This is a genomic window from Pseudomonas sp. B8(2017), assembly GCF_002113575.1.
Classification (GTDB): Bacteria; Pseudomonadota; Gammaproteobacteria; order Pseudomonadales; family Pseudomonadaceae; genus Aquipseudomonas; species Aquipseudomonas putida_Z.
On record NZ_NEIO01000004.1, the window covers coordinates 54535 to 112205 of the forward strand.

The window sequence follows — 57671 nt, forward strand, 5'->3', positions numbered from 1 at the left end:
GCGGTGAACCATACACCTGCCAGCAGCCAGAGGGGGATCAACAGGCCGCTGGCGAGCAACAGGCGGTCGAGGGGTTTCATGCTGTGTTTTCCTTCCATGGATGAGCGTGAAACCGCACAGTACAGCCTCGCACCTGCGAGGGGCCAGCATTTCCAGTGTTTCGTTCAGGGCTGCCGCGCCTGCGAACGCCGAGAAATACCGCACTGTGTGTATGTGATCGTACAACTGCTTGCGCTATGATGAGCGCTGTCTTTCAAGGTGAAATACAGGGCAATGACAGAGCAGCAGGTACAGGCAAAGACCCGGCGCAAGCCGCGCAGTCTGGCCCAGGAACTGGTCACGGTGCTGACCGAGCGCATTCGCAGCGGCCAGCTCAAGCGCGGCGACAAGCTGCCGACCGAATCGCAGATCATGGCCGAAGAGGGTGTCAGCCGCACGGTGGTGCGTGAAGCGATCTCGCGGCTGCAGGCCGCCGGGCAGGTCGAGACCCGCCACGGCATTGGCACCTTCGTGCTGGACGCGCCAGCCACGGGTGGTTTCCGTATCGACCCGGCGACCGTGGTCACCCTGCGCGAAGTATTGGCGGTGCTGGAGTTGCGCATTGCCCTGGAGATCGAATCGGCGGGCCTGGCGGCGCAGCGGCGCAGCGATGAAGAGCTGACCGGCATGCGTGCGGCGCTGGACGAACTCAACGAAGGGGCTGCTCACGCCACGGATGCGGTGTCGGCGGATTTCCAGTTCCACCTGCGCATTGCCCAGGCCAGCGGCAACCACTACTTCGCCGACATCATCAACCACCTGGGCACCAGCATCATCCCGCGTACCCGGTTGAACTCGGCGCGGCTGGCCCACGATGACCAGGCGCACTACATGAGCCGGCTGATGCACGAGCACGAGGCGATCTACGAAGCCATCGCCCGGCGTGATAGCGAAGGCGCGAAGATGGCCATGCGCATGCACCTGAGCAACAGCCGCGAGCGCTTGCGCCAGGCGCATGAAGAGGCCGAGGCGCAGGGGGCCTGAGGCCTTCGTCGCTTGTACCGGCCTCTTCGCGGGCGTGCCCGCTCCCACAGGGATCACCTTATCTTGAGGGTGCAGCAATACCTGTGGGAGCGGGCGTGCCCGCGAAGAGGCCGGTACAGCCAAAAGAAAAGCCCCGCCATGTGCGGGGCTTTCTGGTTTCAAGGGGCGATCAGATCGCGCCCTCATTCCACTGGCCATTCACCAGACGACGCAGCCCAAGCGGGTTGCCGTCGCGCAGTGCCTCAGGCAACAGCGCCTGCGGGTAGTTCTGGTAGCACACCGGGCGCAGGAAGCGGTCGATGGCCAGGGTGCCGACCGACGTGCCGCGCGCATCCGACGTGGCCGGGTAAGGCCCGCCGTGCACCATCGCATCACACACCTCGACACCGGTCGGGTAGCCGTTGACCAGGATCCGCCCGACTTTCTCCTCCAGCAGCGGCACCAGCCAAGCGAAGGCCTGCAGGTCTTCCGGCTCGCCGATCAGGGTCGCGGTCAGCTGGCCGCGCAGGCCGAGCAGGGCGGCGCGCAACTGGTCGTTGTCCTGCACTTCCACGGCAACAGTGGTCGGGCCGAACACTTCTTCCTGCAGCAGCGGGTCAGACTCCACCAGCAGGCGGGCATTGGCCTTGAACAGTTGGGCGCGCGCCTGGCTGCCTGCCTGCGCCTGGCCGGCCAGGTGCTCGATACCGGCATGGGCGTGCAGGTGCTCCAGGCCACCAACGTAGCTGCGCAGGCCACCGGCGTTGAGCATGGTCTGGCCGGCTTGCTGGCTCAGGTGCTGGCCAAGCTCGGCCAGCAGTTGGCTGTACTGCGGCGACTGCAGGCCGATCACCAGGCCCGGGTTGGTGCAGAACTGGCCTGCGCCCAGGCACACCGAACCGGCCAGTTCTCGGGCGATGGCTTCGCCACGCTTGACCAGGGCGCCCGGCAGGATGATGACCGGGTTGATGCTGGACATCTCGGCGAACACCGGGATCGGCTGCGGGCGCTCGGCGGCCATGCGGCACAGGGCGTCACCGCCTTTCAGCGAGCCGGTGAAGCCGACGGCCTGGATGGCCGGGTGCTTGACCAGCCACTCACCGACGCCGCCACCGAACACCATGTTGAACACGCCCTTGGGCATGCCGGTGCGCTCGGCGGCGCGCTGGATGGCGCAGCCGACCAGGTCGGCGGTGGCCATGTGGCCGCTGTGGGCCTTGAACACCACCGGGCAACCGGCGGCCAGGGCCGCGGCGGTATCGCCACCGGCGGTGGAGAAGGCCAGCGGGAAGTTGCTGGCGCCGAACACGGCGACCGGGCCGACGCCGATGCGCATCTGGCGCAGGTCCACGCGTGGCAGGGGCTGGCGCTCGGGCAGGGCCAGGTCGATGCGTGCACCGAGGAAGTCACCACGGCGCAGCACCTGGGCGAACAGGCGCATCTGGCCGCTGGTGCGGCCGCGCTCGCCCTGGATACGGGCGGGGGGCAGGGCGGTTTCACGGCAGACGATGGCGACGAAGGCGTCGTCCAGTTCGTCCAGCTCGGCGGCGATGGCGTCGAGGAATTCGGCGCGCCGCGCCGGGGCCAGCTGGCGGAATTCGGCGAAAGCGGCGGCCGCGGCCTTGGCGGCCTGGTCCACTTCGCTTTCGGTGGCTTGGGCGAAGCTGTAGGGCAGGGCCTCGCCGGTGCTGGCGTCCAGGCTCTGCAGGCGCTGCGGGCCAGCGGCGCTGCGCTGGCCGGCGATGAAGTTGTGGCCGAGGATTTCAGGCATGGGGTGCTCCTGTAGGTTGAGAGAAAATCTGGCAGGTTGTCGCATGACCTGTGGGAGCGGGCGAGCCCGCGAACACCGGCGCAGCCGGTGCCATACACCGGGTTGCCTGCTTCGCGGGCTCGCCCGCTCCCACAGGGATCGCGACACTGTCGAGAAGCCGGGTCATCAGGTAATCGGTGCCGGGTTGAACAGGGTGATGTCGTTGTGCAGGCGATGCTGTTCGGCCCAGGTCTGCTTGCGGCCGCTGGCCACGTCCAGGTAGTAGTGGAACAGCTCCCAGCCCAGCTCCTCGATGGTCGAGCGGCCGCTGGCGATGCGCCCGGCGTCGATGTCGATCAGGTCGGGCCAGCGCTGGGCCAGCTCGCTGCGGGTGCATACCTTGACCACCGGCGCCATGGCCAGGCCGTACGGGGTGCCGCGGCCGGTGGTGAACACATGCAGGTTCATGCCGGCAGCCAGTTGCAGGGTGCCGCAGACAAAGTCGCTGGCCGGGGTGGCGCAGAAGATCAGGCCTTTGCGGTTGACCCGCTCGCCCGGGCCGAGCACGCCCTGGATGGCGCCGCTACCGGACTTGACGATCGACCCCAGGGACTTCTCGACGATATTCGACAAGCCGCCTTTCTTGTTGCCCGGCGTGGTGTTGGCGCTGCGGTCGGCGGCGCCTTGCTGCAGGTAGCGGTCGTACCAGTCCATTTCGCGCACCAGGGCGTCTGCGACCTCCTGGTTTTCCGCCCGCGAGGTGAGCATGTAGATGGCGTCGCGCACTTCGGTCACTTCCGAGAACAGCACGGTGGCGCCGGCGCGTACCAACAGGTCGGCGGCGTAGCCCAGTGCCGGGTTGGCGGTGATGCCCGAGAAGGCATCGCTGCCCCCGCACTGCATACCCAGGATCAGTTCGCTGGCCGGCACGCTTTCGCGGCGGCGCTGGTCGAGTTTCTTCAGGCGGGTCTCGGCCAGTTCCATGATCTGCTCGATCATTTCCACAAAGCCCAGGCTGGCGTCCTGCAGGCGGTACAGCCACGGGTCGCTGAGGTCCACCGACGGGTCGTTGTCGTGCATCACCTGGCCGGCCTGCAGCTTTTCGCAGCCCAGGCTGATGACCAGGGCCTCGCCGCCCAGGTTGGGGTTGCGCGCCAGGTTGCGTACCGTGCGGATCGGGATGTAGGCATCGCGCGCGTTGATCGCCACGCCGCAGCCATAGCTGTGGGTGATGGCCACCACGTCATCGACATTGGGGTACTTGGGCAGCAACTCGCTGCGAATGCGCTTTACCGCATGCTCCAGCACGCCGGCCACGCACTGCACGGTGGTGGTGATGCCGAGGATGTTGCGGGTGCCGACGGTGCCGTCGGCGTTGCGGTAGCCTTCGAAGGTGAAGCCTTCGAGCGGCGGCAGCGGCTGCGGGACGGCGTCGCAGCGTGGCAGGCTGTCCAGCTCCGGCGCGGCCGGCATGGCCAGCTGGCTCTCCTGCACCCAGCTGCCCTGGCGCAGGTCTTCCAGCGCGTAGCCTATGATCTGCCCGTAACGGCGCACCGGTTCGCCCTTGGCGATGGCTACGGTGGCCACCTTGTGGCTCTGTGGCACGCCTTCGACCAGGGTCAGGCCGTCAGCGAAGCGGGCGCCTTCGCCCAGGCCGCCATCGTTGACCACCACCACGACATTGTCGTCGTCGTGCAGGCGGACGTAGCGGGGCGAGTCGGAATGTTCGATCAACTGCATGTTCGGGCCCTACTTGTCAGGTTCTCAGGCTTTTGTACATCCGCCCACGGCGGGGTGGCCGACGCGGGCGTGTTCACTCAGTGGCGCGAGCCGGCCAGTTCGCTGCCGGCCGCTGGCTCGGCGTCAGGCTTTGGGCTTTCACGCAGCTCGATGCGCTTGATCGGGCCGACGATCACCAGGTAGCTGAACACCGCCACCAGGGCGTTGGCGCCGACATACACCAGGGCCCACTTGAACGAACCGGTGGCACTGATGATGTAGCCGATCACGATCGGCGTGGTGATCGAGGCGATGTTGCCGAAGGTGTTGAACAGCCCGCCCGACAGCCCGGCGATCTGCTTCGGCGAGGTGTCGGCGACCACTGCCCAGCCCAGCGCGCCGATGCCTTTGCCGAAGAACGCCAGGGTCATGAAGCCGACCACCATCCACTCGGCGTCGACGTAGTTGCAGAACACCATGGTGGTCGACAGCAGCAGGCCGCAGACGATCGGCAGCTTGCGCGAGAAGGTCAGCGAGTTGCCGCGACGCAGCAGCCAGTCGGAGATCACCCCGCCCAGCACACCACCGATGAAGCCGCAGACCGCCGGCAGCGAGGCGATGAAGCCGGCCTTGAGGATGGTCATGCCGCGCTCCTGCACCAGGTACACCGGGAACCAGGTGAGGAAGAAGTAGGTGATGGCGTTGATGCAGTACTGGCCCAGGTACACGCCCAGCAGCATGCGGCTGGTCAGCAGTTGCTTGATGTAGCCCCATTTCGGGCCGTCGTTGCCGCGCTTCTGGTCCATGTCCACCAGGCCGCCGTTCTGCTCGATGTGCTCGAGTTCACCCGGGCTGATGCGTGGGTGTTGGCGCGGGTTGTAGATGGTCTTCAGCCACACCATGGAGAACACGATGCCCAGTGCGCCCATGACCACGAACACGTGCTCCCAGCCGAAGCTGAATACGATCCAGCCCATGATCGGTGCGAACAGTGCGGTGGCGAAGTACTGCGCCGAGTTGAAGATGGCCGAGGCGGTGCCGCGTTCCTGGGTCGGGAACCAGGCCGCGACGATGCGCGCATTGCCCGGGAACGACGGGGCTTCGGCAAAACCGACCAAAAAGCGCAGGGTGAACAGCGTCACCACCGCCCAGGCCACCGGCAGGCCACCGACAAAGCCCTGCAGCAGGGTGAACAGCGACCAGGTGAAGATGCTGAAGGCGTAGACGTTCTTGGAACCGAAGCGGTCGAGCAGCCAGCCACCAGGAATCTGGCCAGCCACGTATGCCCATCCGAAGGCGGAGAAGATGTAGCCGAGGGTCACGGCATCGATGCCGAGGTCTTTCTGCAGGCTGGAGCCCGCGATTGCAATGGTGGCGCGGTCAGCGTAGTTGATCGTGGTCACCAGGAACAGCATGAACAGGATCAGGTAGCGCACATGCGTCTTCTTCGTCGCTTGCATGCTGGTAGTACTCCCACTAGTTATTTTTGTGCGGGCTCACGAATTGTAACCGGAGTGGGGCTGGCCCACTCCGGGCGCGGCATCTGGCAGGCCGCGGGCGGCGCTTACTGCGGGCCCATCTTGTCCATCAGCGCGGCGAGTTTTTCGTACTCGTCGGCGGTGAGGTCGGTAAGCGGAGTACGCACCGGGCCGGCGTCGTAACCGGCGATCCTGGCACCGGCCTTGACGATGCTCACGGCGTAGCCGGCCTTGCGGTTGCGGATGTCCAGGTACGGCAGGAAGAAGTCGTCGATCAGCTTGGCCACGGTGGCGTGGTCGTCACGGGCGATGGCGTTGTAGAAGTCCATGGCGGTCTTCGGCACGAAGTTGAACACGGCGGAGGAGTACACCGGCACGCCCAGGGCCTTGTAGGCAGCAGCATACACCTCGGCGGTCGGCAGGCCACCCAGGTAGCTGAAGCGGTCGCCCAGGCGGCGACGGATCGACACCATCAACTCGATGTCACCGAGGCCGTCCTTGTAGCCGATCAGGTTCGGGCAACGCTCGGCCAGTTTTTCCAGCAGGTCGGCGTTCAGGCGGCAGACGTTGCGGTTGTAGACGACTACGCCGATGTTTACCGATTTGCACACTGCTTCGACGTGGGCGGCGACACCTTCCTGGCTGGCTTCGGTCAGGTAGTGCGGCAGCAGCAGCAGGCCCTTGGCACCCAGGCGCTCGGCTTCTTGCGCGTATTCGATGGCCTGGCGGGTGGAGCCACCGACGCCGGCGAGGATAGGTACCGACTTGGCGCAGGTGTCGACGGCGGTCTTGATTACCTGGCTGTATTCGCTGGCAGCCAGGGAGAAGAACTCACCGGTGCCGCCGGCGGCGAACAGGGCGCTGGCGCCGTACGGGGCCAGCCATTCCAGGCGCTTGACGTAGCCAGCCGGGTTGAAGTCGCCCTGGGCGTTGAAGTCGGTGACCGGGAAAGACAGCAGGCCGTGGGAGAGGATGGATTTGAGTTCTTGTGGAGTCATTGTTGTTGGCATCCTGTGGCGCTTGGGTGAAGGGTGTTGTTTTGCGTTGGAGGTAAGTTATCGTACAACTTGTACGATGACTAGTCCCTTTGGGAGATTTTTTTGTGGAGGGGCTGAAGGAATGTTATTGCCTGGCCCGGCCTCTTCGCGGGCATGCCCGCTCCCACAGGGACCGTGGTGCGCTTGAAGGTAGCGGAGATTCCCTGTGGGAGCGGGCGTGCCCGCGAAGAGGCCGGCACAGGCGACAACAAGAGATGTATAAGACACAGATGGCAGACTAGCTGCGATCAGTCATCGTATCTCTTGATGAGGTAGGAAAAAACGATCGCGGAGACAGGCACAAGCCCGCCGCCCGTTTCCACGGGAAGTGTTCTGGGACCAGCAGAGGGTGACCGGGGAAAACGGGGGCGGCCTTGCGCCGCCCCGCGATCAAAGCAGAGGAAACTGGGGTCAGGCAGCGTGCTGGCGCTTGATCTGCGCCTTGCGTACCTGGGCCCGGCAAGCGTCGCCGAAAGCCTGGAAGATCTTGATCGAATCCGGGTTCTTCGCCGCTTGCCACTCCGGGTGCCACTGCACGGCGAACAGGAACGGCGAGATGCTCGGGGCATGGATCGCCTCGACCAGGCCGTCTTCGGCGTGGGCGATGGCCTCGATGCCGGCGCCGAGCTTGTGCAGGCCTTGGCCATGCAGCGAGTTGACGCGAATCTCGTCGGTACCCAGGGTGTCGCGCAGCCAGCTGTCCGGCTTGATCTTCACGCCGTGCACCTGGGTGTATTGCACCTCGACCGGGTCTTCCGGGTTTTCCCGGTGGTCGTTGAAGCCAGGCTCGGCGTACACCTTCTGGTAGATGTCGCCACCCAGGGCCACGTTGATTTCCTGCATGCCACGGCAGATGCCGAAGATCGGCAGGCCACGCTTGATCGCGGCCTTGACCAGCGGGATGTCGAACAGGTCGCGGTTCTGGTCCTGGCCTTTGCCGGGGGTCTCGTTCTCCTGGCCGTACAGGGCCGGGTCGATGTTGCTGCCGGCGCCGGTCAGATACACGCCGTCGGCCATGTCCAGATAGGTCTCGAGGTCTTCGATGCCGCAGCAGGTGGGCACCAGCACCGGGACGCAATCGGAAAACTCGACCAGCGGGGTGATGTATTTGTGGGTCATGACCTGGTAGTCATGGCCTTTGCGCTCTTGGCTGCCCATGGTCATCAGGACGACGGGTTTGCGCAGGGAGGGTTGCTTGTTGCCAATGTTGCTGTTGGACATATGTCACCTTGGGACAGGTTCGGCCTGTCGTTGTTGTGCAGGTGCACGGCGCGGGGCCATGGGTGCAACCTGTAGCCCCGAGCACTGCCGGCTCGTCGGAGGCGACGATTCCGGTCGGGGCTTGTAGATAGCTTGCCAGAGCCGTTCGATATGTCAAACGACGGAGCAGGGCTTGATGGCAGGGAATGCGCCGGTTTTTGGGGTCTGAAACCGATGCGGGCCTGTGGCGGCGTGGGTTTGGCGGGGGTTAAGGTCAATAATATTTAACGATGCAGTTGGGTCTTTGCAGCGGTGCAATAAATGATTAGCTCCAAGCCGACACGGTCTTTGTGGGAGCGGCCTTGTGTCGCGAAAGGGCTGCGGAGCAGCCCCAGGATCTATGCCGCAGCAGGGATCGCCGGGGGCCGCTTTGCGGCCCTATCGCGACACAAGGCCGCTCCCACATGAATAGCGACAGGTCTCAGTCAGTGCAGTATCTGCGCCAGGAACCCCTTGGCCCGCTCGGTACGCGGCTGGTTGAAGAACACCTGTGGCGGGCTGTCTTCGATGATCTGCCCGCCCTCAAGGAACAGCACCCGCTCGGCCACCTGGCGGGCAAAGCCCATTTCATGGGTGACGCAAAGCATGGTCATGCCAGTGCCAGCCAGTTGCACCAGCACATCCAGCACCTCGGCGACCATCTCCGGGTCCAGCGCCGAGGTGGGCTCGTCGAACAGCATGATCCGCGGCTTCATGCACAGCGCCCGGGCAATCGCCACGCGCTGCTGCTGGCCGCCGGACAGCTGGCTGGGGTACTTGTGCGCCTGGCTTTCGATGCCGACCTTGCTCAGGTACATGCGCGCCCGCTCCTCGGCGTCCTTGCGCGACAACCCGCGCACGCTGGTGGGGGCCAGCAGGCAGTTGTCCAGCACGCTCATGTGCGGGAACAGGTTGAAGTGCTGGAACACCATGCCGATGTCGCTGCGCACCTGCGCCGCTTCGCGGGTGGTGGATGCCAGGTCGATGCCATCCACCTTGATGCTGCCCTGCTGGGCCACTTCCAGGCGGTTGATGCAGCGGATCAGGGTCGACTTGCCCGAGCCGGACGGCCCGCACAGCACGATGCGTTCACCTTCGCGCACCTGCAGGTCGATGTCGCGCAGCACGTGGAACGCGCCGTAGTGCTTGTTCAGGCCTTCGATGCGGATCAGCACCGGGCGTGGGTCGGGTTCGGGGGCAAGGGTGGCAAGGCTCAGTGGTGCGGTCATCTTGTTGTTCTCCCGCAGGGGTTCAGTCGAAACGAGTCGCGCTGTAGGGCGCGGGGTCGGTGAAGGGGCGTTCGCCGGTGACCAGTTCGGCCACCAGCCGGCCGCTGACCGGGCCCAGGGTGAGGCCGTGGTGGGCGTGGCCGAAGTTGAACCACAGCCCCGGGTGGCGCGGCGCCGGGCCGATCACCGGGCGCATGTCGGGCAGGCACGGGCGGCGGCCCAGCCAGGGGGTGTCGTCCAGGCGCTCGCCCAGGGCCGGGAACAGCTTGCGCGCCAGGGCTTCGCAGCGGCCCAGCTGGATCTGGTTGCCCGGCGCGCTGCTGGCGTCGAACTCGATGCCGGTGGTCAGGCGCACGCCGCGGGCCATTGGCGCCAGCACGTAGCCGCCCTGGGTGTCGCAGATGGAATGCTCCAGTTGCGCGCCGTCACGGGTGCTGTAGTGCATGTGGTAGCCACGCTTGATCGCCAGCGGGATCTGGTAGCCCAGGCCGCTGAACAGGTCGGCCGACTGCGGGCCGAGGCAGGCCACCACCTCGTTGGCGGTGATCGGGCCGCGGCGGCTGTCTACCCGCCATTGGCCGTCGACCTGGCGCAGGCTGCGCGCATCGCCATGCAGGAACTGCCCGCCGCGCTGCGTGAACAGGGTGGCGTAGCCGCGGGTGAGGGCGCCGGGGTTGTTCACGGTCTTGGGGTCGAGCCAGTGAATGCCGCCGACCACGCTCGCGTCCAGCTGGTGCTCGCGGGCCTGCAACTGCCCGCATTCGAGGATTTCGAACTGCAGGCCATAACGGCTCAGGCCCTTGGCGTCGGCCTTGGCCTGCTCGAACAGCGCCGGGTCACGGAACACTTCGATCCAGCCTTTGGCCTGCACCAGCCCTTCCAGGCCGGCGGCAGCAATGAATGCGTCGTGCTCCTCGACGCAGCGCTGCACCAGCGGCAGCATGTCGGCGGCGGCCCCGGCCAGGCGCCCGGGGGCCGACTGGCGCCAGTAGCGCCACAGCCAGGGGGCGGCCTTGGGCAGGTGCAGCAGGCTGTAGCGCACATCGGGCTGGCGGTTCAGGCCGTAGCGCAGCAGCGCGCCCAGTTGCCGCGGGAAGGCATAGGGGATCACGCTGGAGCGCTCGATCAGCCCGGCGTTGCCGTGGCTGGTGCCGCTGCCCGGTTCGTCGCGGTCGATCAGGATCACCTGGCGCCCGCGGGCCTGCAGGTGCAGCGCGGTGCTGACGCCGACGATGCCGGCGCCGAGGACAAGGGTCTGGCAATGCATGGAACGTATCCTTCGGTCAGTTCAGGTGGCGGCCCAGGCGGGCTTCCAGGTGTTTCAGCAGGCGCCGCACCAGTTCGACGATCAGCAGGTAGAGCACGGCGGCCCACAGGTAGATCTGGAAGTCGAAACTGCGCGAGAAGGCCAGTTTGGTCACGCCCATCAGGTCGTAGATGGTCACCAGCGAGGCAATCGCGCTGGCCTTGATCATCAGGATCAGCTCGTTGCCCAGCGGGCCGATGGCCACCAGCAGCGACTGCGGCAGGATCACCTTGAAGAAGGTGGTCGAGCGCTTCAGGTTCAGCGCCCGCGCCGCCTCATGCTGGCCGGGGGCGACGGCCATCAGGCTGCCGCGGAAGATTTCGGCCTGGTAGGCGGCGGTGTTCAGGGTGAACGCCAGCAGCGTGCAGAACCACGCCTCGCGGAAGAACCACCACAGGCCGACGTCTTGCCAGAAGCCCTTGAGCGAGCCCAGGCCGTAGTACAGCAGGAACAGTTGGGCCAGCAGCGGCGAGCCGCGGAAGAAGTACACGTAGCCGGCGGCCATGCGCTGCAGCAGCAGGCTGCGCGACATGCGCGCCAGGGCCAGCAACAGGCCGAGCACGGCACCCAGGCTGAAGGAAATCGCCACCAGCTTGGCCGTTACCAGCAGGCCATCGAGGAAGCGCGGGCCGTAGCGGTCCAGCAGGTCGGGGTCGAGGACCAGCGCCAGCAGTTGTTCGAAGCTCATGCGCGTGCTCCTTGCAGGTGGCGGTTGCTGCGCCGTTCGATGAACGCGAACACGCGCCCGGAAATGGCGGCGAACAGCAGGTAGCCCAGGCAGGCCACGCCATAGAAGAACATCGGCTCTTTGGTCACGCTGACGGCCAGGTTGGTCTGGCGCATCAGGTCGACCAGCGAGATGGTGGAGACCAGCGAGGTGTCCTTGAGCAGCGACAGCCAGTTGTTGGACAGGCCGGGCAGGGCGATGCGGGTCAGTTGTGGCAGCAGCACCTTGAAGAAGCCGGTGCGCTTGCTCAGGCCCAGCGCCGAGCAGGCTTCCAGCTGGCCCTTGGGCAGGGTCTTGAAGGCTGCCAGCCAGATCTCGCTGGAGAACGCGGCGAACACCAGGCTGAAGGCGATCATCGCGGCGAGGAAGGTATTGATCAGGAACTCACCCTGGTAGCCCATGGCTGCGAGGATCTTCTGTGCGGCGATCTGGCAGCCGTAATAGATGATCAGCAGCGTCAGCAGTTCGGGCAGGCCACGGAACACGGTGGAGAAGGTGGTGGCCCAGGCGCGCGGCAAGCGCTTGCGCGAGCGTGCTGCAAGGGCGACCACCAGGCCCAGCGGCAGGCCGATGGGCAGGCAGGCCAGGGCCAGGGAAACGGTGACCAGCGCGCCGGCCAGCAGCGCCTGGCCCCAGCCTCCACTGGCGAAGGACAGCAAGGACAATTGATCGAGCATGACGAACACCTTGTGTTGACCTTACCGGCCTCATCGCCGGCAAGCCAGCTCCCACAGGTACACCGCTGTTCTTCAGGTCAGTGAGTTACCTGTGGGAGCTGGCTTGCCGGCGATCAGGCCCGGTCAGGCAATGAGGCCTTGAAGGTCAGTTGTAGATATCGAAAGCGAAGTACTTGCTGGCGATCTTCTGGTAGGTACCGTTGGCCACGATCTGCTGCAGCGCGGTGTTCAGGCGCTGGCGCAGGGCTTCGTCGTCCTTGCGCACGGCAATGGCGGCATCGGCCTTGGTGTTGGCCACGTCGCCGAGGATCTTGCAGCAGTCCCCGCCGTTCTTGGTCATCCACTCGTTCAGTGGGAATTTGTCGGCAATCACACCATCCAGGCGGCCCGCAGCCAGGTCGGCGTTGGCTTCGTCCATGGTCGGGTACAGCTTCACGTCGGCACCGGCCTTGGCGTAGACGTCTTCGGCGTAGATGGCCTGGGTGGACGACGACTGGGCGCCAACGGTGTAGCCGTCGAAGGTGGTCTGGGCGTCGCTGATCTTGCTGTCCTTGGCCACGGCGACGGTCAGCGGGGTGCGGTAGTAGTGGTCGGTGAAGGCGATTTTCTTGCGCCGTTCTTCGGTGTTGATCATCGACGCGACCACCGCGTCGTATTTGCGTGCCATCAGCGCGGGGATGATGCCTTCCCAGTCCTGGGCCACCAGCGTGCACTCGACTTTCATCTGCTCGCACAGGGCGTGGGTGATGTCGACGTCGAAGCCGTGCAACTGGTTATTGGCGTCGACATAGTTGAAGGGCGGGTAGGCGCCCTCGGTGGCGAAGCGCAGGGTTTCGGCACTGGCGGCACCCGACAGCAGCAGGGCGCACGCACCCACCAAGGCCATGGTCTTGTTCATCTCGCACCTCATTGCACTCTTGCTATTGTTGTTTTCCCGTCGACCACGAGGTGTAGCCGACGAATTCGTTATGTAGAGCGGCAGTTGCTTCCAAGCGTTTTTCAACATCCGGCCCGAGCTTCTTGCAGACCTCGTTGACCATCAGGTGCACCCACGACAGCATGGTCGAGGTGGACTCCCAGAACAGGTTGAACTCGGTGGGAATGCGGAACACCTCGTCGGCGTTGGCATCAGCCCAGTCACAGAAGGGGTCGGTCACCAGGGTGACCGCAATGCCAGCCTCGCGTGCCTTCTGGCACAACAGCAGGGCATGGCGGGAATAACGGCGGGCTTCGAACACCACCAGGGCGCTGTCTTCGGCGCGGCCCAGCAATACTTCGCCAAAGTGCCCGGCACTCATATCCACCAGCTGCACGCCATCGCGCAGGTACTGCAGCAGGTGGCTCATGCACATGGCGATGCCGCGCTCGGTCTGGAAGCCGGCGATGAACACCCGCTGCTTGCTTGCCAGGCGCTGGGCGACGCTGTGCCAGGCGCTGCTCTGGCGATACTCGTGCACGCGCACCAGGGCGGCGATTTCCAGCTCCAGGCTGCCGGCGTTGTCGCTGGCGTCCTGGTTCTGGCGGTAATCTTGCAGGCGGTCGCCCACCAGCCACGGGCCATCGCCCAGGTCGTTCTGCAGGTCTTGCTTCAACGCCTTGAGATGGGCATAACCCAATGAGCGGCAGAAACGGCCGACGCTGGATTCGCTGACGCCCAGCTTGACGGCAATGCTGGCCGAGGTCTGGAACGGCAGTTCATGCAGGTTGGCGAGCATGTAGCTGGCGATCTTGCGGCCCGAAGCAGCGGCCCCTTCGAGGCTGTTTTCCAGGCGTTGCTTGATCAGTTGGCTCATGCTGCGGCTCCAGGGGTAAGGCTTGCGAAAGAAAATGGCTGTTTTCTGTCATCAAGTCAACATTTGACAGATAGCTGTCACATGCAGGAAAGTTTTTGTCGTTGCAACGCTGTAGCCATTCCAATTCCAACAAGGAGCTTCAGATGTCCGCACCTTCCACCAGCACCGTCGTGCGTGTGCCTTTTACCGAGCTGCAGGGCCTGTTGCAGAGCATCTTCCAGCGCCATGGCTGCAGCGAAAGCGTGGCCCGGGTGCTGGCCCACAACTGCGCCAGCGCCCAGCGCGATGGTGCCCATAGCCATGGGGTGTTCCGCATGCCTGGCTATGTTTCGACATTGGCCAGCGGCTGGGTCGATGGCCAGGCCACGCCGAAGGTCAGCGACGTGGCGCCCGGTTATGTTCGCGTCGATGCCGCAGGCGGCTTCGCCCAGCCGGCGCTGGCGGCGGCCCGTGAACTTCTGGTGGCGAAGGCACGCAACGCTGGCATCGCCGTGCTGGCGATCCACAACTCGCACCACTTCGCCGCGCTGTGGCCGGATGTGGAGCCATTCGCCGACGAAGGCCTGGTAGCCCTGAGCGTGGTCAACAGCATGACCTGCGTGGTGCCGCACGGCGCGCGCAAGCCGCTGTTCGGCACCAACCCCATCGCCTTTGCCGCACCTTGCGCCGAACATGACCCGATCGTCTTCGACATGGCCACCAGCGCCATGGCCCATGGCGATGTGCAGATTGCCGCGCGCGCTGGCCAGCAATTGCCGCAGGGCATGGGGGTGGATGCCAATGGTGAGCCGACCACCGACCCCAAGGCGATTCTGGAAGGCGGCGCCTTGCTGCCATTTGGCGGGCACAAGGGCTCGGCCTTGTCGATGATGGTCGAGTTGCTGGCGGCGGCGCTGACCGGCGGGCATTTTTCCTGGGAGTTCGACTGGTCGGGGCACCCGGGGGCGAAGACGCCGTGGACCGGGCAGCTGATCATTGTCATCGACCCGAGCAAGGCCGAGGGCGAGCGGTTTGCCCAGCGCAGCCGCGAACTGGTCGAGCAGATGCAGGCGGTGGGGCTGACGCGCATGCCGGGCGAGCGGCGTTACCGCGAGCGCGAGGTGGCCGAGGAGGAGGGGGTGGCGGTGACCGAGCAGGAGCTGCAGGGTCTGAAAGAGCTGCTTGGCTGACCCGGCCCTATCGCCGGCAAGCCAGCTCCCACAGGTACACCACAAACGTCAAGGCCTGTGGTGTACCTGTGGGAGCTGGCTTGCCGGCGATGAGGCCCTCACTGCCTGCGCCAATCCTCAGCCATGCAATGTTGCATAGACAACCTTGCACAATAGTTGATGTTCCTGAGCCCGCACTCCGGGTATGCTCAGGGCTGCCTTTTCGAACTGTCCTGATCCAAGGAGCTGCACGCTGTGTTCAAACATGTCGATGCCTATGCCGGCGACCCGATCCTCTCGTTGATGGAAACCTTCAAGGCCGACCCGCGCGCCGACAAGGTCAACCTGAGTATCGGCCTGTACTACGATGAGGCCGGCGTGGTGCCGCAACTGGCGGCTGTGGATGCGGTGGAAAAACGCATCGCCGGCCAGGACCACGAAGCCTCGCTGTACCTGCCGATGGAAGGCCTGGCCAGCTACCGCCAGGCGATCCAGGCACTGCTGTTCGGTGCCGATCACCCGGCCGTGACCGGCGGGCGCGTGGCCACCGTGCAGACCGTGGGTGGTTCCGGCGCCCTCAAGGTCGGTGCCGACTTCCTCAAGCGCTACTTCCCGCAGTCCGAAGTCTGGGTCAGCAACCCGACCTGGGACAACCACCGCGCCATCTTCGAAGGCGCCGGCTTCAAGGTGCACACCTACCCGTACTTCGACCAGGCCACCCGCGGCGTGGACTTCGACGGCATGCTGGCCACCCTGCAGACCCTGCCGGCCAACAGCGTGGTGCTGCTGCACCCGTGCTGCCACAACCCCACCGGCGCCGACCTGGAACAGCACCAGTGGCAACAGGTGGTTGAAGTGGTCAAGGCACGCCAGCTGATCCCGTTCCTCGACATCGCCTACCAGGGCTTCGCCGAAGGCCTGGTGGAAGACGCCTACGCCATCCGTGAAATGGCCCGCGCCGGCGTGCCGTGCCTGGTCAGCAACTCGTTCTCGAAGATCTTCTCGCTGTACGGCGAGCGTGTCGGCGGCCTGTCGGTGGTCTGCGACGATGACGCCACTACCCAGAGCGTGCTCGGCCAGCTCAAGGCTACCGTGCGCCGCAACTACTCCAGCCCGCCCAACTTCGGCGCCCAGCTGGTTGCTGGCGTGCTCGGCGATGCCGCCCTCAATGCCCAGTGGGCCGAGGAAGTCGAAGTGATGCGCAAACGTATCCTCGACATGCGCCAGGCGCTGGTCGATGCCCTGGCCGTGCTGCTGCCAGGCCAGGACTTCCAGTTCTTCCTGCGCCAGCGCGGCATGTTCAGCTACACCGGCTTCAGCGTCGAGCAGGTGCGCCGCCTGCGTGACGAGTTCGGCGTGTACCTGATCGACAGCGGTCGCGTATGCATGTCCGGCCTGCGCCCGGCCAACCTGCAACGGGTTGCCGAAGCCTTCGCCGCCGTCCAGAAGTAACACCGCACGGGGCCGCTTTGCGGCCCTTTCGCCGGCAAGCCGGCTCTCACAGAGATAGCGCAAGGCTCAAGCACTGCGCGGTCGGTGTGGGAGCCGGCTTGCCGGCGATCAGGCTGCATGCAGCCTCTGGTTGCAATCCGCTTGTAAAGACAAGTGCAACCGCTCCTCGGAAAAGGGCTTCGCAAGTGCAACCTTTCCGTGCACAATCGCGCTCCCTTTTTCGGTTGAGTTGGGCGAAACGTCTATTTCGCCATTCTCAGCCTGTTGCAGTCTTGCGAGTGGAGCTTCACCCGGAATGAATGAGCAGGCCCCAAGCGTTGAACAACGCTTTGCAGAATCGACCCCCGCCACCCTCGGCAGCTGGTCGCGTCACGACACCACCTGGATGCTGGGCCTGTTCGGCACAGCGATCGGCGCCGGAACCCTGTTCCTGCCGATCAACGCCGGCCTTGGCGGCTTCTGGCCGTTGCTGATCCTGGCCATACTGGCCTTCCCGATGACCTATTTCGCTCACCGCGGGCTGACCCGTTTCGTCCTTTCCGGGCGCAATGACGGCGATATCACCGAAGTGGTCAAGGAGCACTTCGGCATTACCGCCGGCGCCTCGATCACCGTGCTGTACTTCTTCGCGATCTTCCCGATCCTGCTTATCTATAGCGTGGCGCTGACCAACACCGTGTCCAGCTTCATGGAGCACCAGCTGCACATGCAGCCGCCGCCACGGGCCATCCTGTCGTTCGTGCTGATCCTCGGCCTGCTGGCCATCGTGCGCTGCGGGGAGCAGGCCACGGTCAAGGTCATGAGCCTGCTGGTCTACCCGTTCATCGTCGCCCTGGCGTTGCTGGGCCTGTACCTGGTGCCGCACTGGACCGGTGGCATTCTCGACAGCGCCACCCAGGTGCCACCGGCCTCGGCCTTCCTGCACACCCTGTGGCTGGCGATTCCGGTGATGGTGTTCTCGTTCAACCACTCGCCGATCATCTCCGCCTTTGCCGTCGACCAGAAGCGCCGCTACGGCGAGCATGCCGATGAGCGTAGCGGCCAGATCCTGCGCCGTGCCCACCTGCTGATGGTGGTGATGGTGCTGTTCTTCGTGTTCAGTTGCGTGCTCACCCTGAGCAGCGCCCAGCTGGCCGAGGCCAAGGCGCAGAACCTGTCGATCCTGTCGTACCTGGCCAACCACTTCAGCAACCCGACCATCGCGTTCGCTGCACCGCTGATTGCTTTCGTGGCCATCGCCAAGTCGTTCCTCGGCCACTACATCGGCGCCAGCGAAGGCCTGAAGGGCATCATCACCAAGGCCGGTGCTCGCCCGAGCGCCAAGGCCCTGGACCGCGTGGTCGCCGCGCTGATGCTGGTGGTGTGCTGGATCGTCGCCACCCTCAACCCAAGCATCCTCGGCATGATCGAGTCGCTCGGTGGCCCGATCCTCGCGGTGCTGCTGTTCCTGATGCCGATGTACGCCATTCGCCGCGTGCCATCCATGCGCAAGTACAGCGGTGCTGCCTCCAACGTGTTCGTGGTGGTAGTCGGCCTGGTTGCGCTGACCTCGGTGGTATACGGCCTGCTGGGCTGATACGCCATCCGCAACAGTAATGCCCGGGTCGCTTGTTGCCACCCGGGCATTTTTTTGTCCACAAAAATTGTCCGGCAACAGAACAATTTCACCTGCCCCCATAGGCACCCGGCCGCCTTCATGCTTAACTCAGTGTCCTCTTCAAACCCCGCATAAGGATTTCGTCATGGCTCAAGTGACTCTCAAAGGCAACCCGGTTCAGGTCAACGGCGAACTGCCGAAAACCGGCGCCCAGGCTCCGGCTTTCTCCCTGGTAGGTGAAGGCCTGGCTGACAAGTCGCTGAAAGACTACGCCGGCAAGCGCAAGGTGCTGAACATCTTCCCGAGCGTCGACACCCCGACCTGCGCTACCTCCGTGCGCAAGTTCAACGCCCAGGCCAACGATGTGGCCAACACCGTGGTGCTGTGCATCTCCGCCGACCTGCCGTTCGCCCAGGCACGCTTCTGCGGCGCCGAAGGCCTGGACAACGTGAAGAACCTGTCGACCCTGCGTGGCCGCGAGTTCCTCGAAAACTACGGCGTGGCCATCGCCGATGGCCCGCTGGCCGGCCTGGCTGCCCGTGCCGTGGTGGTGCTGGACGAAAACGACAAGGTGCTGCACAGCGAGCTGGTTGGCGAAATTGCTGATGAGCCGAACTACGATGCAGCGCTGGCTGTACTGAAGTAAGGGGTGTGGGGTGGGTCGGCTGAGTCCTGTACCGGCCTCTTCGCGGGTAAACCCGCTCCCACAGGTACGGCACAGGTTTCAAAAGCTGTGATATCCCTGTGGGAGCGGGTTTACCCGCGAAGAGGCCGGCACAGGCAACCGAAACCTTTCAGCCCGCCACCGCTCCAAGCAACACCCTGTAAACGGCCCGGAACGCGTTCCGGGCCGTTTTCATTTAAAGTTCAACCCCTTGGCAACGTCAGGCAAAGGTAAACCTCTGGTAAAGGCGCTTTGCTAAAACGATGCCAGTGCTTATCGTTCATCCTCCCCAAGTCGTCATTCCGAACAAGGTTCGTTCAACCCATGCAAGCGTCCAATTCCCGTTCCCCTCGTCGCTGGCTCGTAGGCCTGCTGATCCTGCTGCTGGTGGCTGCACTGGCCTGGTGGCTGTGGCCCGCAGCGGCGCCTGCGCCTAAAGAAGCCGGTGGCGGGCGCGGTGGCAAGGGCATGGGCATGATGGGCGGTCGCCCGGGCTTCGGCGGCTCCAGCGACCCGGTGCCGGTGCGCGTCGAGCCGGTGCGGGTGGGTGACTTCCCGCTGTACTACAAGGCCCTGGGCACCGTCACCGCGACCAACACCGTCAACGTGCGCAGCCGCGTGGCTGGCGAGCTGGTCAAGATCCACTTCAAGGAAGGCCAGCAGGTCAAGGCCGGCGACCTGCTCGCCGAGATCGACCCGCGCTCGTACCGCATCGCCCTGCAACAGGCCGAAGGCACCCTGGCGCAGAACCAGGCGCAACTGAAGAACGCCCAGGTCGACCTGGCCCGCTATAAAGGCCTGTACGCCGAAGACAGTATCGCCAAGCAAACCCTCGACACCGCCGAAGCGCAGGTGGCGCAGTTCCAGGGGCTGGTGAAGACCAACCAGGCGCAGGTCAACGACGCCCGCCTGAACCTCGATTTCACCCAGATCCGCGCGCCGATCAACGGCCGCGTGGGCCTGCGCCAGCTCGACCTGGGCAACCTGGTGGCGGCCAACGACACCACCGCGCTGGTGGTGATCACCCAGACCGAGCCGATCAGCGTTGCCTTCACCTTGCCGGAAACCGAGTTGAGCACCGTGCTGGAACGCTACCGCAGCGGCGCCAGCCTGCCGGTCGAAGCCTGGGACCGCAGTGACAGCAAGCTGCAGTCCACCGGCGTGCTGGGCAGCATCGACAACCAGATCGACACCACCACCGGCACCCTCAAGTTCAAGGGCCGCTTCGAGAACAAGGACCTGGCCCTGTTCCCCAACCAGTTCGTCAACGTGCGCCTGCTGGCCGACACCCTCAAGCAGGTGACCATGGCCCCGGCGGCGGCCATCCAGTTCGGCAATGACGGCTCCTTCGCCTACGTGGTCAATGACCAGAACACGGTCAATATCCGCAAGCTCAAGGTTGGCGCCAGCGACGGCGAGAACAGCGTCATTCTCGAGGGCCTCAAGGCCGGCGACCGCCTGGTGCTGGAAGGCACCGACCGCCTGCGCGAAGGCACCAAGGTGGAAGTGGTCGAAGACAGCTCGCAGGTGCCGACCACCCCGGGCCAGCACCTGCAAGGCCAGGAAGCCAAGGGTTCGGCAAGCACTGGTGATGTGCAGCCCGGTAAAGCACAGCCTGGTAGCGCAGCAGGCAAGGCGGGCGCATGAACCTCTCGCGTCTGTTCATCCTGCGGCCGGTTGCCACCACGCTGAGCATGCTGGCCATCGTCCTGGCCGGCCTGATCGCCTACAAGCTGCTGCCGGTTTCCGCCTTGCCGCAGGTGGATTACCCGACCATCCGGGTCATGACCCTGTACCCCGGTGCCAGCCCGCAGGTCATGACCAGCGCCGTTACCGCGCCGCTGGAACGCCAGTTCGGGCAGATGCCGGGCCTGGAGCAGATGGCTTCGACCAGCTCCGGCGGCGCCTCGGTGCTGACCCTGCGCTTCAACCTCGACATGAACATGGACGTTGCCGAGCAACAGGTGCAGGCCGCGATCAACGCCGCCAGCAACCTGCTGCCCAGCGACCTGCCGGCGCCGCCGGTGTACAACAAGGTCAACCCGGCCGACACCCCGGTGCTGACCCTGGCCATCTCCAGCAAGACCATGCCGCTGCCCAAGCTCAACGACCTGGTCGATACCCGCGTGGCCCAGAAGCTCGCGCAGATCAGCGGTGTGGGCATGGTCAGCATCGCCGGCGGTCAGCGTCAGGCGGTGCGGATCAAGGTCAACGTCGATGCCCTGGCCGCCAACGGCCTGAACCTGGAGGACGTACGCACCCTGATCGGCGCCTCCAACGTCAACCAGCCCAAGGGCAACTTCGATGGCCCGACCCGGGTGTCGATGCTCGATGCCAACGACCAGCTGCGCTCCCCTGAGGAATACGCCAACCTGATCCTGGCCTACAACAACGGTGCACCATTGCGTCTCAAGGACGTGGCCGAAATCGTCGACGGCGCGGAAAACGAGCGCCTGGCTGCCTGGGCCAATGAAAACCACGCAGTGCTGCTGAACATCCAGCGCCAGCCGGGCGCCAACGTCATCGAAGTGGTCGACCGCATCAAGGCCCTGCTGCCGTCGATCACCGACAACCTGCCGGCCGGCCTGGATGTTTCGGTGCTCACCGACCGCACCCAGACCATCCGCGCCGCGGTCAAGGACGTGCAGCACGAACTGCTGATCGCCATCGCCCTGGTGGTAATGGTCACGTTCGTGTTCCTGCGCCGTTTCAGTGCCACCCTCATTCCGTCGATCGCCGTGCCGCTGTCGCTGATCGGCACCTTCGGCGTGATGTACCTGGCCGGCTTCTCGGTCAACAACCTGACGCTGATGGCCCTGACCATCGCCACCGGTTTCGTGGTCGACGACGCCATCGTCATGCTGGAGAACATCTCCCGGCACATCGAGGAGGGCGAGACGCCCATGCAGGCTGCGCTCAAGGGCGCCCGGCAAATCGGCTTCACCCTGATCTCGCTGACCTTCTCGCTGATTGCGGTACTGATCCCGCTGCTTTTCATGGCCGATGTGGTCGGCCGCCTGTTCCGCGAGTTCGCCATTACCCTGGCGGTGGCCATCCTGATTTCCCTGGTGGTATCGCTGACCCTCACGCCGATGATGTGCGCGCGCCTGCTCAAGCGCGAGCCCAAGGAAGAGGAACAGGGCCGGTTCTACCGCGCCAGTGGCGCCTGGATCGACTGGCTGATCAGGCACTACGGCAGCGCCCTGCAGTGGGTACTCAAGCGCCAGCCGCTGACGCTGCTGGTGGCCGTGGCCAGCCTGGCGCTCACCGTATTCCTGTACATGGTGGTGCCCAAGGGCTTCTTCCCGGTGCAGGACACCGGGGTGATCCAGGGCATTTCCGAAGCGCCGCAGTCCACCTCGTTCGCCGCCATGAGCGAACGCCAGCAGGCCCTGAGCAAGGTGATCCTGCAGGACCCGGCGGTGCAGAGCCTGTCGTCCTACATCGGTGTCGATGGCGACAACGCCACGCTCAACAGCGGCCGCCTGCTGATCAACCTCAAGCCCCATGGCGAGCGTGATGTCACTGCCAGCGAGGTGATCAACCGCCTGCAGCCGCAAGTCGACCGGTTGGTGGGCATCCGCCTGTTCATGCAGCCGGTGCAAGACCTGAGCATCGAAGACCGGGTCAGCCGTACCCAGTATCAGTTCAGCCTGTCGTCGCCGGACGCCGACCTGCTGGCGCAGTGGAGCGGCAAGCTGGTGCAGGCGCTGCAGCAGCGCCCGGAACTGGCCGACGTGGCCAGCGACCTGCAGGACAAGGGCCTGCAGGTGTACCTGGTGATCGACCGCGACATGGCCAGCCGCCTGGGCATCAGCGTGTCGCAGATCACCAACGCCCTGTACGACGCCTTCGGCCAGCGCCAGATCTCGACCATCTACACCCAGGCCAGCCAGTACCGCGTGGTGTTGCAGTCGCAGGATGCGGCGGTGATCGGCCCGCAGGCGCTGGAGTCGATCCACGTCAAGGCCACCGATGGCGGCCAGGTGCGCCTGTCGGCGTTGGCGCGCATTGAGCAGCGCCAGGCCCAGCTGGCCATTTCCCACATCGGCCAGTTCCCGGCGGTGACCCTGTCGTTCAACCTGGCCCACGGCGCTTCGCTGGGCGAGGCGGTGCAGGTGATCGAGCAGGTGCAAAAGGACATCGGCATGCCGCTGGGCGTGCAAACCCGCTTCCAAGGTGCGGCGGAAGCCTTCCAGGCATCGCTGTCGAGCACCTTGCTGTTGATCCTGGCGGCGGTGGTGACCATGTACATCGTGCTGGGCGTGCTGTACGAGAGCTACATCCACCCGGTGACCATTCTATCGACCCTGCCGTCGGCGGCGGTCGGCGCCTTGCTGGCCTTGCTCATCAGCGGCAACGACCTGGGCATGATCGCCATCATCGGCATCATCCTGCTGATCGGCATCGTCAAGAAGAACGCGATCATGATGATCGACTTCGCCCTCGAGGCCGAGCGCCAGCAGGGCATGAGCCCGCGCGATGCCATCTACCAGGCGGCGCTGCTGCGCTTCCGGCCGATCCTGATGACCACTCTGGCCGCGCTGTTCGGCGCCGTGCCGCTGATGCTCGCCACCGGTTCCGGCGCCGAGCTGCGCCAGCCGCTGGGCCTGGTGATGGTCGGCGGGTTGCTGGTCAGCCAGGTGCTGACGCTGTTCACCACCCCGGTCATCTACCTGTACTTCGACCGCCTGGCCCGCCGCTGGCGCCCGGCCACTGACGTGAAGCAGGCCGAGGCATGAACCTGTCCGGTCCTTTCATCCGTCGCCCGGTGGCGACCATGCTGTTGAGCCTGGCGATCATGCTGCTGGGCGGGGTCAGCTTCGGCCTGCTGCCGGTGGCGCCGCTGCCACAGATGGACTTCCCGGTGATCGTGGTGTCGGCCAACCTGTCCGGCGCCAGCCCGGAAGTGATGGCCTCCACCGTGGCCACGCCGCTGGAGCGCAAGCTGGGCAGCATTGCCGGGGTGACCACCCTGACCAGCAGCTCCAACCAGGGCTCCACACGGGTGATCATCGGCTTCGAGATGGGCCGCGACATCGACGGTGCGGCGCGCGAGGTGCAGGCGGCGATCAACGCCACCCGCAACCTGCTGCCCAGCGGTATGCGCAGCATGCCCACCTACAAGAAGATCAACCCGTCGCAGGCACCGATCATGGTGCTGTCGCTGACCTCGGACGTGCTGCAGAAGGGCCAGCTGTACGACCTGGCCGACACCATCCTGTCGCAGAGCCTGGCCCAGGTGCCCGGGGTAGGGGAGGTGCAGATCGGCGGCAGTTCGTTGCCGGCGGTGCGCATTGCCGTGGAGCCGCAATTGCTCAACCAGTACGGCCTGTCACTGGATGAAGTGCGCACTGCGGTGTCCAACGCCAACCAGCGCCGGCCGATGGGCTTTGTCGAGGACGCCGAGCGCAACTGGCAGGTGCGCGCCAATGACCAGCTGGAAAGCGCCAAGGACTACGAGCCCGTGGTGATCCGCCAGCAGAACGGCACCATCCTGCGCCTGTCCGACGTGGCGACCATCACCGACGGTGTCGAGAACCGCTACAACAGCGGCTTCTTCAATGACCAGAGCGCGGTGCTGCTGGTGGTCAACCGCCAGACCGGCGCCAACATCATCGAAACGGTCGACCAGATCAAGGCGCAGTTGCCGGCCCTGCAGTCGCTGCTGCCGGCCAGCGTGCAACTGAACGTGGCCATGGACCGCTCGCCAGTGATCAAGGCAACCCTCAAGGAAGCCGAGCACACCCTGCTGATCGCCGTGGTGCTGGTGATCCTGGTGGTCTACCTGTTCCTCGGCAGCCTGCGGGCCTCGCTGATCCCCAGCCTGGCGGTGCCGGTGTCACTGGTGGGCACCTTCGCGGTCATGTACCTGTGCGGGTTCTCGCTCAACAACCTGTCGCTGATGGCGCTGATCCTCGCCACCGGCCTGGTGGTGGACGACGCCATCGTGGTACTGGAGAACATCTCCCGGCACATCGAGGACGGCCAGCCGCCGATGAAGGCGGCCTTCCTGGGAGCCAAGGAAGTGGGTTTCACCTTGCTGTCGATGAACGTGTCGCTGGTGGCGGTATTCGTCTCCATCCTGTTCATGGGTGGCATCGTGCGCAACCTGTTCCAGGAGTTCTCCATCACCCTGGCGGCGGCGATCATCGTGTCGCTGGTGGTGTCGCTGACCCTCACGCCGATGCTGTGCGCCCGCTGGCTCAAGCCGCACCAGGCCGAGCAGAACCGCCTGCAGCGCTGGAGCGACCAGTTGCACCAGCGCATGGTCGATGCCTATGACCGCAGCCTGGGCTGGGCCTTGCGCCACAAGCGCCTGACGCTGATCAGCCTGCTGGCCACCATCGGCATCAACATCGCCCTGTACGTGGTGGTGCCCAAGACGCTGATGCCGCAGCAGGACACCGGCCAACTGATGGGCTTCATCCGTGGCGACGACGGCCTGTCGTTCAGCGTGATGCAACCGAAAATGGAGATCTATCGCCGCGCATTGCTGGCCGACCCGGCAGTGCAGAGCGTTGCCGGCTTCATCGGGGGCAACAGCGGGACCAACAATGCCTTTGTGCTGGTGCGCCTGAAACCGATCAGCGAGCGCAAGCTCGACGCCCAGAAGGTGATCGAACGCCTGCGCAAGGAAATGCCCAAGGTACCCGGCGGGCGCCTGTTCCTGATGGCCGACCAGGACCTGCAACTGGGCGGCGGGGGCCGCGACCAGACCTCCTCGCAGTACCTTTACTCCCTGCAGAGCGGTGACCTGACGGCCCTGCGCGAATGGTTCCCGAAAGTGGTGGCGGCGCTGCGCGCACTGCCGCAGCTGACTGCCATCGACGCCCGCGACGGTGCCGGCACCCAGCAGGTGACCCTGGTGGTCGACCGCGACCAGGCCAAGCGCCTGGGCATCGACATGGACATGGTCACCACGGTGCTGAACAACGCCTACAGCCAGCGCCAGATCTCCACCATCTACGACAGCCTCAACCAGTACCAGGTAGTGCTGGAGATCAACCCGAAGTACGCCTGGGACCCGAGCACCCTCGAGCAGGTGCAGGTGATTACCGCCGACGGTGCCCGCGTACCGTTGTCGACCATTGCCCACTACGAGAACAGCCTGGCCAACGACCGGGTCAGCCACGAAGGCCAGTTCGCCGCCGAAAGCATCGCCTTCGACGTCGCCGAAGGCTACAGCCCCGACCAGGCCATGGCGGCGCTGGAGCGTGCGGTGGCCAAGCTGGGCTTGCCCGAGGAAGTGATCGCCAAGCTTGGTGGTACCGCCGATGCCTTCGCCAAGACCCAGGAAGGCCAGCCGCTGATGATCCTTGGCGCGCTGGTGATGGTCTACCTGGTGCTGGGCATCCTCTACGAAAGCTACATTCACCCGCTGACCATCCTCTCGACACTGCCCTCGGCCGGCGTCGGTGCCTTGCTGGCGCTGTACGTCACCGGCGGCGAGTTCAGCCTGATCTCGCTGCTGGGGCTGTTCCTGCTGATCGGCGTGGTGAAGAAGAACGCCATCCTGATGATCGACCTGGCCTTGCAGCTGGAGCGCCACCAGGGCCTGACACCGGAAGAGTCGATCCGCCGGGCCTGCCTGCTGCGCCTGCGGCCAATCCTGATGACTACCCTGGCGGCCATCCTCGGTGCCTTGCCGCTGCTGCTGAGCAGCGCCGAAGGCGCGGAAATGCGCCAGCCACTGGGCCTGACCATCATTGGCGGCCTGGTGTTCAGCCAGATCCTCACTCTTTACACGACACCGGTGGTCTACCTGTACCTGGACCGCCTGCGTCACCGTTTCAACCGTTGGCGTGGCGTGCGCACCGACGCCGCCCTGGAAACCCCGCTATGACTTTTGCCCAGACCCCACTTCACCGCGCCCTGCAGACGCTGACCCGTGGGCGTGGCTCGCGCCTGCTCGGCGCCGGGTTGTGCGTCGCCTTGCTCAGCGCCTGCACCCTGAGCCCGGACTACCACCGCCCGGAGCTGAGCAGCACGGCGCAGTTCAAGCATGCCGAAGGCTGGACCCAGGCCACGCCGTCCGATGCCATCGCCCGCGGCGCCTGGTGGGAAATCTACGGCGATGCCGGGCTCAATGCGCTGGTCGAAGAGCTCAACCGCAGCAACCAGACCGTGGCGCAATCGGAGGCCCAGTACCGCCAGGCCCAGGCGCTGGTGCGCAGCAGCCGGGCGTCACTGTTCCCCAGCCTGGACCTGAGCGTCGGCAAGAACCGCTCGGCCCAGGGCACCGGCAGCTCCAGCTCGAGCCTGTCCAACAACAGCAGCGGCATTCGCAACACCTACAACGCCCAGCTCGGCGTCAGCTGGGAAATCGACCTGTGGGGCAAGCTGCGCGAAACCCTCAATGCCAACGAAGCCAGTGCCGAAGCCAGCCTGGCCGACCTGGCCTCGATCCGCCTCAGCCAGCAGTCGGAACTGGTGCAGAACTACCTGCAGTTGCGGGTGATCGACGAGCAGAAGCGCCTGCTGGAAGCCACCGTGGCAGCTTATGAACGGTCCTTGCGGATGAACGAAAACCAGTACCGCGCCGGCGTCGCCGGCCCGGATGCGGTGGCCCAGGCGCGCACCCAGCTAAAGAGCACCCAGGCCGACCTGATCGACCTGATCTGGCAGCGCGCGCAGTTCGAGAACGCCATTGCCGTGTTGTTGGGCAAGGTCCCGGCGGACTTCGCCCTGGCCGACAGCAAGGCCATTCCGGCGCTGCCGCAAATTCCGGTGGCCTTGCCTTCGCAGTTGCTGGAGCGACGCCCGGACATCGCTGCGGCCGAGCGCAACGTGATGGCTGCCAACGCTAATATCGGCGTGTCGCGGGCGGCGTACTTCCCGGACCTGAGCCTTAGCATGAGTGGCGGTTACTCCAGCAGCAGCTTCAGCAACTGGATCGAACTGCCCAACCGCTACTGGTCCGTAGGCCCGCAGCTGGCGCTGACCTTGTTCGACGCCGGCAAGCGCAGTGCCGAGGTGGACCGCACGGTGGCGGTATATGACCAGACCGTGGCGCAGTACCGCCAGACCGTGCTCGACGGCTTCAAGGAAGTGGAAAACCTGCTGGTGCAGTTGAAGGTGTATGGCGATGAGGCGGTGGTGCGCCAGGAGGCACTGGATGCCGCTCGCGAGTCGCTGCGCCTGACCGAGAACCAGTACCGCGCCGGGCTGATCGGCTACCTGGATGTGGTCAACGTGCAGACCACGGCGCTGAGCAACGAGCGCAGTGTGTTGAACCTGCTGCAGGGGCGGCTGGTGGCAAGCGTGCAGCTGGTTGCCGCGCTGGGTGGTGGTTGGGATGCGGAACAGGCGTTTGCCGAGCAGGATTGATTGGGCCTTTAGTACAGCGAATTGCTGTACCGGCCTCATCGCCGGCAAGCCGGCTCCCACAGGTACTGTGCAAGCCCTGAGGTCGATGCGGTCGAGGTGGGAGCCGGCTTGCCGGCGATGGGCTGCGCAGCAGCCCCATGCGGGCTTTGGATCCATTCCCATTCGCAAAAACCCCGTGCGTTTCGCCTAAGCTTGAGTACAATCGTCAGCTTTTTCCGGGCCTCCCGTCCCGTCGCTGGAACTCCCAATGCTGACCGGTAGCTACTCCTCTTCGCTGGTGTTGATTTCGCTGTGCGTGGCGATCCTGGCGTCCTATACCGCCCTTGACCTGACCGGCCGCATCGCCACGGCCAAAGGTCGGGCTGCCTGCCTGTGGATGGGGGGTGGCGCGCTGGCCATGGGCATCGGCGTGTGGTCGATGCACTTCATCGGCATGCTCGCCTTCAGCCTGCCCATCGACCTCGGCTACGACCTGGCCCTGACCGCGTTCTCGCTGCTGATTGCCGTGTTGTCCTCGGGCTTTGCCTTGTGGCTGGTCAGCCAGCCGAGCCTGCCGTGGCAGCAGCTGGCGTTTGGCGCGCTGATCATGGGCGCCGGCATCGCCTGCATGCACTACACCGGCATGGCCGCGCTGCGCATGCTGCCGGGCATCGACTATGACCCGGCGCTGTTCGGGGCCTCGCTGCTGATTGCCGTGGGCGCCTCGGCAGCGGCGTTGTGGATCGCCTTCCGTCTGCGCGCGCACACCCCTTATGTACGGCAGATTCGCGGCCTGGCGGCGGTGGTGATGGGCTTTGCCATCGTCGGCATGCACTACACCGGCATGGCCGCGGCGAATTTCCCCGAAGGCAGCTTCTGCGGTGCGCTGGCCGGGGGAGGCCTGCAAGGCGATGGCCTGATGTACCTGGTGCTGATCACCACCCTGGCGGTACTGGCGGTGGCCTTGCTCACCTCGGTGCTGGACGCCCGCCTGGAGGCACGCACCGCCGAGCTGGCCCGCTCGCTGACCCTGGCCAACCAGGAACTGACCCAACTGGCCCTGCACGACACCCTCACCGACCTGCCCAACCGTACTTTGCTGGCCGACCGCATCGAGCAGGCCATCGCCAAGGTAGCGGAGCAGGGCGGCTGCTTTGCCCTGATGTTCATCGACCTGGACGGTTTCAAGCCCGTCAACGATGCCTTCGGCCACCACGTCGGCGACTTGCTGCTCAAGGCGGTGGCGACACGCCTGCGCGGGCACCTGCACAGCCAGGACACGTTGGCGCGCATCGGCGGCGACGAATTCGTGCTGCTGGTGCAGCTGCGCGAGCCGAACGATGCCATGGATGTGGCGGTCAAGCAGGTCAACCTGGTATCACGGCCGTTCCGCGTGGCCGAGCATGACCTGCAGCTGACGGCGAGCCTGGGCATCGTCCTGTACCCGGGCAATGGCCAGGACCAGCACGAGCTGTTGCGCAATGCCGACGCCGCCATGTACCACGCCAAGAGCGCCGGCAAGAATGGCTACAGCTTCTTCGACGTGTCGATGAACAGCAACGCCCGCCAGCAATTGCAGCTACTGCAGGACCTGCGCCAGGCCCTGGAGCAGCGTCAGTTCCGCCTGCACTACCAGCCCAAGTTCGATGCCCAGAATTGCCAGCCGATCGGTGCCGAGGCCTTGCTGCGCTGGGAGCACCCGCAGCAGGGCCTGTTGCTGCCCGACCGTTTCATCGGCCTGGCGGAAAAGACCGGCCTGATCATTCCCATTGGCGAATGGGTGCTCAACGAGGCCTGCCGGCAGATGCGCCAGTGGCTGGACCGGGGGCACCACGGCTGGCGCATGGCGGTGAACCTGTCTGCCATCCAGTTCTGCCATGCCGGGCTGGTCGAGAGCGTGGCCCGGGCCCTGCAGCAGAACAGCCTGCCGGCCAACTGCCTGACCCTGGAAATTACCGAAACCACCGCCATGCACGACGCCGATGCCAGCCTGACGGTGCTGCAGCGGCTGTCCGACATGGGCGTGGACCTGTCCATCGATGACTTTGGCACCGGCTATTCCAGCCTGATGTACCTCAAGCGCCTGCCGGCCAACGAGCTGAAGATCGACCGCGGTTTCGTGCGCGACCTGGAGCAGGACAGCGACGATGCGGCGATCGTTTCGGCAATCGTGGCGCTGGGCCAGGCGCTGGGCCTGCGCATCGTCGCCGAAGGGGTGGAGACGGACAGGCAGCAGGACTTCCTGACCCGCCTGGGCTGCGATTCGCTGCAAGGCTACCTGCTGGGCCAGCCGGTGCCGGCCGAGCAGTTCATGGGCAAGTTGCAGGCCATGCGCCAGGAAAGTACCGCAGCGGGCTAGACCGCGTCGCGCAAGGTGAAGGCGGGCATGAAGGTATCCATCTCCGCCTCGACGGCCTCGATGATGCGCTCTACATCGGCGGCGGCCATGATCGCCGAGCAGGGGATGCCGGCAATCGCCAGCAGGGTTTCGCCGGTGGCGCGGTCGAACAGCCGCGCGACCATGCTGCGCGGCGCATCCATGCTGGCTTCGAAGCCCAGCGGGTGGAAATGCCAGCGCATCACCTGGCAGGCGTTGGGGAACGTCATCTTGTTCATGCCAGCCTCCTTGTCCGTACCTGGACGTGGTGAGCGGGTGGCCACATCGATGCGGCCGCCGGGAAAGTAACCATAGCACCTGCCACGGAGTATTCTCGGCTGCAAATACGACAAATGTGCTAATGCATGACAGCGGTCACATCCTTGTCATGGAGGGCATTTGGCGCAGGGCCGCAAGGCAAACGTTTTCCCGGCATGTTGTCGGAAGATAACCCGTCAGGTTCTGCCACTTTGATCGACACTCCCGCACGATGTTTTCGGACGAGCGGCATTGCCACTTAGCCCACGGGAGGAGGACGAGGTGAATAACCGGGCGAGTAGTTTGCCACCGCACGGGTAGTATCCATGGGATTCCTGATAGCTCCCGTCGTCATCCAGGTAAAGGCCGTTTCCCCGGTTGAGGATGCTGTCATCGCGAGCGCCATGACCATGAGAATCCCTTCAAAAGGGTGGATTTGTTGAGTGTTTATAGCTTGGCGACCGATATTCCGTGCTTGCAACACGGCGTGATCCATCACTTGCACAAGTTGTGCAAGATTCATTTCCTGACCTTGGTGCGGCTGTGGGGCCTCGCGATTATCTTGTGGCACTCTTTGGGGGCGATCCTGCGGACGTTGTCCTTGTTGGCGTCGTCGCTCGGCCCTTTGTTGAACCCTGCGAGGGCGTTGGCCATAAAAACCTTGGGATGCGCGGAAGCGATCTTGCGACACGCTATCTGTTCGAGTCTTTGCCACTGGTGGACGTGGCATTCTGAAACGGCCTGTCGGGTCTGTGAAATTTATAGGGTCATTTTGGCAATAGGCGTAACAGTTTATGCCGCCGTCATGAAAGGGAGAAAAACTGTCTGGTTGGTAAAAGCACATAAGGGAAGGGCTATAAGCCCTGTGGCCATTTCCCAGCAAATAGCTCTCGGAAACAGGGTCATAGATAAGCCCGGTAAAACCTAACATGTCTTCAAATGTACCTGGCTTACTGACCCCATAAGGTGAATACATCTGGCGGGAGGGGGTTGCAGCCGTCCCCAGGATACTATTTGCGACATCAGCTTGAATGAGCAAAGTTTTCGATCTAGCTGATTTCATGACTGAACCCTTTGATCCTGATGGCACCAAGAATCTGCTGATGGATCACAGGCTGCAACTAACAGATTTGATAGCTGGATCAGCCGAGCAACCCCGCAGCGATGTTGATGGTGAACCCCAGGATCGCCGTATTGAATACGAACCCCACTAGCGAATGCGCCAGCACCACCCGCCGCAAGTCCCGCCCGGCGACGCCCACATCGGAGGTTTGCACGGCCATGCTGATGGTGAACGAAAAGTAGTGAAAGTCCCAGTAATCGGGGTTGCGTTCGCCATCGGTGAAGCGCAGCGGCGGTTCGTGGTTTTGTCCGGTATAGAACAGCCGGGCGTAGTGCAGGCTGAAAATGCAGCCGATCAGCAGCCAGGAGCCAGCCACGGTCAGGCCGGTATAGAGGTAGTGCAGGGCCAGCGCCGCGCCTTGCAGGCCACGGCTGGATACCAGTTGCAAGGTGACGGCGGCGAGGCTGGCGATGGCGGCGATGCACACGGTAAGCAGGACCAGGCCGGCGTTTTCGTCTTCGACACGGGCGATCTTGCGCACCTTTTCCGCATTGGCGCTCCAGCTCAGGTAGAGCACCAGCAGCAGGTATAGCCACACGCCAAGGTTCCAGCCGGCGAGGATGTGCTGAACGCTGTCGCCGGCAGGGATCAGCCAGGCGCCGAGCAGGCCGACCACAGTGGCGATGCTCAGGCGCGGGTGGGTGTGGGTCAGGCGGTGGAAAGCCATGGGGCCTCGTTTTCGGGGGTATGGGTACCACTCTAGACGGTCATTACAGAGACGAGGGACATGCTCGGGTCCATTGTGGGAGCGGGCGAGCCCGCGAAGCAGCCACCGCGGTGGCTGGCAAGTACCCTGTGGGAGCGGCTTTAGCCGCGAACACCGGCGCAGCCGGTGCCATGCACCGCGTTGGATTCTTCGCGGCTAAAGCCGCTCCCACAGGGTATGCGGTGTGCTCACTGATTCTTTGCTGCCGCCCATCGCGCGGCATTGCAACTCTCAGTAAACTGCACGCTCCAACACCAACATCCGTTGAACTCGAGGTTTCTGCATGACGCTCAGTCCTTTGGCAGGCAAGCCGGCTCCGGCCAGCGTGCTGGTCGATATTCCCCGACTGCTCACCGCCTACTACACCGGCCGCCCCGACGCTGCCGTGGCGGCCCAGCGGGTGGCCTTCGGCACCTCGGGGCACCGTGGCACTTCGCTTGAATTGAGCTTCAACGAGTACCACGTCCTGGCCATTACCCAGGCCATCTGCCTGTATCGCCAGGAGAGGGGCATCGATGGCCCGCTGTTCATCGGCGCCGACACCCATGCACTGTCGGCACCGGCTACCGCCAGCGCCCTGGAAGTGCTGGCGGCCAATGGCGTGCAGGTAATGCTGTCCAAGGACGACGAATACACGCCGACGCCGGCTGTTTCCCATGCCATCCTCTGCCACAACCGTGGCCGCCAGCAGGGCCTGGCCGACGGCATCGTCATCACCCCGTCGCACAACCCGCCGCAGAGTGGTGGCTTCAAGTACAACCCGCCCAATGGCGGCCCGGCCGACAGCGATGTGACCAAGTGGATCGAGGCCAAGGCCAACGAACTGCTTGCCGCTGACCTGGCGGGCGTCAAGCGCATGGACCATGCCCAGGCGCTGCAGGCATCCACCACCCAGCGCCACGACTACGTGAGCAACTACGTGGCCGACCTGGAAAACGTCATCGACTTCGACGTCATCCGCAGCGCCAAGCTGCGCCTGGGCGTCGACCCGCTGGGCGGGGCAGGGGTGCGCTACTGGTCGGCGATTGCCGAGCATTACCAGCTGGACCTGGAAGTGGTGAACACCGAGGTCGACCCGACCTTCCGCTTCATGACCGTCGACTGGGACGGCCAGATACGCATGGACCCATCCTCGCCCTATGCCATGCAGGGCCTGATCGGCCTGCGCGAACGCTTCGACGTAGCCTTCGCCTGCGACCCCGACCACGACCGCCATGGCATCGTCACCCCCGATGGCCTGCTGCAGCCGAACAACTACCTGGCCGTGGCCATCGACTACCTGTACCGCCACCGCCCGCAATGGCGCAGCGATGCCGCCGTCGGCAAGACAGTGGTCTCCAGCGGCCTGATCGACCGCGTCACCCAGCGCCTGGGCCGTGAGCTGTACGAAGTGCCGGTGGGCTTCAAGTTCTTCGCCCAGGGCCTGTTCGACGGCACGCTGGGCTTTGGTGGCGAGGAAAGCGCGGGGGCTTCGTTCCTGCGCCGCGATGGCTCGGTCTGGGCCACCGACAAGGACGGGCTGATCCCGGCCTTGCTGGCTGCCGAGATGACTGCCCGCACCGGGCGCAACCCGAGCCAGGCCTACGCCGACCTGACCGAGGCGCTGGGCAAACCGTTCGCCACCCGTGTCGAAGCCAAGGCCGATGCCCGGCAAAAGGCTTTGCTGAGCAAGCTGGCGCCGGAGCAGGTGAAGTCGACCGAGCTGGCGGGTGAGCCGATCGTGCAGATCCTCAGCCATGCACCGGGCAACGGCCAGGCGATTGGCGGGCTGAAGGTGATGACTGCCAATGGCTGGTTCGCCGCGCGCCCTTCGGGCACCGAGGATATCTACAAGATCTACGCCGAAAGCTTCATCGACGAGGCGCACCTGCAGCGCCTGGTGCAGGAAGCGCAGGTGCTGGTGGATGCGGCGATTGCCTGACAGGTAACAAACCGCTTGGTTCTGCGGCATGGTGTAAATTAGAATTAATCTTATTTACGCCACCGCAGGGCCTTCCCCATGATCGACGCCGCGCCGCCACCGGAGCATAGCCTGCCTGCCCTGTACCGGGAACACCGCGGCTGGCTGGAAACCTGGCTGCGTCGGCGCATGGGCAATGCCTGGGATGCCGCCGACCTCAGCCAGGATACCTTCCTGCGTATCCTGGCCAGCGCCCAGCCGCTGGCAGATATTCGCGAACCGCGTGCCTACCTGCTGACCGTGGGCAAGCGCCTGCTGAGCAACTTCCACCAGCGGCGCAGCCTGGAACAAGCCTACCTCGATGCACTGGCGCAGTTGCCCGAGCAGCATGTGCCCTCGCCAGAGCAGCGTTGGCTGCTGCTGGAAACCCTGCAAGCCCTCGACGAGTTGCTCGACGGCCTCAAGGCGCCGGTACGCAAGGCCTTTCTCTGGAGCCAGCTGGAGGGCCTGGGCTATGCCGAGATCGGCAAGCGCCTGGGCGTTTGCGAGCGCTCGGTCAAACGCTACATGGCGCAGGCCTACGAGCATTGCCTGCTGGCCGAACTGTAATGACCAGCCATTCCCCCGAAACCCGCGAGGCACTGCAGGCCGCTGCGCGCTGGCTGGCGCTGGTGGACTCTGGCGCTGCCAGCGAGGGTGACCTGCAGCGCCTGGAACAATGGCGCACCAGCAGCACCTTGCACGAACACGCCTGGCAAAAGGCACTGCTGTTGCGCCAGCGCTTTTCCGCGCTACCCGGCGCATTGGCCATGGCCACCCTGGACCGCCCGGATAGCGGCCGCCGGGCGCTGCTCAAGCAGGCCCTGGGCGTGGCGGCATTGTTGCCGGCGGCCTGGCTGGCAAGCCGCGAACTGCCGCTGGAGGCCTGGACCGCCGACATGCACACCGCGGTCGGGGAACGCCGGCAAGTGCTGCTGAGCGATGGCACTTTCGTGCAGTTGAACACCGACAGTGCGGTGGATATCGACCTGGGCGCGCGTCGCCTGACATTGCTGCGTGGCGAAGTGGCAGTCAGGTTGCCCGGCAATCTGAGCCTGACGTTGCAGGTGCCCTATGGCCAGGTCGCGCTGGATGCCGGCGAGGTGTGCCTGCGCCTGGTCGATCAGGCTTGCCGGGTATCGGTGCTCAAGGGCACGGCCAACCTGCAGCCGCGGCAAGGCCCGGCACTGTTGCTGCAGGCCGGGCAGCAGGCCAGCCTGCAAGTGGCCGGGGTTGGCCCTGTCACCGGCCTGGACGCCTGGCCGCTGGGCTGGCGCGAAGGCGTGCTGCGCCTGGAGGACCGCCCCTTGGGTGAACTGCTGCACGAGCTGCGCAGGTACCGCCCCGGCGTGCTGCGCTGGGCGCCCGAACTGGAGGCCCTGCGCGTGACCGGTACGTTCCGCCTCGACGACACCGACCGGGTGCTGGCCTTGCTCGCCGCCAGCCTGCCGTTGCAGGTGCACACGCGCACGCGTTACTGGGTGAGCCTGGCCGCGCAAGAAAATCGCGCATGAGGCTGTCCCCTTTTTTCCGCTCACCGGTCATTACCGGTAGGAGCAAATAAAGGGGAGCCTTGTTCAATGCCTGTTGTCATGTCCTGCCGCCTGCGCCCACTGGCGCGTGCGGCACATCCGTTGTTCGCCATGAGCCTGTTGTTGTGTGCACCGGCCTGGGCCGATGAACCCGCCCGGCGCAGCTATCAGGTGCCGGCCGCCAGCCTGGGTGCGGCACTTACCCAGTTTGCCGACCAGGCCGGGGTCAGCCTGTCGCTGGACCCGGCGCTGGTCAACGGCCGGCAGAGCAATGGCCTGTCCGGCAGCTACAGTGTCGACGAAGGCTTCACCCAGCTGCTGCGCGGCAGCGGCCTGCAGTTGCTGCCGGTGGGCGAGGGCGCGTTCACGTTGATGCCGGCCCCCCAGGCGAATGGTGCGCTGGAAATCGCCCCGACCAGCATCGTCGGCGGCCTGGCCGCAGGCAACGAAACGCAACCATACGCCGGTGGCCAGGTAGCACGTCAGGGTTCACAGGGCCTGCTCGGCACGCGCGACTTCATGGAAACCCCGTTCAGCATCACCAGCTACACCAGCGAACTGGTGAAGAACCAGCAGGCGCGAACCTTGGGCGAACTGATCGCCAGCGACCCATCGGTGCGTGCCACCAACCCGGCGGGTGGGCGCTTCGAGCAGTTCACCATTCGCGGCTTCAGCCTGTTCAACAGCGATGTGGCCTACAACGGCCTGTACGGCATCCTGCCGACCTACTCGATCGACATGGAGATGGCCGACCGGGTCGACATCATCAAAGGCCCCAGTCAGCTGATCAACGGCATTTCACCCCGGGGCAGTGTCGGCGGCGGCATCAATGTGCAGCCCAAGCGGGCCGGCGACCAGCCGCTCACCGAGTTTACCGGCAGCTATGCTTCGGCGGGCCAGGCAGGCGGTGCGGTGGACGTTGGCCGGCGCTTTGGCGAAGGCCAGCAGTTCGGCGTGCGTTTCAATGGCGTGAAACAGGCGGGCGACACCGAATGGGACCACCAGCGTGTCGAGCGCGAAATGGCGGTGCTGGGCCTGGACTTTCGTGGCGAGCGCCTGCGGCTTTCGGCAGACCTCGGCCATACCGAGCGCGACACCGATGCACCGCAGGAGCGGGTGCTGATCGGTGCCAACGCCAAGGTGCCGGATGCCAACGACGTACGCCACAACTACGCCCAGGCCTGGAGCAAGGCGCGCACCAACGACACCTTCGGTGCGCTGCATGCCGAGTACGATATCAGCGAGTCGCTGCTGGCCTATGGCGCGGTCGGTGCGCGCAAGAGCAACCATGACTTCCTGCGCCACAACGTGTCCATCAGCAACGATGCCGGCGACTTCACCGTGCAGCCGCGCGACTTCACCCGGGATGAAACCGTGCGTACCGCCATGGCCGGCGTGCGCAACTGGTTCCATACCGGGCCGGTCAGCCACGAACTGAACCTGGCCGCCACCTACTTCTACATGGACTTCACCAACGGTGGCGCCCGCTACGCCTCGGCGCCCAGTAACCTCTACCACCCGGTGGCCACGCCGACACCGGGCACGCCAACCCGCATCGACCCTGAGGTGTACACGGAAAACCGCTTTTCCGGCGTGGCCCTGGCCGACACCCTGGGCTTCTTCGACGACCGCCTGCTGCTGACCCTGGGCGCGCGCTGGCAGCGGGTGCAGGTGGATGACTGGAGCGACGGTATCAAGGGGGATACCGCCTACGATGAAGAGAAGGTGTCGCCCTCGGGCGGCGTGCTGCTCAAGGTTACCGACCAGCTGTCGTTGTATGCCAACTACATGGAGGGCCTGAGCCAAGGCAAGATCGCGCCGTCGACATCGGTCAACGAGGACCAGATCTTCCCGCCGTTCACCAGCCGCCAGGTCGAGGTGGGGGCCAAGTACGACTTGGGCCAGGTCGCCTTCACCGCCAGTGCTTTCCGCATCCGCCAGCCCGCCTACGAAACCAACCCCACGTCGCGGGTGTTCGGCCCCAATGGCAAGCGTGACAACCGTGGTATCGAACTGAGCGTGTTCGGCGAGCCCGTGCAAGGCGTGCGCGTGCTGGGCGGGGTGATGTACATCGACAGCGAACTGACCGACACCATCGGTGGCGCCTACGATGGCAACCGCGCGCCGGCCACGCCCGAGTACAACGTCAACCTCGGCGCCGAATGGGACGTGCCTGGGGTGAACGGCCTGACCCTGACGGCGCGGGGCATCCACTCGAGCTCGCAGTACCTGGACCAGAACAACAGCAAGCAGATCGAGGGTTGGGAGCGTTACGACCTGGGGGCGCGTTATGCGTTCAAGGTGGAGGCCACCCAGGTTACCTTGCGCGCCAGTGTCGAGAACGTGCTGGACGACCGCTACTGGAGTTCGGCCGGGGCTTCGGATGACAGCGAGCCGGGGCTGACGCTGTCCACGCCGCGTACCTACCTGCTGTCGGCGACAGTGGGTTTCTAGCCCATTCTAAATGCTGGCGCATTCCCTGTAGGAGCGGCCTTGTGTCGCGAAAGGGCTGCAAAGCAGCCCCAGCAATTTCAACTGTTGCGCATCAATCCTGGGGCCGCGTTGCGGCCCTTTCGCGACACAAGGCCGCTCCTACAGGTTGGACCGATCGGTCAGACCGAATCAGGCACCACGGCGATCACATCGATCTCCATCAGCCACTCGGCCTGGGCCAACCCAGCCACCACCAGCCCGGTAGAAATCGGGAACACGCCCTTGAGCCACTTGCCTACCTCCTTGTACACCGGCTCGCGGAAGCGCGGGTCGGTGATGTAGGTGGTGGTCTTGACGATGTGCGACAGGTCCGAGCCGGCTTCTTCGAGCAGTTGCTTGACGTTCTTCATCGCCTGCTCGGCCTGCGCCCGTGGGTCACCCAGGCCCACCAGGTTGCCTTCGAAATCGGTGCCGACCTGGCCGCGCACGTAGATGGTGTTGCCGGCGCGTACCGCCTGGCACAGGTCGTTGTCCAGGGTCTGGTTGGGGTAGGTGACCTTGGTGTTGAACATGCGGATGCGGGTATGGGTAGGCATCAGTGGGCTCCGAGGGTGCTGACGTTGCTGATCTTGGGTTGTTGCTGCTCATCCGCTGCGCGTTGTTCGCGGTCGCGGTAGGCGGTATAGGTGCGTTGCGTGGCGATGTGGCCGGCGACGTGCTTGGCGTCGTGCCACACGCCCCAGATGAACGACGAGCCACGGCGCGACAGCCACGGCAGGCCAAGGAAGTACACACCCGGCTCGCGGGCCACGCCGCGTTGGTGCTGGGGTTTGCCGTTGGCGTCGAAGGTGTCTACCTGCAGCCAGCTGAAGTCGACACCGTAACCGGTAGCCCAGATGATGCTGGTCACGCCGGCCTTGGCCAGGTCCAGTTGCTGCAGCGGGTTGCGCATGCACTCCGGGTCGGCCAGGCGTTTGCGGGCTTCGGGCTCTTCCGGCAGGTCCAGGCCGTTGCGTTCGATGTAGGCATCGGCGGCATCCAGCAGGGCCAGGTAGTTTTCGTCGCCGCGGTTGATGTTCTCGACCAGGTTGTCCTGGAAGCGCGCCACGCCGTTCTCGAACGACTGGGTCAGGCCGACCAGGGTCATGCCCTGGTGGGCGAGGGCGCGGAAGTCCACGGTGTGGCCGCCACGGGCGCCACTGACGGCAATGGTCACGTGCTCGCGGCCAGGCTTGGCGATTTCCGCATCCCACTCACCCAGCACGCCCAGCCACCAGCAGAAGTCGCGGTTGCGGTAAGCGCGTGGTGGGCGATCGTGGGCGCCGACCGAGAGGTACACCTGGCGCCCGGCACGCATCAGTTCTTCGGCGATCTGCACGCCCGAGGAACCGGCGCCGACCACCAGCACAGCGCCTTCTGGCAACTGCTCGGGGTTGTAATAGGCAGCGGAATGGATCTGGTGCAGGTTGCTGTCTTTCGGCGCGATGGCCGGGATCACCGGCTTCTGGAACGGGCCGGTGGCGGCGACCACGCGGTTGGCGCGAATCACGCCTTCATTGGTTTCGATGGTAAAACCGGGGCGGTCGCTGTTGCGCAGCACTTTCTTCACTTCGATGCCGGTGCGTACGGGCAGGTTGTACTTGCGTACGTACTGCTCGAAGTAGTCGGCCACCTGGTCCTTGCCGGCGAAGGCGTCGGCGTCGAGGTTGAATTCCAGCCCCGGGAAGCGGTCGTGCCAGACCGGGCCGTTGGCCACCAGCGAGTCCCAGCGGCCGGTGCGCCAGGCCTCGGCGATACGCTTGCGCTCCAGCACCAGGTGCGGCACGCCAAGCTTGCTCAGGTGTTCGCTCATGGCCACGCCGGCCTGGCCGGCGCCGACGACGAGGGTGTCGATTTCGAGGTTGTTCAGTGTCATGTCCGAGCCCTTGTTCAGGCGGTTTTTGTCAGGTCGGTTTGGAGGACCGCCGTTGCCTGGGGCCAGACTAGGGATGCCGTGGAAATGGCGAAAATAGTATTTAGCTGGGGCTTGCCGATAAAACGGCGAAGGCCTTGATTCCTGCCGCCTGCAGCGGTTCCCGCAGCAGCTTTGCCGGGGTTTTTTCCGAACGTTTCGTGGTCATAGTTTTTTCCTCTGCAAACCCTCGGAAAAAGGTCGTTTCGCCGGCCGAAAGGTTCAACCCAGAATGCCGTGTATCGCACAGCACAACAGGAACCATGACATGACTTTTTCCATCATCGGTCGTTGCCAGGAAACCGGCCAGGTCGGTATCGCCATCAGCTCTTCGAGCATCGCCGTGGGCGCCCGCTGCCCGTGGGTGCGTGCCGGTGTGGGTGCGGTCGCCACCCAGAACATCACCTTGCCGGCGCTGGGCCCGCAGATTCTCGATGCCCTGGAACAGGGCCAGTTGCCGCCTGCCGCTGCGCTGGACCGGGTGCTGAGCGCCAATGGCTGGAGCGAGTACCGCCAGCTCACGGTGATCGACAGCCATGGCCAGGTGGCGCTGTTCACTGGCAAGGAAGCCCTGGGCACGCACTACGCCCTCGCCGGTGAGCAATGTGCGGCGGCAGGCAACCTGTTGGCCTCGACCCAGGTGATCGAGGCGATGGTGCAGGCCTTTGAACAAGCCGGCGGGCATCTGGCCGACCGCCTGCTGGCGGCCATGCACGCGGCGATGGCCGCAGGCGGCGAGGCGGGGCCTGTGCACTCGGCGGCGTTGAAGATTGCCGGCGAGCTGACCTGGCCGCTGGTGGACCTGCGCGTGGACTGGGCCGAAGCCGACCCGATCGGCGTGCTCGATGGCCTGTGGCAGGCGTATCGGCCGCAGATGCAGGACTACGTCACCCGCGCCCTCAACCCGACTGCCGCGCCAAGCTACGGGGTGCCGGGCGATGAGTGAATTTACCAGCCGCGCGCTGCTGGCCAGGCTGATCGGCTTTGCCACCGTCAGCCGGGATTCCAACCTCGAACTGATCAGCTTCATCCGCGACTACCTGGCCGAGCTGGGGGTGGAAAGCGAACTGTTCCATAACCCGGAAGGCACCAAGGCCAACCTGTTCTCCACCATCGGCCCCCGGGATGTTGGCGGCGTGGTGCTGTCCGGGCATACCGATGTGGTGCCGGTGGACGGCCAGGCCTGGACAGTCGAGCCGTTTGCCCTGAGTGAGCGCGCCGGGCGCCTGTATGGCCGCGGCACGGCCGACATGAAGGGTTTCATCGCTTCGGTGCTGGCGGCTGTACCGGCGTTTCTCGCCCAGCCGTTGCGCATGCCGGTGCACCTGGCGTTCTCCTACGACGAGGAAGTCGGCTGCCTGGGGGTGCGCTCGATGCTGGCCGCGCTCGAGCAGCGCCCGCACAAGCCACGGCTGTGCCTGATTGGCGAACCCACCGAACTCAAGCCGGTGCTGGGGCACAAGGGCAAGCTGGCGATGCGTTGCCAGGTGCATGGCGCGGCCTGCCACTCGGCGTACGCACCGTATGGGGTGAATGCCATCGAGTATGCGGCGAAGCTGATCGGCAAGCTGGGTGATATCGGTGATGCCCTGGCGTTGCCGGAGCATCACGACGAGCGCTTCGACCCACCGTTCTCCACTGTGCAGACCGGTGTGATCAAAGGGGGCAGGGCGCTGAACATCGTGCCGGCGGAATGCGAATTCGATTTCGAAGTGCGGGCCTTGCCGGGGTTCGAGGCGCAGGCAGTGGCCGACCAGTTGCAAACCTATGCCGAGGCCGAATTGCTGCCGCGCATGCGCAAGGTCAATGCCGCCAGCGCCATTCGCCTGCAGCCGTTGAGTGCGTATCCGGGGCTGGCCACGCCTGCGGATAGCGAGGCGGCTGGCCTGGTGGCGTTGCTCAGTGGTTCGGATGAGTTCGGTACGGTGGCGTTTGGTACCGAAGGAGGGCTGTTCGACCAGGCGGGCATCCCGACTGTGGTGTGTGGGCCTGGGAGCATGGACCAGGGGCACAAGCCGGATGAGTTCGTCAGCGTCGAGCAGTTGCGGGGGTGTGATGCCATGTTGCTGAGGCTGGTGGATTACCTCAGGCAGGGTTGATTGCGCTGGCTTCTTCGCGGGCACGCCCGCTCCCACAGGATCTCGTCAGTCTCGAGGGCTGTGCAGTATCTGTGGGAGCGGGTTCACCCGCGAATGGGCCGCAGCGCGGCCCCGGGTATTCAGAAGGTAGCCTTGACCTGCAGGCCAACCACCAGCGCGTTGTCGATGTCCTTCCCGGAGAACGCGCCCGGCTCGATGATGTACTGCACATCCGGGCGCAGGTTCAGCCACGGCGTGGCCTGGTAGCCATAGCTCAGCTCGATCAACTGCTCGGCGCTGTCGATATCGGGGAACTGCTGCCCGGCATCGAACGCGGCATCTTCCAGCACGTCGCGGCTACGCGGGTTGGGCACGGCACGGCCATAGCCCAACGCCACGGTATCCTTCGGGCGGCCTGCGAACGGCTTGTACAGCACCACGCCGGCGCCATACCACTTGGTGAACGGCGAGGCGGCCTTGCTCGACGCCGAGTACTGGCCGAAGGCATGCAGGCTGCGGCCCGGCAAGTCCTGGTCGTTCCACACGGCCTGGTCGACCAGCAGATAGTGGCCGCCGCGGCCGGACACTTCCTCGTCGCTGCCGATGCGCTTCACATCGGAGCTGTCGTAGTAGTAGCCCAGTTTGTACTCGCCAGGCAGCTCGCCCTGCAGCTTGTACACCAGCTCTACCGGTACCACGGTGCCGGTGGTGTGCTTGGGGCCCAGGTGCCAGGCGCGGCTGGAGTTGCCGTTGCTTTCCGGGTCGACGTTGAACGCCGCCACACGCAACTGCCAGGACGGCGACAGGTCGTACTTCACCCGCACGCCCAGGTGGGCATTGGGGTAATTGGTCCAGCCACTGCCGCCAGACATGTTAAGCGGGTGGCCGCAGAAGCCGGCGTTCATGAAGTTGCACAGGATGCCATTGTCCAGGCCGCCGAGGTCGTTGCCCATGGCCATGTAGCCGAGCTTGACGTTGAGTGCCGGGGTGAACAGGGTACGCTCGTAGCTCAGCTCGGTCAGGCGGGTGTACAGGCCGCCGAAGTTTTCCTGGATCGGCAGGCGGTTACCCACCAGGTCTTCCGAGGCGCTGTTGCCGCGGCGGTCGTTGATGGTCAGCTGGACCTTGCCGCCGTTGTCCAGGCCATACAGTTTCGACAGGTCGAACTGCACGCCCAGTTTCAGGTTTTGCGAGTAGCGCGCCGAGCGGTGCAGGCCACCGTGGGCGTTGTAGGCGGTTTCGCCGCTGTAGTCGCCGGTGAACTTGACGCCGTCTTCTTCCAGCTGGTGACGCAGGCCGCCCCAGTCACCGGTCAGGGTGCTGCGGGTCATCAGGTCGCCGTCGGCCAGGGCGGTGCTGCTGGCCAGGGCCAGCAGCAGGGTGGGGGTGATGCGAATTGCGGATGGCATTGCTGAATCTCAGGTTGTTTTTCAGGGCCTCATCGCCGGCAAGCCAGCTCCCACAGGTCTGCGCTGCCTTTGCAGGTGGCACGATCCTGTGGGAGCTGGCTTGCCGGCGATGAAGGCGACGCGGTCTTACGGCAAGGCGTAAGAAATCACGTAGTCGCCACGGTCAGTCGACTGGCGCGCGCCGCCAGCCGTGATCACCACGTACTGCTTGCCGGTCTTCGGCGAGACGTAGGTCATCGGGCCGCCCTGGCTGCCCACTGGCAGGCGAGCCTTCCAGATTTCGTTGCCGTTGCTGCTGTCGTAGGCGCGCAGGTAGAAGTCCTGGGTGCCGGCGATGAACACCAGGCCACCCTGGGTCGACAGGGTGCCGCCCAGGGTCGGCAGGCCGATCTTGATCGGCAGGTGCATGCGGATGCCGAGCGGGCCGGTGTCCTCGACGGTACCCACCGGCACCTGCCACGCCACCTGGCGGGTCTTCATGTCGATGGCGGTCAGGGTGCCGAATGGCGGCGCCTGGCACGGGATGCCGGCCACCGACAGGAAGCGGTTCTTGTTCACCGCATACGGGGTGCCCTTGAGCGGTACTGCGCCCATGCCGGTGTTCAGCGCTTCGCCACCGGAAGCGGCGCCGCCCTTGTTCTGCGACGGGATCATCTGGATCCACAGGCCCAGGCGCATGTCGTTGACGAAGATGAAACCATGTACCGGGTCGGTGGAAATGCTGCCCCAGTTCATGCCACCCAGCGAACCCGGGAAGCTCAGCGACAGGTCGGTGCCCGGCGCGGTGTACAGGCCGTCGTAGCGCATTTTCTTGAAGTCGATGCGGCACAGCAGCTGGTCGTACGGGGTTGCGCCCCACATGTCCGATTCGGTCAGGGTCTGCGCGCCGATCTGTGGCATGCCCACCGACTTCGGCTGGGTTGGCGAGTACGGCTCGTTGGGGATGTTGCTTGGCTTGACCGGTACTTCGTCGACCTGGGTCAGCGGCTTGCCGGTGGCGCGGTCGAGCACGTAGATCTGCCCGGCCTTGGTGCCGATTACCACTGCAGGCACCGACTGGCCGTCGTCCTTGGTGAAATCGATCAGGCTCGGCTGCATCGGCAGGTCGAAGTCCCACAGGTCGTTGTGCACGGTCTGGAACACCCACTTCTGGTTGCCGGTGGTGGCGTCCAGGGCCAGTACCGAAGCGCCATAGGTATGGTCCAGCTTGCTGCGTTCGACGCCGTAGATGTCGGTGGACGACGAGCCCATCGGCAGGAACACGGTATTCATCGCCGGGTCGTAGGACATCGGGGCCCAGCTGTTGGGGGTGCTGCGCACATAGGTGCTGTCGCCCTGCGGCGCCTGGCGATCTTCCGGGTTGCCGGGGTCGAAGGCCCAGCGCATTTCACCCGTGATCACGTCGAAACCACGGATCACGCCGCCTGGCATGTCGGTCTGGACGTTGTCGGCGACGCGGCCGCCGACCACCACGGTGGTACCAGCCATCAGTGGGGCCGAGGACAGCTGGTAGTAGGAGTCCGGCACATTGCCCAGGCCGGCCTTGAGGTCGACCTGGCCGTTGTTGCCGAAGCCCTGGCAGAACTCGCCGGTGTCGGCGTCGACGGCAATCAGGCGGCCATCGATGGTGTTGGTCAGCAGGCGACGCTGGCAGTTGGCACCGGCCGGTACGCTGGCCGCGGTGATTGGCGAGCTGTTCGGCTGGGTCGGCTGGGCGATGGTGGCAGTGGCGTCGAAGTAGGCCATGCCACGGCAACGCTGCCAGACCTTGGACTGGGCGTTGATCGCGTTCTTCCACAGCTCTTTGCCGGTGTCGGCATCGAGGGCGATCAGGTTGTTGTGCGGGGTGCAGATGAACACCTTGTTGCCGACCTGCAGCGGGGTCAGCTGGTCTTCGGCACCGTTGCCGTCGCTGAGCGCCACGTCACCGGTGTGGTAGGTCCAGGCCACTTTCAGCTTGTTGACGTTGTCGCGGTTGATCTGGTCCAGCGCGGCGAAGCGGCTGCCACCTTCGGTGTTGCCGTAGTGGGCCCAGTCCTTCTGCGCCTTGTCGGCCTCGACCGGGGTCATGCCCGGGCCTTTGCCGGTGGGGGCGACGCTTGGGTGGGCGACGAACATGTTGCCGGCGGCGATCACCAGCAGCACGGCCATCACCCCGGCAACGCCATAGGCACCGCGGCCGGCGCTGGTGCCATTGGCACGGGCCAGCAGCGGGTAGACCAGCGCCACCACCATGCCGATTGCGCCGAACATGAACAGGCGCGAGAACAGCGGCCAGAACACCAGGCCAGCGTCGATCAGCGCCCAGATGGCAGTGCCGACAAGGAACGCCGCGTACAGCCAGGCGCCAGCCGGTTTGCTGCGAGCGATGAGGACGCCGGCGATGGCCATGGCCAGGCCGCCGATCAGGAAGTACCAGGAACCGCCCAGGCCGGCCAGCTTGACGCCGCCCGCAGCCAGGAGGAGGCCGAGCAGGGCGATGATCACGCCCAGGCCGACCAGGATGATGTTTGTGGCGCCAGAGGCGCGCGGTGTTTCTTTCATGCCAGGGATCTCAGCAGGTGGAATGCGCGCAGTGTAATCTCTTAGCTTGCTAATTAACAAGTTGGTACATAATTTTGTGGGGCGGATTGTCGCAGGGCTGAACTTCGCAAGGTGTGGCTAAAAGTCTAGATCATGCGCTTAAAATTGCAGTAAACAGGGTGTTCATGTCGGCTGAGTAACCCCGTTCGATTTTCGATTACCGGATTCACGCCGGCCACGGAGTGCCGCTGCTGTAGAACACCGCGAGCCAGATGGTGGCGGTGCCGGGGGCGGTCCATTCCACGCGGTGGCGGTAATGCGGCGGGATATCCAGGCAATCGCCCGGCGCCAGCAGGTGGGTGTGGCTCTCGTGCTCGAAGCGCAGGCCGGCGGCGCCACTGAGCAGCACGATCCATTCGCCTTCGGCCTGGTCGTACCAGAAACCGGGCGGGCTGGCCTGGCCGCTGGAGACGATACGTTCCACGCGCACGCCCGGGCGGCTGAGCAGTTGGTCGACCCATTCGGCGCTGGTGGGGTCGCAAGGGGGCAGGGCAGTCAGCAGGTTGGTCGGGATCATGGAAAACCTCGTTTGGAAGGGGGTGGTTCCACTATGGACGCAATTGCCGTGCGCCGCGCTTCTTGACCGGCCCGGCTGTTTGTAAGACCTTTCCGGGATTTGGAAGACGGGCAACAAATGGACAAACTCCTGGCGATGAAGATGTTCGTGGCCACCGTCGATGCCCAGGGCTTTTCTGCCGCCGCACGCCGGCTCGGGCTGGCGACATCGTCGGTGACGCGCCTGGTCGATGCCCTGGAAGCGGCGTTGGGCGCCACCTTGCTCAACCGCTCCACCCGCCAGGTCAGCCTGACCGAGGCCGGCGCCCGTTATTACGAGCGCGCGCGGGGTATTTTCGAGGCCCTGGACGAGGCCGATGCCAGTGTCGCCGATCGGGGCGAGGAGCCTGTCGGTGTGCTGCGCCTGTGCTTGCCGGTGGAGTTCGGCAGGCGGGTCATCGCCCCGCACCTGGGGCCGTTTTTGGCGCAACATCCGGCTCTGGAGCTGGACATCGACCTCAGCGACCGCCTGGATGACCTGCTTGACGGGCGCTATGACCTGTCGATCCGCCTGGGCGACCCCTCGCCCAATGACGAGCTGGTATGCCGCCAGCTGGGTCGCTTCCAGCGTTGGCTGGTGGCCAGCCCGGGCTACCTGGCCGGGCGCGACGCGCTGGAGCATCCGCGGCAGCTGCTCGAGCACGCCTGCCTGCGCTTTCGCTACGGGCAGAAAGGCCGGCCCTGGCGCCTGGCCCGTGGGCAGGACAGTCTGGAACTGGACGTGAGCGGGCCGTTGCGCAGCGCCAATGCCGACATGTTGCGCGAAACCGCACTGGCGGGCAGCGGTATCGCGCTGTTGGCCGACTGGCTGGTGCAAGAGGATGTGGCGGCCGGGCGCCTGCAACGGCTGTTCCCCGATTGGCAGGCCAGCCCCGGCGCGGCCAATGACAGCATCAACGCCCTGTACCTGCCCAACCATCGTGGTTCGCGGCGGGTGAATGCCTTTATCGACTTTTGCGAAAATTTGCTGCAGCGCAGCACCTAGTGTTGCGCAGTGCGCAAAGCCCTGTTGCGCCAGCGCTGGATTCTCGCCAGGAGTGCGTCTGGGTAAGGTGGCCGGCATATTCCAGCCATTGTCGAGGACACTCGCATGAATCCCTCCCTTGCCGCCGCGCAGCCTGCAGTCACCGGCCTCAGCCGGGCCCTGGTCGCCCTGCTGGCGTTCTGCTGCGGCGCGATCGTCGCCAATATCTACTATGCCCAACCCATCGTCGGCCTGATCGCCCCGGACCTGGGGCTGTCCACCGAGCATGCCAGCCTGATCGTTTCGCTCACGCAACTGGGCTATGCGTTGGGCCTGCTGTTGCTGGTACCGCTGGCCGACCTGCTGGAAAACCGCCGCTTGATGGTGGCGACCGCCGTGCTGGCCTGCGTCAGCCTGCTGCTGGCGGGCACCAGCAGCAGCGGCCAGGGCCAGCTGTTCCTCGGCTATGCACTGCTGATCGGTTTCAGTTCCGTGGCGGTGCAGATGCTCATCCCGCTGGCGGCGCACCTGGCGCCGGAGCAGCAGCGTGGGCGGGTGGTCGGCAACATCATGGGCGGCCTGCTGCTGGGTATCCTGCTGGCGCGGCCGTTGTCCAGCCTGGTGGCCGACTACTTCGGCTGGCGTGCGGTGTTCATTGGCGCTGCCGGGGTGATGCTGGCGATCATCCTGCTGCTGGCCCTGACCTTGCCGCGGCGGGTGCCCGAGCACAAGGCCAGCTATGCCGGCCTGATGCTGTCGCTGCTCACGCTGCTGCGCCGTTATCCCTTGCTGCGCCAGCGCTCGCTGTACCAGGCGTTGATGTTCGCGGCGTTCAGCCTTTACTGGACGGCGGTGCCGATGGCCCTGGCAACCGAGCATGGCCTGTCACAGAGCCAGATCGCGGTATTCGCCCTGGTGGGCGCGGTGGGCGCCGTTGCCGCACCCATGGCCGGCCACCTGGCCGATGCCGGGCATGCCCGGGCCGGTTCACTGTTGGCGTTGTTGCTGGCACCGGCGGCACTGTTGCTGGGGCTGACGGTGCCGGGCTACAGCGTGATCGGCCTGGGCCTGACCGGCGTGCTGCTGGATTTTGCGGTGCAGATGAACATGGTCATCGGCCAGCGTGAAGTGTACGCGCTGGACCCGGCCAGCCGCGGGCGGCTGAACGCGGTGTACATGACCAGCATCTTCCTCGGTGGGGCGCTGGGTTCGGCGGTGGCCAGTGCGGTGTTCAGCCAGTTTGGCTGGCAGGGTGTGGCGCTGGTGGGGGCGGGGTTGCCGGGTGTGGCCTTGCTCATCTTCCTGGCCAAAGCGCGCCGGGGTTGAATGCGAGCCCACAGGTTGTCGCGATCCCTGTAGGAGCGGCCTTGTGTCGCGATGGGGCGCGCAGCGGCCCCGGGATATCGGCTTCGCTGCTGATATTGCCTGGGCTGCTTTGCAGCCCCATCGCGACACAAGGCCGCTCCTACAAGGATCGCGACAGCCTTTGCGTAGTGCTACCGCCCAAGCGGCAACGCCACACCAATCAAGGCAAACAGGCTGCCGCAGCAGCGGTTGAAGCCTTTGCCGCCCTTGGCCAGCCATGGCCGGATACGAAACGCCAGGCGTGCCAACAGGTATTCGACCAGGAACTCGACGCTGGCAAAGGTTGCCGCCATCACCACGAACTGCAGCAGCAACCCACGCTGCGGGTCGATGAACTGCGGCAGGAAAGCGCCGTAGAACAGCAGCACCTTGGGGTTGGCCATGGCCGACAGCAGGCCCTGGCGGAACAGGCCGGCATTGCCCAGCCGCGCGCTTTGCGCGGTCAGTTCCAGGTGCAGGCCCGGGCTGCGCCACAGCTGGATACCCAGCCAGATCAGGTAGGCGCCACCCACCCACTTGAGCACGCTCAGCACCGAGGCCGAGGCCTGCAGCAATGCGCTGAGGCCAAACATGGCCAAGGCGATCAGGGCGCTGAAGCCAAACACCCCGCCGACGATGGTGAACAACGTCCGGCGTGCGCCATACAGGGCGCCGTGGGTCAGGGCCAGCAGGCTGTTGGGGCCCGGGGTCAGCGACAGGCCGATGCTGGCCAGCAGGTAGATGAGCCAGGTGTCGAGTGCCATGGTGGGGAATGCCTTGTTGATGTGGAGGGCGTCAGTCTATGGCGCCGACCTTGGCCGGCAAGGGTATGATCCGGACATTGAATGGTCGTTTCTGGACGCGATGCCAATGCTGCCCGATATCCGCTTGCTGATCTTGCCGTTACCAGATTTTGCCCTGCTGCCGTTCGGCGCCTTTCTCGACAAGTTGCGTTTCAGCGCCGACGACGAGGACTACAGCCAGCAGCGCTACTGCAGCTGGACCGTGGCAGGGCTGACCCTCGACCCGGTGCCGTCGAGCAGTGGCGCGGTGGTGCAGGTCGAGGCCGTCGCTGGCCAGCTCGAGCTGGCCAGTTTCGACTACCTGGTGGTGTTCGGCGGGCGCAACGCCATGGCCACTGCCGCGCTGGCGCCTCGCTACCGGGCCTTGCTCAGGCAGGCCGGCAAGGCTGGCGTCAAGCTGGTGGGGGTCGACAACGGCGCCTTCCTGTTGGCCGCTTGCGGGTTGCTGCAGGGGCACAAGGCAGTGGTGCACTGGCGCCACGAAGCCGAATTTCGCGCGGCTTTCCCGCATTTGCAGGTGCTGAGTGAGCAGCTGTATTGCATCGACGGTAGCCGCATCACCTGCGCTGGCGGCACCGCGGCCATCGACCTGGCCGTCGCGCTGTTGTCACGCGCCTGCGGGCGAGCCCGGGCGCTCAAGGGCCTGGCCGACATGCTGGTGGATGAAACCCGCGATAGCCGCCATGCCTTGCGCTCGCTGGAGCTGGGGGCCGGGCAGGGGCGGCAGGTGCAGCGCGCGCAGGCATTGATGCGTCATCATCTGGGTACGCCGTTGACCACGGAGCAATTGGCGGCGGAGCTGGGCATCAGCCGGCGCCAGCTGGACCGGCAGTTCCACGCCAGCCATGGCATGAGCGCCAAGGCCTGGTGGCTGGAGATGCGCCTGCAACAGGCGCGCTGGCGCCTGCTCAACTCCAGCCACAGCCTGGCGCAGATTGCCGATGAAGTGGGCCTGGGCGATGCCAGTTACCTGGGCAAGTGCGTGCGGCGACGGTTTGGTTGCACGGCCCTTGAACTGCGCGCAGGCACGAATCCGCTCTGAAACCGCGCGCGGTTTCCTGTGGGGGATTACCCAGCCCTTTGGGCTGCGCTGTCGCGCAGAGAACTCAGTGCGCAAGCGATCCGCGTACCGTGTGGGAGCGGGCGTGCCCGCGAAGAATCCAACGCGGTACCTGGCACCGGCTCCGCCGGTATTCGCGGGCACGCCCGCTCCCACAGGGTCCCTGCTATTTCAATGAGTCCTGTGAGAGCCGGCCTACTGCGGCGTCCCGAACAACCCCGTCCAGTAAATCCCCGCGTCACTCTTCGGGTCCACTGCATACGCAGCGCCCAGTTCGCGGAAGTCCGGGTTCATCAGCGTCGCGCAATGCCCCGGGCTATCTAGCCAGCCATCGACCACCTTGCGCGCGGTGTCACGCCCGGCGGCGATGTTTTCGCCGATCTGCTGGTACAGGTAGCCGGCCAGCTCTGCCCGGTCACCGGGGGTGCGGCCATCCTTGTCGATGTGGTCGAAGAAGTTCTGGTTGGCCATGGCCCGGGTGTGGTTGGCGGCAACCCCGGCCAGCACCGTGCTCCAGCTCAGCGCTGGGGCGGCGGCGAAGGGCTGGCCACCGCATTGGCGCGGCACCTTGCGCGCGGCGTTGATCTCCTGCAGCACCTTCTGCCCCTCGGCCTGCCAGTCGCCCAGGCGGCCACTGAGCAGCGGCCGGGCCAGCACGATGCGCCAGTCGCGGCCTTCCTGGCTGACGCCGATATCGACGAACTGCGGGTCGAGCACCACCTGGCAGAAGCTCTCTTCGATGGCATGCATGGCAGCGCGCGCATCACGCGGCCCCGACAGGCTGATGGCCTGCACATTGACCATCGGGTAGGCGGCGCGGGTCATGGCCTGCTGCAGGTCGCGGGTACCCTCTGGCGACAGCGCCAGGCGGGTATCGCTGTTGAGCGGCGGCAGCTCCAACGACGCTTCGCCACCGCAGGGCTGGGCCTTGCTGCGGTAGACATTGATCGAATCGATCAGTTGCGCCTCTTCGCCGGTGGCAGCCAGTGCCCCGGCCGAAACGACCAGGCCCAGCGACAAGGCGGCAACGGATGACAGGACGCGCATGTGGATCTCCCTATGACTGGCAGCGTCGTGGTTTGCGCTGCTCATCCTACACAAGCCCGGGGCTTTTGGCCCGGGATCGTGCAAAGCAATGAAAACGCCGGCATTCGTTGGCGGCAAAAGAGGGAGTAGACCACTGATCATCGGAAAAGTGCGAACAGTTGGTAATCATTCTTATCGAACCACAGCTGTCAGCCCATTGGCCGGCGCCCGGCGGGTATCAGCGCGCCACCGCCTGGTTCGGTTTGTAGAACAGAAAATGCCGGGTCTGCGCCGTCCGGCGGTAGGCTTTGGCCCAGTCCGGGCGCACATTGCGGTCATGGAAGTACAAGGCACCCCCGGTGCGGTCTTTCAACTGCTGGTTGAGCGCCTTGCGCGCGATTTCCTTGGCAATGCCGTAGCGTTGCGCTTCTTCGACCTGGTCCGGGCGCCCGTCGCACCACCAGGAGAACTGGCAGGCCTTGCTTTCCACACCCTGCTTGACCACGCCGCAGATGGTATCCGGGAAGCCATCGTGGCCCAGGCGGTTGAGCACGACGTTGGCCACGGCGGCCATGTCTTCGGCGTCGGCACCCTTGGCCTCCCAGTAGATGGTGCGGGCCAGGCAGGTGATGCTGTCATCCAGCGGCGCCTGGCCGGCCGGGTCCACTGCCTGCGCTTCGCCCGGTGTGAGGGTTTCGGCCTTTTTCGGGGGTGGTGTGTCATTCACCACTTTTTCCTCGAGCACCTCGGCCTTGTCCTCGGCGACGGCAGCCTTGGCCGTGTCGGCCGCGTGCAAGGGGCCTGCGAGCAGGGCCGAAACCAGGCCGATCACCATCCACGAAAGGCGCATGATGCAAGCTCCCGAACTGTGGGCTGGTTCACAGTCTAGCCAAGCGCGAGCATCAGCACCAAAGGCAGGGTGGCGGCGGCCAACACGGTCTGCAGGGCGATGATGGTGGCCATCAGCGGTGCGTTACCGCCCATTTGCCGGGCCATCACATAGGAAGATGACGCGGTCGGCAGTGCCTGGAACAGCACCGCCACCACCGCTGCCTGGCCACCCAGGCCAAGCAGGCGGCACAAGCCCCAGGTGGTCAGCGGCATGACCAGGAACTTGAATGCCGACGCCGCCATCAGCGGGCGCACCTGCTGGCCCAGGCGGGCACCACCCAGGGCTGCGCCGACGCACAGCAGGCCCAGCGGCAGGGCGGCCTGGCCCAGGGCCTTGACCGTGGGTTCGATACCCGCTGGCAGGCCCAGCCCACTGGCGCGCAGCAGCAACCCGCCGGCGCAACCGACGATCAAGGGGTTGGCGAAGATGGCCCGCAGCACTGTGGCCGGTGAGCTATGGCGTGCGCTGAAGCGGGCGAACACCAGCACGCAAAGCAGGTTCACCAGCGGCACGATGGCGGCGTTGGCCACCGCCGCCAGGGCGATGCCGGCGCTGCCGTAGATACCCGCTGCAAGGGTGGCGCCGATGTAGTTGTTGAAGCGGATGCCGCCCTGGAACACCGAGGTGAAGTCGGCACCGTCGTGGTTGATTGCGCCCTGGTACAGCACCAGCAGCACGGCCCCGGCCAGGGTCGAGAGCATCAGCACGCCGACCATGCCCAGCACCGGCACGCCATCGAGGTTGGCGGTGGCCAGGCCATGGAGGAACAGCGACGGCAGCAGTACGTAATAGCTCAGGCGCTCGGCGCCGGGCCAGAAGGTATCGGCGAGGAAGCCGCGCAGGCGCAGGAAAGTGCCCAGGGCAATCAGCAGGATGATCGGCAGCAGGGTAGTCAGCAGCAGGTGGAGCATGATCGACGTTCCGTGGTCGGGTACGGGGCACAGACTACTGGTGCGGATCGATCTGTAAAAACGTTGTTTTCTGCACTGACCATTGAGGAAAAATGCATGTTTCTGGCGGTGGTCTCTGTGGGAGCGGGCGTGCCCGCGAACACCGGCGCAGCCGGTGCCATCCACCGCGTTGAATTCTTCGCGGGCACGCCCGCTCCCACAGAGACCCTGCCAATACAACCAGTCATGTGCAGTCACAAGAAAGTCGAGCCGTGCTGTTCACGCCTCCAGCGCAGTCTTCAGCACCGCACTCAAATGCCGCCGCTGGCTCTTCTCATGCTCCAGCAACACCACCCGCCGGGTCAGCTGCGGGTCGCCAAACGGCAGGCAGGTGGCCGGTGGCAAGCGTTGCAGGTCGTCATCGGCCATGGGGATGATTGCCACGCCCAGGCCCATCACCGCCATGCGCGCCAGTGCTTCCTGGCTGTCCAGCTCCATCTGCTCGCTCACCTGCAGATGCTGGCGGCGCAGCTCCTGCTCGATCTGCCGCCCGGCCCAGGCACGCTTGTCGAAGCGCAGGAACGGCTGGCTGGCCAGCAACTGCGGCACGCTTAGCCCGGCCAGGTCGGGGCTGGCGATGGCCCAGAAGCGGTCTTCGAACAACGGCGTGAAGTCCAGGCTTTGCGGGTAGGGGCTGACCGGCTCGGTGGTGATCGCCGCATCGAGTTCGCCGTCTTCCACCCGCCGTGCCAGTTCCGCCGACATGCCGGAGGCCACGCTGACATGCAGCTGCGGATGGTGCGCCTTGATCCACACCAGCGCCTTGGGCAGGCGCCGCGCCAGCACCGTGTGGATCGCCCCCAGGCGCAGGCGGCCGCGCAGGCTCGGGCCGCTGGCCAGGGCGTCGGCCAGTTCGTCATAGCTAGCCAGGATGGTCTCGGCGCGGGCCACCGCCAACTGGCCGGCTTCGGTCAGCGACACCTGCCTGCGGCTGCGGTCGAACAAGGTCACCTGCAGTTCGTCTTCGAGGGTCTTGATGTGCAGGCTCACCGCCGAAGGGGTGAGGCTGAGCAGGTCGGCGGCACGGGCGAAGGTGCCGTGGCGGGCGATGGTCACCAGGGTGCGCAAGGCTTTGAGGGACATGCGGGTGAGGTCCGGTTTCAAGCTGACAGAGCTGCATTGTCAGGCCCGGCCCTATCGCCGGCAAGCCAGCTCCCACAGGTTTGGCGCGAGGCTCAGAAAATGCGCGGTTCCTGTGGGAGCGGGCAAGCCCGCGAACACCGGCGTAGCCGGTGCCATACACCGCGTTGGGCCATTCGCGGGCACGCCCGCTCCCACAGGGAATCGCCTTGTGCTGCGAAAGGCTGGTAGCGGCAATACTCCTCAGCGCCCACCACGCCCATAAGCCTGGCTGATCCGGTCGATTACCATGGCCAGGGCGACGATCGCCAGCCCGGCCTCGACGCCTTGGCCGACATTCAGGGTCTGGATCCCCGACAGCACGTCCTCGCCCAGCCCGCGGGCGCCAATCATCGAAGCCACCACCACCATCGACAGGGCCATCATCACCGACTGGTTGAGCCCGGCCATGATGCTCGGCAGCGCCAGCGGCAGGGCGATGCGCCGCAACCGCTGCCAGCGGCTGGCCCCCAGGCCATGGGCGGCTTGCAGCAGCGAAGGGTCGATCTGGCTCAGGCCCAGTTCGGTCAGCCGCACCAGCGGTGGCAGGGCATAGATCAGCGTGGCGAACACGGCGGGCACCTTGCCCAGGCCGAACAGCATCAGCACCGGGATCAGGTAAACGAAGGCCGGCAAGGTCTGCATCACATCCAGTACCGGCAACAGCAACCGCTTCGCCAGTGGCCGGGCAGCCAGCAGGATGCCCAGCGGCACGCCCACCAGCACGCAGAGGCCGGTACTGACCAGCACCAACGCCATGGTCTGCAGCAGTTTGTCCCACAACCCGAGCATGCCGATCAGGGCCAGCAGCGCCACCAGTACCGCGCTGCGCAGTACGCTGCGGCTGGCATGCCAGGCCAGCAGCCCGATCAGCAACAGCAGCAGCCACCACGGCAGCAGGCGCAGCAGGGTTTCCAGGCCGACCAGCAGTTGCAGCAACTGGTCCGAGACGCTGCGCAGGTGATCGCCGTAATGCAGCACCAGCCAGTCGACCAGGCGGTTGACGCTGTCGGCAAAGGAGAATTGCAGGGCTTGGGGGAAGCCGCCGCTCACAGGCTGCCCTCGACCTTGCTGGCAATGTCCGCAGGCAACCAGGCTTTCCACACCTCGCGGTTATCGCGCAGGAAGGTGAGGGCAGCGTCGCGGGGCGGCGTGCGCTTTTCGCTCATGTCGGCCAGTGCGCTGTTCAGTCGGTCGATGGGCAGGTCGACCCGCTCGAACACGCTCACCAGCTCCGGGTAGCCCTCGCGAAAGGCCTTGGATACGCCAATCGACAACTTGGCCGGCAGCGAGCTGCTGCCCTTGGGCTCGGGGTTGCCGGCATCGGTGAGGGTGGCCCAGGCCTGGGCATCGAACGGCGGCTCTTGCAGGCGTATGAGCTTGTAACGCCCCATCAAAGGGGTCGGGTTCCAGTAGTAGAACAGCACCGGCTGGCCACGGCGGATGGCTGAGCCGATTTCGGCATCCATTGCAGCCCCGGAGCCACTGCGGAAGTTGGTATACAGATCATTCAGCCCGTAGGCCTTGAGTTTCTGGCTGTTGACGGTTTCGGATGTCCAGCCGCTGGGGCTATTCAGAAAACGCCCTTTGCCGGGTGACTCGGGGTCGCGGAACACCTGCGGGTAACGCTTGAGGTCCTCGACGCTGCGCAATTCCGGCGCCACGGGTTCCAGCTTGCGTGCCGCATCGCCTTCGATCACGTAGGCCGGCACCCACCAGCCTTCTTCGGCGTTCTTGACCGTGTCGCCCAAGGCGAACACCTGGCCGGCCTGTTCTGCCTTGACCCAAGCCGGACTGCGCCCGGCCCATTCCTCGGCGATTACTTGCAGGTCGTTGCGTGCGAGCGCCACTTCCATGCTGACCGTACTGCCGGGCAGGGTGTCGGTGGGGTAGCCATACCCGCGCTCGACGATCAGGCGCAGGATTTCGGTGGTGAGTGCGCCGCTTTCCCAGCCGATGGCGCCAAAGTGGATGGGCTCGCTGCGTTCTGCCGAGGCGGCGCTGTCGGTGCTGGCCAGGCCGACGGCGAGCAGCAGGCCGGCCAGCAACGTCGGAATCTTTTTCATGGGGCCTCTTGGAGTGGCGCTACTGAGTTGCCGCAAGTGTAGACGACCGGCTCCAGGCCCGGCAGGAAGGCCGCTGCACGCGATTGGCAGCGGCCTGCAAGTGACTCAGACGCGGAACTGGTCCATCAGCGCCTGTTGCTGGTTGGCCAGGCTGTTCAGCGACTGGCTTACGCGCGCCGACTCGTTGGCCTGACCCGACAGCGATTCGGTGACATCACGGATGGTTGCCACGTTGCTGTTGATTTCCTCGGCCACTGCGCTTTGCTCCTCGGCGGCCGAGGCGATCTGCAGGTTCATGTCGGTGATCACCGTCACTGCCTGGCCGATGCGCTGCAGCGCGGTGACGGCCTGGCCAACCTGCTGCACGCCGCCCTGG

47 protein-coding genes (2 of these 47 only partly in view) are annotated in these 57671 nt (G+C 65.2%); 19 read left to right on the forward strand and 28 right to left on the reverse strand.

What is annotated here, in order from left to right:
- A protein-coding gene (locus tag CAG22_RS08335; RefSeq protein ID WP_085705210.1) for a DUF998 domain-containing protein crosses the window boundary here: on the reverse strand, positions 1-80 show its 5' end (the start). It extends 571 nt beyond the left edge of the window; only the first 80 of its 651 coding nucleotides appear in the window; its start codon is at positions 78-80; the stop codon falls past the left edge of the window.
- Between the two features lie 193 nt (positions 81-273).
- Here CAG22_RS08335 and CAG22_RS08340 point away from each other — a divergent pair, with 193 nt between their 5' ends.
- Positions 274-1023 carry a FadR/GntR family transcriptional regulator gene (locus CAG22_RS08340; protein WP_024087290.1) on the forward strand — a complete coding sequence of 250 codons (750 nt, stop codon included), beginning with the start codon at positions 274-276 and terminating at the stop codon, positions 1021-1023.
- A gap of 169 nt (positions 1024-1192) precedes the next feature.
- Here the strand turns inward: CAG22_RS08340 and CAG22_RS08345 are convergent, their stop codons facing one another.
- The 11 genes from CAG22_RS08345 to CAG22_RS08400 all read right to left on the reverse strand — a co-directional run bounded on the left by CAG22_RS08345 (position 1193) and on the right by CAG22_RS08400 (position 13957).
- A complete protein-coding gene (locus CAG22_RS08345) occupies positions 1193-2773 on the reverse strand; it encodes an aldehyde dehydrogenase (NADP(+)) (protein WP_085705212.1) in 1581 nt (526 codons plus the stop codon).
- Positions 2774-2938: 165 nt separating this feature from the next.
- A complete protein-coding gene (gene garD / locus CAG22_RS08355; protein WP_025338828.1) occupies positions 2939-4492 on the reverse strand; it encodes a galactarate dehydratase in 1554 nt (517 codons plus the stop codon).
- A 77-nt stretch (positions 4493-4569) separates the two neighbouring features.
- Positions 4570-5931, reverse strand: coding sequence for an MFS transporter (locus CAG22_RS08360; RefSeq protein ID WP_015270698.1), 1362 nt, complete (start codon positions 5929-5931; stop codon positions 4570-4572).
- 104 nt (positions 5932-6035) lie between these two features.
- Positions 6036-6947 (reverse strand): 5-dehydro-4-deoxyglucarate dehydratase, encoded by a 912-nt coding sequence (kdgD, locus tag CAG22_RS08365; RefSeq protein ID WP_025338830.1) that lies wholly within the window; start codon positions 6945-6947, stop codon positions 6036-6038.
- Positions 6948-7397: 450 nt separating this feature from the next.
- On the reverse strand, positions 7398-8207 hold the full coding sequence (locus CAG22_RS08370) for a gamma-glutamyl-gamma-aminobutyrate hydrolase family protein (protein ID WP_085705214.1): 810 nt from the start codon (positions 8205-8207) through the stop codon (positions 7398-7400).
- 464 nt (positions 8208-8671) lie between these two features.
- Entirely contained in the window at positions 8672-9454 is a 783-nt protein-coding gene (locus CAG22_RS08375; RefSeq protein WP_025338831.1) for an amino acid ABC transporter ATP-binding protein, read from the reverse strand.
- Positions 9455-9476: 22 nt separating this feature from the next.
- Entirely contained in the window at positions 9477-10721 is a 1245-nt protein-coding gene (locus CAG22_RS08380) for an FAD-binding oxidoreductase (RefSeq protein ID WP_085591540.1), read from the reverse strand.
- A 16-nt stretch (positions 10722-10737) separates the two neighbouring features.
- Positions 10738-11448 (reverse strand): ABC transporter permease, encoded by a 711-nt coding sequence (locus CAG22_RS08385; protein ID WP_025338833.1) that lies wholly within the window; start codon positions 11446-11448, stop codon positions 10738-10740.
- Entirely contained in the window at positions 11445-12164 is a 720-nt protein-coding gene (locus CAG22_RS08390) for an ABC transporter permease (protein WP_004376260.1), read from the reverse strand. The genes CAG22_RS08385 and CAG22_RS08390 overlap by 4 nt, the downstream gene beginning before the upstream one ends.
- Positions 12165-12309: 145 nt before the next feature.
- On the reverse strand, positions 12310-13062 hold the full coding sequence (locus CAG22_RS08395; protein ID WP_085591534.1) for a transporter substrate-binding domain-containing protein: 753 nt from the start codon (positions 13060-13062) through the stop codon (positions 12310-12312).
- 22 nt (positions 13063-13084) lie between these two features.
- Positions 13085-13957, reverse strand: a complete 873-nt coding sequence (locus CAG22_RS08400; RefSeq protein ID WP_085705216.1) for a MurR/RpiR family transcriptional regulator — start codon at positions 13955-13957, stop codon at positions 13085-13087.
- A gap of 143 nt (positions 13958-14100) precedes the next feature.
- Here CAG22_RS08400 and CAG22_RS08405 point away from each other — a divergent pair, with 143 nt between their 5' ends.
- The 9 genes from CAG22_RS08405 (at position 14101) to CAG22_RS08445 (ending at position 30486) form a co-directional block, all read left to right on the forward strand.
- The gene (locus CAG22_RS08405; protein ID WP_085705219.1) at positions 14101-15126 is read left to right on the forward strand and encodes an Ldh family oxidoreductase; all 1026 of its coding nucleotides are present in this window, start codon (positions 14101-14103) and stop codon (positions 15124-15126) included.
- A gap of 234 nt (positions 15127-15360) precedes the next feature.
- Complete coding sequence (locus CAG22_RS08410; RefSeq protein WP_085705221.1) at positions 15361-16557, forward strand: amino acid aminotransferase; 1197 nt, start codon at positions 15361-15363, stop codon at positions 16555-16557.
- 295 nt (positions 16558-16852) lie between these two features.
- Entirely contained in the window at positions 16853-18133 is a 1281-nt protein-coding gene (locus CAG22_RS08415; protein ID WP_025338838.1) for a serine/threonine transporter, read from the forward strand.
- A gap of 166 nt (positions 18134-18299) precedes the next feature.
- Entirely contained in the window at positions 18300-18800 is a 501-nt protein-coding gene (gene tpx, locus CAG22_RS08420) for a thiol peroxidase (RefSeq protein WP_025338839.1), read from the forward strand.
- A 342-nt stretch (positions 18801-19142) separates the two neighbouring features.
- On the forward strand, positions 19143-20465 hold the full coding sequence (locus tag CAG22_RS08425) for an MdtA/MuxA family multidrug efflux RND transporter periplasmic adaptor subunit (protein ID WP_085665643.1): 1323 nt from the start codon (positions 19143-19145) through the stop codon (positions 20463-20465).
- Positions 20462-23560: an MdtB/MuxB family multidrug efflux RND transporter permease subunit gene (locus tag CAG22_RS08430; protein WP_025338841.1), complete on the forward strand. Its 3099-nt coding sequence runs from the start codon at positions 20462-20464 to the stop codon at positions 23558-23560. Before CAG22_RS08425 ends, CAG22_RS08430 begins: the two co-directional genes overlap by 4 nt.
- Positions 23557-26664 carry an efflux RND transporter permease subunit gene (locus CAG22_RS08435; protein ID WP_085705223.1) on the forward strand — a complete coding sequence of 1036 codons (3108 nt, stop codon included), beginning with the start codon at positions 23557-23559 and terminating at the stop codon, positions 26662-26664. Before CAG22_RS08430 ends, CAG22_RS08435 begins: the two co-directional genes overlap by 4 nt.
- Complete coding sequence (locus CAG22_RS08440; protein WP_085705225.1) at positions 26661-28148, forward strand: efflux transporter outer membrane subunit; 1488 nt, start codon at positions 26661-26663, stop codon at positions 28146-28148. The genes CAG22_RS08435 and CAG22_RS08440 overlap by 4 nt, the downstream gene beginning before the upstream one ends.
- A gap of 247 nt (positions 28149-28395) precedes the next feature.
- On the forward strand, positions 28396-30486 hold the full coding sequence (locus tag CAG22_RS08445; RefSeq protein WP_085705227.1) for a bifunctional diguanylate cyclase/phosphodiesterase: 2091 nt from the start codon (positions 28396-28398) through the stop codon (positions 30484-30486).
- Here CAG22_RS08445 and CAG22_RS08450 read toward each other — a convergent pair.
- The 3 genes from CAG22_RS08450 to CAG22_RS08460 form a co-directional block, all read right to left on the reverse strand.
- Positions 30483-30743, reverse strand: a complete 261-nt coding sequence (locus tag CAG22_RS08450; RefSeq protein ID WP_013972974.1) for a DUF1652 domain-containing protein — start codon at positions 30741-30743, stop codon at positions 30483-30485. The genes CAG22_RS08445 and CAG22_RS08450 overlap by 4 nt on opposite strands.
- Before the next feature lie 278 nt (positions 30744-31021).
- The gene (locus CAG22_RS08455) at positions 31022-31825 is read right to left on the reverse strand and encodes an RHS repeat-associated core domain-containing protein (RefSeq protein WP_085705229.1); all 804 of its coding nucleotides are present in this window, start codon (positions 31823-31825) and stop codon (positions 31022-31024) included.
- Positions 31826-31904: 79 nt separating this feature from the next.
- Entirely contained in the window at positions 31905-32552 is a 648-nt protein-coding gene (locus CAG22_RS08460) for a DUF1345 domain-containing protein (protein WP_085705230.1), read from the reverse strand.
- 322 nt (positions 32553-32874) lie between these two features.
- Between CAG22_RS08460 and pgm the strand changes: the two genes are divergently transcribed.
- The 4 genes from pgm (at position 32875) to CAG22_RS08480 (ending at position 38516) form a co-directional block, all read left to right on the forward strand.
- Positions 32875-34512, forward strand: coding sequence for a phosphoglucomutase (alpha-D-glucose-1,6-bisphosphate-dependent) (gene pgm / locus CAG22_RS08465; RefSeq protein ID WP_085705232.1), 1638 nt, complete (start codon positions 32875-32877; stop codon positions 34510-34512).
- Between the two features lie 78 nt (positions 34513-34590).
- Positions 34591-35100: a sigma-70 family RNA polymerase sigma factor gene (locus CAG22_RS08470; protein ID WP_085591511.1), complete on the forward strand. Its 510-nt coding sequence runs from the start codon at positions 34591-34593 to the stop codon at positions 35098-35100.
- On the forward strand, positions 35100-36044 hold the full coding sequence (locus CAG22_RS08475) for a FecR domain-containing protein (protein ID WP_085705235.1): 945 nt from the start codon (positions 35100-35102) through the stop codon (positions 36042-36044). The genes CAG22_RS08470 and CAG22_RS08475 overlap by 1 nt, the downstream gene beginning before the upstream one ends.
- A gap of 66 nt (positions 36045-36110) precedes the next feature.
- On the forward strand, positions 36111-38516 hold the full coding sequence (locus tag CAG22_RS08480; protein WP_085705237.1) for a TonB-dependent receptor: 2406 nt from the start codon (positions 36111-36113) through the stop codon (positions 38514-38516).
- A 158-nt stretch (positions 38517-38674) separates the two neighbouring features.
- On the opposite strand, the gene CAG22_RS08485 is transcribed toward CAG22_RS08480, so the two are convergent.
- Together CAG22_RS08485 and CAG22_RS08490 are read right to left on the reverse strand one after the other, a co-directional pair.
- The gene (locus tag CAG22_RS08485; protein WP_025338851.1) at positions 38675-39091 is read right to left on the reverse strand and encodes a RidA family protein; all 417 of its coding nucleotides are present in this window, start codon (positions 39089-39091) and stop codon (positions 38675-38677) included.
- Positions 39091-40410 (reverse strand): NAD(P)/FAD-dependent oxidoreductase, encoded by a 1320-nt coding sequence (locus CAG22_RS08490; RefSeq protein WP_025338852.1) that lies wholly within the window; start codon positions 40408-40410, stop codon positions 39091-39093. The genes CAG22_RS08485 and CAG22_RS08490 overlap by 1 nt, the downstream gene beginning before the upstream one ends.
- A 304-nt stretch (positions 40411-40714) precedes the next feature.
- Between CAG22_RS08490 and CAG22_RS08495 the strand changes: the two genes are divergently transcribed.
- Both CAG22_RS08495 and argE read left to right on the forward strand, forming a co-directional pair.
- Positions 40715-41392, forward strand: a complete 678-nt coding sequence (locus tag CAG22_RS08495; protein WP_025338853.1) for a DUF1028 domain-containing protein — start codon at positions 40715-40717, stop codon at positions 41390-41392.
- Entirely contained in the window at positions 41385-42545 is a 1161-nt protein-coding gene (gene argE / locus CAG22_RS08500; protein ID WP_085705239.1) for an acetylornithine deacetylase, read from the forward strand. The genes CAG22_RS08495 and argE overlap by 8 nt, the downstream gene beginning before the upstream one ends.
- Positions 42546-42664: 119 nt before the next feature.
- On the opposite strand, the gene CAG22_RS08505 is transcribed toward argE, so the two are convergent.
- The 3 genes from CAG22_RS08505 to CAG22_RS08515 all read right to left on the reverse strand — a co-directional run bounded on the left by CAG22_RS08505 (position 42665) and on the right by CAG22_RS08515 (position 47033).
- The gene (locus CAG22_RS08505) at positions 42665-43933 is read right to left on the reverse strand and encodes a carbohydrate porin (protein ID WP_085705241.1); all 1269 of its coding nucleotides are present in this window, start codon (positions 43931-43933) and stop codon (positions 42665-42667) included.
- Between the two features lie 126 nt (positions 43934-44059).
- The gene (locus CAG22_RS08510) at positions 44060-46477 is read right to left on the reverse strand and encodes a glucose/quinate/shikimate family membrane-bound PQQ-dependent dehydrogenase (protein ID WP_085705243.1); all 2418 of its coding nucleotides are present in this window, start codon (positions 46475-46477) and stop codon (positions 44060-44062) included.
- 205 nt (positions 46478-46682) lie between these two features.
- Positions 46683-47033, reverse strand: a complete 351-nt coding sequence (locus CAG22_RS08515; protein WP_085705245.1) for a cupin domain-containing protein — start codon at positions 47031-47033, stop codon at positions 46683-46685.
- Positions 47034-47150: 117 nt separating this feature from the next.
- Between CAG22_RS08515 and CAG22_RS08520 the strand changes: the two genes are divergently transcribed.
- Both CAG22_RS08520 and CAG22_RS08525 read left to right on the forward strand, forming a co-directional pair.
- Positions 47151-48056, forward strand: coding sequence for a LysR family transcriptional regulator (locus CAG22_RS08520; protein ID WP_085591498.1), 906 nt, complete (start codon positions 47151-47153; stop codon positions 48054-48056).
- Positions 48057-48161: 105 nt separating this feature from the next.
- Entirely contained in the window at positions 48162-49361 is a 1200-nt protein-coding gene (locus CAG22_RS08525) for an MFS transporter (protein WP_085705247.1), read from the forward strand.
- 170 nt (positions 49362-49531) lie between these two features.
- On the opposite strand, the gene CAG22_RS08530 is transcribed toward CAG22_RS08525, so the two are convergent.
- Positions 49532-50143, reverse strand: a complete 612-nt coding sequence (locus CAG22_RS08530; RefSeq protein WP_075045011.1) for a LysE family translocator — start codon at positions 50141-50143, stop codon at positions 49532-49534.
- 106 nt (positions 50144-50249) lie between these two features.
- On the opposite strand from CAG22_RS08530, the gene CAG22_RS08535 reads away from it, so the two are divergent.
- The gene (locus CAG22_RS08535) at positions 50250-51224 is read left to right on the forward strand and encodes a GlxA family transcriptional regulator (RefSeq protein WP_085705249.1); all 975 of its coding nucleotides are present in this window, start codon (positions 50250-50252) and stop codon (positions 51222-51224) included.
- Between the two features lie 213 nt (positions 51225-51437).
- Here the strand turns inward: CAG22_RS08535 and CAG22_RS08540 are convergent, their stop codons facing one another.
- The 7 genes from CAG22_RS08540 to CAG22_RS28950 all read right to left on the reverse strand — a co-directional run.
- A complete protein-coding gene (locus CAG22_RS08540; protein WP_025338862.1) occupies positions 51438-52289 on the reverse strand; it encodes a CAP domain-containing protein in 852 nt (283 codons plus the stop codon).
- A 217-nt stretch (positions 52290-52506) separates the two neighbouring features.
- Entirely contained in the window at positions 52507-53118 is a 612-nt protein-coding gene (locus CAG22_RS08545; RefSeq protein ID WP_085591489.1) for a cell wall hydrolase, read from the reverse strand.
- Positions 53119-53153: 35 nt separating this feature from the next.
- Positions 53154-54071: an AEC family transporter gene (locus CAG22_RS08550; protein ID WP_085591487.1), complete on the reverse strand. Its 918-nt coding sequence runs from the start codon at positions 54069-54071 to the stop codon at positions 53154-53156.
- A 258-nt stretch (positions 54072-54329) separates the two neighbouring features.
- On the reverse strand, positions 54330-55193 hold the full coding sequence (locus CAG22_RS08560) for a LysR family transcriptional regulator (RefSeq protein WP_085705253.1): 864 nt from the start codon (positions 55191-55193) through the stop codon (positions 54330-54332).
- Between the two features lie 240 nt (positions 55194-55433).
- Positions 55434-56282 carry a proline/glycine betaine ABC transporter permease gene (locus tag CAG22_RS08570; protein ID WP_085705255.1) on the reverse strand — a complete coding sequence of 283 codons (849 nt, stop codon included), beginning with the start codon at positions 56280-56282 and terminating at the stop codon, positions 55434-55436.
- A complete protein-coding gene (locus tag CAG22_RS08575) occupies positions 56279-57295 on the reverse strand; it encodes an ABC transporter substrate-binding protein (RefSeq protein WP_085705257.1) in 1017 nt (338 codons plus the stop codon). The genes CAG22_RS08570 and CAG22_RS08575 overlap by 4 nt, the downstream gene beginning before the upstream one ends.
- A gap of 105 nt (positions 57296-57400) precedes the next feature.
- Positions 57401-57671 carry the end of a methyl-accepting chemotaxis protein gene (locus CAG22_RS28950; RefSeq protein WP_371916851.1) on the reverse strand. Its footprint extends 485 nt past the window's final position, so only the last 271 of its 756 coding nucleotides appear in the window; its start codon lies off the right edge, out of view; it ends in the stop codon at positions 57401-57403.

What these genes read in the sequence shown, in the direction of transcription:
- CAG22_RS08340 (WP_024087290.1), top strand. Translation starts at nt 274, where the DNA reads ATGACAGAGCAGCAGGTACAGGCAAAGACCCGGCGCAAGCCGCGCAGT.
- CAG22_RS08345 (WP_085705212.1), bottom strand. Translation starts at nt 2,773, where the DNA reads ATGCCTGAAATCCTCGGCCACAACTTCATCGCCGGCCAGCGCAGCGCC.
- garD (WP_025338828.1), bottom strand. Translation starts at nt 4,492, where the DNA reads ATGCAGTTGATCGAACATTCCGACTCGCCCCGCTACGTCCGCCTGCAC.
- CAG22_RS08360 (WP_015270698.1), bottom strand. Translation starts at nt 5,931, where the DNA reads ATGCAAGCGACGAAGAAGACGCATGTGCGCTACCTGATCCTGTTCATG.
- kdgD (WP_025338830.1), bottom strand. Translation starts at nt 6,947, where the DNA reads ATGACTCCACAAGAACTCAAATCCATCCTCTCCCACGGCCTGCTGTCT.
- CAG22_RS08370 (WP_085705214.1), bottom strand. Translation starts at nt 8,207, where the DNA reads ATGTCCAACAGCAACATTGGCAACAAGCAACCCTCCCTGCGCAAACCC.
- CAG22_RS08375 (WP_025338831.1), bottom strand. Translation starts at nt 9,454, where the DNA reads ATGACCGCACCACTGAGCCTTGCCACCCTTGCCCCCGAACCCGACCCA.
- CAG22_RS08380 (WP_085591540.1), bottom strand. Translation starts at nt 10,721, where the DNA reads ATGCATTGCCAGACCCTTGTCCTCGGCGCCGGCATCGTCGGCGTCAGC.
- CAG22_RS08385 (WP_025338833.1), bottom strand. Translation starts at nt 11,448, where the DNA reads ATGAGCTTCGAACAACTGCTGGCGCTGGTCCTCGACCCCGACCTGCTG.
- CAG22_RS08390 (WP_004376260.1), bottom strand. Translation starts at nt 12,164, where the DNA reads ATGCTCGATCAATTGTCCTTGCTGTCCTTCGCCAGTGGAGGCTGGGGC.
- CAG22_RS08395 (WP_085591534.1), bottom strand. Translation starts at nt 13,062, where the DNA reads ATGAACAAGACCATGGCCTTGGTGGGTGCGTGCGCCCTGCTGCTGTCG.
- CAG22_RS08400 (WP_085705216.1), bottom strand. Translation starts at nt 13,957, where the DNA reads ATGAGCCAACTGATCAAGCAACGCCTGGAAAACAGCCTCGAAGGGGCC.
- CAG22_RS08405 (WP_085705219.1), top strand. Translation starts at nt 14,101, where the DNA reads ATGTCCGCACCTTCCACCAGCACCGTCGTGCGTGTGCCTTTTACCGAG.
- CAG22_RS08415 (WP_025338838.1), top strand. Translation starts at nt 16,853, where the DNA reads ATGAATGAGCAGGCCCCAAGCGTTGAACAACGCTTTGCAGAATCGACC.
- tpx (WP_025338839.1), top strand. Translation starts at nt 18,300, where the DNA reads ATGGCTCAAGTGACTCTCAAAGGCAACCCGGTTCAGGTCAACGGCGAA.
- CAG22_RS08425 (WP_085665643.1), top strand. Translation starts at nt 19,143, where the DNA reads ATGCAAGCGTCCAATTCCCGTTCCCCTCGTCGCTGGCTCGTAGGCCTG.
- CAG22_RS08430 (WP_025338841.1), top strand. Translation starts at nt 20,462, where the DNA reads ATGAACCTCTCGCGTCTGTTCATCCTGCGGCCGGTTGCCACCACGCTG.
- CAG22_RS08435 (WP_085705223.1), top strand. Translation starts at nt 23,557, where the DNA reads ATGAACCTGTCCGGTCCTTTCATCCGTCGCCCGGTGGCGACCATGCTG.
- CAG22_RS08440 (WP_085705225.1), top strand. Translation starts at nt 26,661, where the DNA reads ATGACTTTTGCCCAGACCCCACTTCACCGCGCCCTGCAGACGCTGACC.
- CAG22_RS08445 (WP_085705227.1), top strand. Translation starts at nt 28,396, where the DNA reads ATGCTGACCGGTAGCTACTCCTCTTCGCTGGTGTTGATTTCGCTGTGC.
- CAG22_RS08450 (WP_013972974.1), bottom strand. Translation starts at nt 30,743, where the DNA reads ATGAACAAGATGACGTTCCCCAACGCCTGCCAGGTGATGCGCTGGCAT.
- CAG22_RS08455 (WP_085705229.1), bottom strand. Translation starts at nt 31,825, where the DNA reads ATGAAATCAGCTAGATCGAAAACTTTGCTCATTCAAGCTGATGTCGCA.
- CAG22_RS08460 (WP_085705230.1), bottom strand. Translation starts at nt 32,552, where the DNA reads ATGGCTTTCCACCGCCTGACCCACACCCACCCGCGCCTGAGCATCGCC.
- pgm (WP_085705232.1), top strand. Translation starts at nt 32,875, where the DNA reads ATGACGCTCAGTCCTTTGGCAGGCAAGCCGGCTCCGGCCAGCGTGCTG.
- CAG22_RS08470 (WP_085591511.1), top strand. Translation starts at nt 34,591, where the DNA reads ATGATCGACGCCGCGCCGCCACCGGAGCATAGCCTGCCTGCCCTGTAC.
- CAG22_RS08475 (WP_085705235.1), top strand. Translation starts at nt 35,100, where the DNA reads ATGACCAGCCATTCCCCCGAAACCCGCGAGGCACTGCAGGCCGCTGCG.
- CAG22_RS08480 (WP_085705237.1), top strand. Translation starts at nt 36,111, where the DNA reads ATGCCTGTTGTCATGTCCTGCCGCCTGCGCCCACTGGCGCGTGCGGCA.
- CAG22_RS08485 (WP_025338851.1), bottom strand. Translation starts at nt 39,091, where the DNA reads ATGCCTACCCATACCCGCATCCGCATGTTCAACACCAAGGTCACCTAC.
- CAG22_RS08490 (WP_025338852.1), bottom strand. Translation starts at nt 40,410, where the DNA reads ATGACACTGAACAACCTCGAAATCGACACCCTCGTCGTCGGCGCCGGC.
- CAG22_RS08495 (WP_025338853.1), top strand. Translation starts at nt 40,715, where the DNA reads ATGACTTTTTCCATCATCGGTCGTTGCCAGGAAACCGGCCAGGTCGGT.
- argE (WP_085705239.1), top strand. Translation starts at nt 41,385, where the DNA reads ATGAGTGAATTTACCAGCCGCGCGCTGCTGGCCAGGCTGATCGGCTTT.
- CAG22_RS08505 (WP_085705241.1), bottom strand. Translation starts at nt 43,933, where the DNA reads ATGCCATCCGCAATTCGCATCACCCCCACCCTGCTGCTGGCCCTGGCC.
- CAG22_RS08510 (WP_085705243.1), bottom strand. Translation starts at nt 46,477, where the DNA reads ATGAAAGAAACACCGCGCGCCTCTGGCGCCACAAACATCATCCTGGTC.
- CAG22_RS08515 (WP_085705245.1), bottom strand. Translation starts at nt 47,033, where the DNA reads ATGATCCCGACCAACCTGCTGACTGCCCTGCCCCCTTGCGACCCCACC.
- CAG22_RS08520 (WP_085591498.1), top strand. Translation starts at nt 47,151, where the DNA reads ATGGACAAACTCCTGGCGATGAAGATGTTCGTGGCCACCGTCGATGCC.
- CAG22_RS08525 (WP_085705247.1), top strand. Translation starts at nt 48,162, where the DNA reads ATGAATCCCTCCCTTGCCGCCGCGCAGCCTGCAGTCACCGGCCTCAGC.
- CAG22_RS08530 (WP_075045011.1), bottom strand. Translation starts at nt 50,143, where the DNA reads ATGGCACTCGACACCTGGCTCATCTACCTGCTGGCCAGCATCGGCCTG.
- CAG22_RS08535 (WP_085705249.1), top strand. Translation starts at nt 50,250, where the DNA reads ATGCTGCCCGATATCCGCTTGCTGATCTTGCCGTTACCAGATTTTGCC.
- CAG22_RS08540 (WP_025338862.1), bottom strand. Translation starts at nt 52,289, where the DNA reads ATGCGCGTCCTGTCATCCGTTGCCGCCTTGTCGCTGGGCCTGGTCGTT.
- CAG22_RS08545 (WP_085591489.1), bottom strand. Translation starts at nt 53,118, where the DNA reads ATGCGCCTTTCGTGGATGGTGATCGGCCTGGTTTCGGCCCTGCTCGCA.
- CAG22_RS08550 (WP_085591487.1), bottom strand. Translation starts at nt 54,071, where the DNA reads ATGCTCCACCTGCTGCTGACTACCCTGCTGCCGATCATCCTGCTGATT.
- CAG22_RS08560 (WP_085705253.1), bottom strand. Translation starts at nt 55,193, where the DNA reads ATGTCCCTCAAAGCCTTGCGCACCCTGGTGACCATCGCCCGCCACGGC.
- CAG22_RS08575 (WP_085705257.1), bottom strand. Translation starts at nt 57,295, where the DNA reads ATGAAAAAGATTCCGACGTTGCTGGCCGGCCTGCTGCTCGCCGTCGGC.